This window comes from Enterobacter sp. HG048 (assembly GCF_024702055.1).
GTDB classification, from domain to species: Bacteria; Pseudomonadota; Gammaproteobacteria; order Enterobacterales; family Enterobacteriaceae; genus Enterobacter; species Enterobacter dykesii.
Window position 1 is genome coordinate 56,789 of record NZ_JANLIZ010000013.1, and the last position, 57,671, is coordinate 114,459.

The window sequence follows — 57,671 nt, forward strand, 5'->3', positions numbered from 1 at the left end:
AGAACGGTCAGATTTGCGTGGTGGAGAGTCCGGCGGACATCTACGCCATCGAACAAACCGGGCAGTTTTCCGGCCGCTACTTCGTGCTGATGGGGCATCTCTCCCCGCTGGACGGCATCGGCCCGGATGATATCGGTCTTGACCGCCTTGAACAGCGTCTTGAGTCCGAAACCATCAAAGAGGTGATCCTCGCCACCAACCCAACGGTGGAAGGGGAAGCAACCGCCAACTACATCGCCGAACTGTGCTCGCAGTACGGCGTTGACGCCAGCCGCATCGCCCACGGCGTGCCGGTGGGCGGCGAGCTGGAGATGGTCGACGGCACCACGCTGTCGCACTCTCTGGCCGGGCGTCACAAGATTATTTTCTGACCAAACGGAGGCTGCGCGCGCGGCCTCCGCTTGAAAATTTCCCCCCTTATCCCCATCTCTCACTCAACGTTTTACAACCCCATTAAATGGCATTGTTGAGGTCGACATAGATGAAAGGACAAGAAACCCGTGGTTTCCAGTCAGAAGTAAAACAGCTTCTGCACCTGATGATCCATTCCCTGTATTCCAACAAAGAAATTTTCCTGCGTGAGCTGATTTCCAACGCCTCGGACGCGGCGGACAAGCTGCGCTTCCGCGCGCTGTCTAACCCGGACCTGTACGAAGGCGACGGCGAGCTGCGCGTGCGCGTCTCGTTCAATAAAGAGAACCGCACCCTGACCATCGCCGATAACGGCATCGGGATGAACCGCGACGAGGTGATCGACCACCTCGGCACCATCGCCAAATCCGGCACCAAAGCGTTCCTTGAGTCCATGGGCTCTGACCAGGCGAAAGACAGCCAGCTCATCGGCCAGTTCGGCGTCGGTTTCTACTCGGCGTTCATCGTGGCCGACAAAGTCACCGTGCGCACCCGCGCGGCGGGCGACAGCGCCGAGAACGGCGTGCTGTGGGAATCCAAAGGGGAAGGTGAATACACCGTTGATGACATCACCAAGACGGATCGCGGCACCGAAATCACCCTGCACCTGCGTGAAGGGGAAGATGATTTCCTGAACGACTGGCGCGTGCGCTCCATCATCAGCAAATATTCCGATCACATCGCCCTGCCGGTAGAGATTGAAAAACAGGAAGAGAAAGACGGTGAAACCGTGGTCTCCTGGGAGAAGATCAACAAGGCGCAGGCGCTGTGGACGCGCAATAAGTCTGAAATTAAAGACGACGAATACAACGAGTTCTATAAGCATATCGCCCACGACTTTACCGACCCGCTTACCTGGAGCCACAACCGCGTGGAAGGTAAGCAGGAGTACACCAGCCTGCTGTACATTCCGGCACAGGCGCCGTGGGACATGTGGAACCGCGATCACAAGCACGGCCTGAAGCTGTACGTGCAGCGCGTCTTCATCATGGACGACGCCGAGCAATTCATGCCGAACTACCTGCGCTTCGTGCGTGGTCTGATAGATTCCAACGATCTGCCGCTGAACGTCTCCCGTGAAATTCTGCAGGACAGCACCGTCACCCGTAACCTGCGCAACGCCCTGACCAAACGTGCGCTGCAGATGCTGGAAAAACTGGCGAAAGACGATGCGGAAAAATATCAGACCTTCTGGAAACAGTTCGGCCTGGTGCTGAAAGAAGGCCCGGCAGAAGACACCGCGAACGTTGAAACGATCGCCAAACTGCTGCGCTTCGCCTCTACGCATACCGACTCCTCCGCGCAGACCGTGTCGCTGGAAGAGTACGTCTCCCGCATGAAAGAAGGGCAGGAGAAGATCTACTACATCACCGCCGACAGCTACGCGGCGGCGAAGAGCAGCCCGCACCTGGAGCTGCTGCGTAAGAAAGGCATCGAAGTGCTGCTGCTTTCAGACCGCATCGACGAGTGGATGATGAACTATCTGACCGAGTTCGACGGTAAGGCGTTCCAGTCCGTAGCCAAAGCCGACGAGTCCATCGACAAGCTGGCGGATGAAGTTGACGAAAGCGCGAAAGAAGCCGAGAAGGCGCTGGAGCCGTTCGTTGAGCGCGTGAAAACCCTGCTGGGCGAGCGCGTGAAAGAGGTGCGCTTCACGCACCGTCTGACCGACACCCCGGCCATTGTCACCACCGATGCGGACGAAATGAGCACCCAGATGGCGAAACTGTTCGCTGCGGCGGGCCAGGCGGTACCGGAAGTGAAATATATCTTTGAGCTTAATCCGGATCATCCTCTGGTGAAACGCGCGGCGGATACCCAGGACGACGCCCGCTTTGCCGAGTGGGTTGAACTGCTGCTGGATCAGTCCCTGCTGGCCGAGCGCGGCACGCTGGAAGATCCTAACCTCTTCATTAAACGTGTGAATGCGCTGCTGCTGGCGTAATTGACCACGCCTCCCCTGGTCTTCTCCCTCTCCCGTGGGAGAGGGCCGGGGTGAGGGCTCCAGACCGCACTAACCCAAATAATCTCCCTCCGTTAACCGTTTCAGCCTTCCCGCCTTCCTTGAGCGATGTCCGTTCTGGTGGTATTGTTTAGCGCTTTTGAAAAATTGAAACGACTTTTGAGGGGATTTTCGCAATGCGTATTATTCTGCTTGGCGCTCCGGGCGCGGGTAAAGGAACTCAGGCTCAGTTCATCATGGAGAAATACGGTATTCCGCAAATCTCCACCGGTGACATGCTGCGCGCCGCTGTAAAATCTGGCTCCGAGCTGGGTAAACAAGCGAAAGACATCATGGACGCAGGCAAGCTGGTGACCGACGAGCTGGTTATTGCTCTGGTCAAAGAGCGCATTGCGCAGGAAGACTGCCGTAATGGTTTCCTGCTGGACGGCTTCCCACGCACCATTCCTCAGGCTGACGCCATGAAAGAAGCGGGCATCAACGTGGACTACGTTCTGGAGTTCGACGTACCGGACGAGCTGATCGTTGACCGCATCGTTGGCCGTCGCGTACACGCTGCTTCTGGCCGCGTTTACCACATCAAATTCAACCCACCTAAGGTTGAAGGCAAAGACGACGTGACCGGCGAAGAGCTGACCACCCGTAAAGACGATCAGGAAGAGACCGTGCGTAAACGCCTGGTGGAATACCATCAGATGACCGCGCCGCTGATCGGCTACTACACCAAAGAAGCGCAGGCGGGTAACACCAAATACGCCAAAGTTGACGGCACCAAAGCCGTGGCTGACGTACGTGCAGAGCTGGAAAAAATCCTCGGCTAATTGCATTACTCTCACCCGGGTCCTCCGGGTGAGAAATATTCTCATCTTACCTATTACAGCAATGGGTTTCGTTTAAACGCATTTCCGCTACAATTGACAACCTATCAAATGGTTAAGAGGCGTGAATGAGTCAGGCGAAAACCGGCATCCTGCTTGCCAATCTGGGCACTCCAGAAGCACCTACATCAGACGCGGTAAAACGCTACCTGCGACAATTTTTAAGCGACACGCGCGTCGTGGATTTCCCGCGACTGCTTTGGTGGCCGCTGCTGCGTGGCGTCATTCTGCCGATTCGTTCCCCGCGCGTCGCCAAACTCTATCAGTCCGTCTGGATGGAAGAGGGCTCGCCGCTAATGGTTTATAGCCGTCGTCAGGAAAAGGCGCTGGCCGCCCGCCTGCCGGATATGCCCGTCGCGCTTGGCATGAGCTACGGAAAACCGTCCCTCGAAAGCGCGGTGGAATCCCTGCTGGCGCAGGGCGTGGACCATATCGTCGTGCTGGCGCTCTACCCGCAGTACTCCTGCTCGACGGTGGCCGCCGTCTGGGACGAGCTGGCCCGCATTCTGGCGACCCGCCGCCGCATTCCGGGCGTGACCTTTATTCGCGACTACGCGGATAACGATCTCTACATCCAGGCGCTCGCCAACAGCGCGCGCGCGTCGTTTGAAAAACACGGCGAGCCGGATCTGCTGCTGCTTTCCTATCACGGGATCCCGCAGCGTTTCGCCAATGAAGGGGATGATTATCCGCAGCGCTGCCGCGATACCACGCGCGAGCTGGTCTCCGCCCTTGGCCTGCCGCCGGAAAAGGTGATGATGACCTTCCAGTCGCGCTTCGGTCGCGAGCCGTGGTTGACGCCTTATACCGATGAAACCCTCAAAATGCTCGGCGAGAAGGGCGTGAAGCACATCCAGGTAATGTCGCCGGGCTTCTCGGCCGACTGTCTGGAAACGCTGGAGGAGATCGCGGTGCAAAACCGGGAATTTTTCCTTGAGGCTGGCGGCGAAAAGTACGAGTACATTCCGGCACTTAACGACTCCCCTGAGCATATCGACATGATGGTCTCGCTGGTAACGAACGGCCGCTGATCGCACTCCGGGCCGGGTTTGTGCTACCATTCCCGGCCCATATTCTTCGTACAGTTCAGGCCATGAAATTTCCCGGTAAACGCAAATCCAAACACTACTTCCCCGTTGATGCCCGCGATCCGCTCCTGCAGCAAATCCAGCCAGAAAACGAAACCAGCGCGGCGTGGGTCGTCGGTATCGATCAGACGCTGGTGGACATTGAAGCGAAAGTGGATGATGCGTTTGTCGCCCGTTACGGTCTGAGCGCGGGTCACTCGCTGGTGATTGAGGACGACGTTGCCGAAGCGCTGTACCAGGAGCTGGTGCGCGAAAACCTGATTACCCATCAGTTCGCCGGTGGCACCATCGGCAATACCATGCATAACTACTCCGTGCTGGCCGACGACCGCTCGGTGCTGCTCGGCGTGATGTGCAGCAATATCGAAATCGGTGGCTATGCCTACCGCTATCTCTGCAACACCTCCAGCCGTACCGATCTCAACTACCTTCAGGGCGTCGACGGGCCTATTGGCCGCTGCTTTACGCTGATTAGCGATTCCGGCGAGCGTACCTTTGCCATTAGCCCGGGTCATATGAACAAGCTGCGCGCCGAGAGTATTCCGGAAGAGGTGATCGCGGGCGCCTCGGCGCTGGTGTTGACCTCCTACCTGGTGCGCTGCAAGCCGGGCGAGCCGATGCCGGAAGCGACCATGAAAGCGATTGAGTACGCGAAGAAATACAACGTGCCTGTCGTTCTGACGCTGGGCACAAAATTTGTTATCGCCGATAACCCGGAGTGGTGGCAGGCGTTCCTGAAAGAGCACGTCTCGATTCTGGCAATGAACGAAGAAGAGGCCGAAGCGCTGACCGGTGAAAGCGATCCGCTGCTGGCGTCTGACAAAGCGCTGGACTGGGTGGATCTGGTGCTCTGCACCGCCGGCCCGGTTGGTCTGTACATGGCGGGCTTCACGGAAGAAGAGAGCAAACGCAAAACCCAGCACCCGCTGTTGCCCGGTGCGATTGCCGAGTTCAACCAGTACGAGTTCAGCCGCGGCATGCGCTACAAAGACTGCGTGAATCCGCTGCGTATCTACTCTCATATCGCGCCATACATGGGCGGGCCGGAGAAGATCATGAACACCAACGGTGCGGGCGACGGCGCGCTGGCCGCACTGCTGCACGACATCACCGCTAACGCCTACCACAAAACCAACGTGCCGAACTCCAGCAAGCACAAGTTCAGCTGGCTGACCTATTCCTCACTGGCGCAGGTGTGTAAATATGCCAACCGCGTGAGCTATCAGGTGCTGAACCAGCACTCCCCGCGCTTAACGCGCGGCCTGCCGGAACGGGAAGACAGCCTCGAAGAGGCCTACTGGGACAGATAAAAGCAAAACGGCAACCTGGGGTTGCCGTTTTTAGTGTTTATTCCCTCTCCCTGTGTGAGAGGGTCAGGGTAAGGGCATCAGACCGCTCAAAACTTAACTCGTCACAGCCTCTTCAACCGGCGGATTCTCCAGCAGCGTCAGCATCGTGTTCGCAATTTCGCGCTCGCCCATCACCACCTTATTAGCACCGCGCTCGGTAATATACTCCACCTCGTCGTCATAGTGCGCCCGGGCGATAATCTCAATCGTTGGGCACTTCTCGCGTGCGGAAGCCACAATCTCACCCGCTTCATAGCCGTTAGGTATGGTCAGCAGCAGCCAGCGCGCGCAGTCAAGATGCGCCAGATTCATGATCTCTTCGTTTGCCGCATTGCCCAGCACCGCACGAATACCGCGCTCGCGCAGCTCGTCGACGCGGGTGCGTGAGGTCTCAATCACCACCAGCGGAATGCCCTGTGCCATCAGCTTCTCACCGAGCAGGCTGCCCACGCGGCCAAAGCCGACCAGCAGGGCATGATTGCAAATATCCACCGGGATCTGCTTCTCTTCTTCGATGGCCTCTTCCAGCGTCTGTTCTTCCAGCGTTTCGGTTTTATCGAGGTATTTTTCCAGCAGGGCAAACAGCACCGGGTTCAGCATAATCGACAGAATCGCCCCCGCCAGCACCAGGTTTTGCCCCGCCTGCGGCAGCAGATTCAGGGCCATGCCCAGACCGGCCAGAATAAAGGCGAACTCACCGATCTGCGCCAGGCTGGCGGCGATGGTCAACGCCGTCCGCGGGGAGTGGCCGAACATCCGCACCAGGAAGAAGGCGGCAAGCGACTTGCCAAAAATAATGATCGCCAGCGTGCCCAGCACGGCCAACGGCTGCTGGATCAGCACCAGCGGGTCAAACAGCATCCCGACGGAGACGAAGAACAGCACGGCAAACGCATCGCGCAGCGGCAGCGTGTCGTGCGCCGCACGGTGGCTCAGCTCGGATTCGTTCAGCACCATCCCGGCGAAGAACGCGCCCAGGGCAAAGGAGACATCAAACAGCTCTACGGCACCAAAAGCGATACCCAGCGCCAGCGCCAGCACGGAGAGGGTAAACAGCTCGCGCGAGCCGGTTGCCGCGCTGCGGGACATGATCCACGGCACCAGACGGCGTCCCACCAGCATCATGATGGCGATAAACGCCACCACCTTACCGATGGTGATGCCCATATCCAGCGCCAGCGAGGCAAAACCGACGTTGTCTTTTTCCATCATCCCGGCGACGGCAGGCAGCAGTACCAGCGTCAGGACCATCACCAGGTCTTCAACAATCAGCCAGCCAATTGCGATCTGACCGCGCTGGCTGTCTATCAGCTGTCTCTCTTCAAGCGCGCGCAGCAGCACCACGGTGCTGGCGGTGGAGAGACACAGCCCAAATACGATGCCGGTCATCAGCGACCAGCCCAGTACCGCCGAAAGCGCCATTCCCAGCAGCGTCGCCACCCCAATCTGGGCGATCGCTCCCGGTATGGCGATCGACTTTACCGCCATCAGATCCTTCAGGGAGAAGTGCAGGCCGACGCCAAACATCAGCAGAATCACGCCCAATTCCGCCAGCTCAGGAGCCAGCTTGGTATCCGCCACGAAGCCTGGCGTAAACGGTCCCGCCAGTACACCCGCTAACAGATAGCCGACAAGAGGAGAAATACGCAGCTTATTGGCAATCATGCCGAGGATAAAAGCGAGCACAAGTCCACCAACAATGGTGGTGATAAGCGGTGTGGCGTGGTGCATTCCGTCTCCTTTCGTTGTGGGTGTTCCTTTTTGGCGAAAACCAAAAACCGAGTAATAGTTTATGACAATTTTTACCCTTATGTTTATGAATTATTGTTGAAGTTTGAATAAAACAGCAATATGCACGTAAAAAAGCGCGTTTTGATAAATTCAGTGAGGTGAGGAAGAAGAAACCCTTATGGCATCAGGGTATCAGGTAGCCAAAGTTTAACTTTGGCTACCCGTAATTTACGCTTTGTGACGGTTATCAGGCAGGAATATGGTCAACATCCCAAGAAGTGGCAGGAAAGCGCAGATTTTATAGACCAGGAAGATGCTGGTGTGATCCGCCACCATCCCCAACACCGCCGCGCCCAGCCCGCCCATGCCGAAGGCGAAACCGAAAAAGAGACCGGAAACCATACCGATACGGCCAGGCAGCAGCTCCTGGGCATAGACCAGAATGGCGGAAAAGGCGGAAGCGAGGATAAAACCAATGATCACGGTTAAAATCCCCGTCCATTCAAGGCTGGCGTACGGCAAAATAAGGGTAAACGGCGCCACGCCGAGGATAGAGCCCCAAATAACATATTTACGCCCAATCTTATCCCCCACAGGCCCGCCAATGACCGTACCGGCCGCGACGGCAAACAGGAAGGCAAACAGGTGGAACTGCGCGTTTTGTACCGATAATCCGAATTTTTGCATCAGATAAAAGGTGTAATAGCTGCTGATGCTCGCCATATAGAAGTATTTCGAGAAAATCAGTACCAGCAGCACGGAAACCGCCAGGATAACCTTATTACGCGGAAGGGGATTGATAATCTTCGCTTTAGGTTTACCTTTATTCACGCGATGCTGAGCGGCATACCATCGGCTGATCTGCGCGAGTACGATAATGGCCAGCAGTGCGGCCAGGACAAACCAGGCCACGTTGCCTTTGCCATACGGAGCGATGATCACCGCGGCCAGCAGCGGGCCGAGAGAGCTACCAAAGTTACCGCCTACCTGGAACAGCGACTGCGCCAGACCGTGACGCCCCCCGGAGGCCATGCGCGCCACGCGTGAAGACTCCGGATGGAAAACGGACGAGCCGGTGCCCACCAGCGCGGCGGCAATCAGAACGGCTTCAAAACTCCCGGCCATGGCCAGCAGCACCAGCCCGCTTAGGGTAAAGCACATGCCAATCGGAAGCGACCACGGCATCGGGTATTTATCCGTCCAGTAGCCCACCACGGGCTGCAGAAGCGAGGAAGCCAGCTGGAAGGTCAGGGTGATCATCCCGATCTGCACGAAGGTTAACGAAAACTCGGACTGAAGTAGCGGATAAATGGCCAGAATCAACGACTGGATCATGTCGTTGAGCAGGTGCGAGAGACTGATTGCGCCTAAGACCTTAAAGGAGGTGCGCGACGCCGGTGCGCCCGGAACGGGCTGGGTTGATTCACTGATTGCCATAGAGAGAAGTACCACGTCTTTAGTTATTAGTTATGCAGGGTGTAATTATTATCCGACTAACATACCCGCCCGGGACATTTGAAGAAAGTCGCAATTCTGAAAACTTATTTGTCTATTCTTGTTAGTCACTGTAATTTTTGCCTTTGTCTATTGGTCAGGGAGAGAGAAGATGAAGTTAATGAAGCGGGGCGTCGCGCTGGCGCTCATCGCCGCATGGGGCCTGGTAAGCCTGCCTGTACAGGCGTATGAAAAAGATAAAACCTATAAAATCACCATTCTGCATACCAACGATCACCACGGTCATTTCTGGCGCAGCGAATACGGCGAATATGGCCTGTCGGCACAAAAAACGCTGGTGGACGGCATTCGCAAAGAGGTGGCGGCCCAGGGCGGCAGCGTGCTGCTGCTGTCGGGGGGCGATATCAATACCGGCGTGCCGGAATCCGATTTACAGGACGCGGAACCTGATTTTCGCGGCATGAACCTGATTGGCTACGACGCGATGGCCGTGGGTAACCACGAATTCGATAATCCGCTGACCGTGCTGCGTCAGCAGGAAAAATGGGCCAAATTCCCCTTCCTCTCCGCCAATATTTACCAGAAAAGCACCGGCGAGCGCCTGTTTAAGCCGTGGGCGCTGTTTAAGCGTCAGGATCTGAAGATTGCGGTCATCGGCTTAACCACCGACGACACGGCAAAAATTGGCAACCCGGAGTTCTTCACCGATATCGAATTCCGTAAACCGGCAGACGAAGCGAAGCTGGTGATTCAGGAGCTGCAGCAAAACGAAAAGCCGGACGTGATTATCGCCACCACGCACATGGGGCACTACGACAACGGCGAGCACGGCTCTAACGCGCCCGGCGACGTGGAGATGGCGCGCAGCCTGCCTGCGGGCTCGCTGGCAATGATTGTGGGCGGTCACTCACAGGATCCGGTGTGCATGGCCTCGGAGAACAAAAAGCAGGTGGACTACGTCCCGGGCACGCCGTGCGCGCCGGACCGTCAGAACGGTATCTGGATTGTTCAGGCGCACGAGTGGGGCAAATACGTTGGCCGGGCGGATTTCGAGTTCCGTAACGGCGAGATGAAGCTGGTCCATTATCAGCTCATCCCGGTCAACCTGAAGAAGAAAGTCACCTACCCGGACGGGAAAAGTGAGCGCGTACTCTACACGCCAGAGATCGCTGAAAACCAGCAGATGCTCTCCCTGCTGACGCCGTTCCAGAACAAAGGCAAGGCGCAGCTGGACGTGAAAATCGGCACGCTAAACGGTCGTCTGGAGGGAGACCGCAGTAAAGTACGCTTCGTGCAGACCAATATGGGGCACCTGGTGCTGGCGGCGCAAATCGCGCGCACCGGCGCTGATTTTGGCGTGATGAGCGGCGGCGGTATTCGTGATTCCATCGAGGGTGGAAACATTACCTATAAGGACGTCCTGAAGGTGCAGCCGTTCGGCAACGTGGTGGTCTATGCCGACATGAGCGGGAAAGAGGTGATTGACTACCTGACCGCCGTGGCGCAGATGAAGCCGGATTCCGGGGCCTATCCGCAGTTTGCCAACGTCAGCTTTGTGGCGAAAGACGGCAAGCTTAACGACCTGAAGATCAAAGGCGAGCCGATTGATCCCGCCAAAACGTACCGTCTGGCAACGTTAAGCTTTAACGCCACGGGCGGCGACGGCTATCCGCACATCGATAACAAACCGGGCTACGTGAATACCGGCTTTATTGATGCGGAAGTGCTGAAGCAGTTCATCGAGAAGAATTCGCCGATTGACGTGAATGCCTACGAGCCGAAAGGTGAGGTGAGCTGGCAGTAGTGGGGTTGTGTTGCCCGGCGGCGCTGCGCTTGCCGGGCACATTCATCAATCCCTGCGCGCAATATCCGCAAACTTCGCGTCCAGCATTTTTGCCAGATCGCCCGCGGCAAGCTCGATATCCAGCCCGCGTTTGCCGCCGGATATAAAGATGGTTTCAAATTCCTGTGAAGGGGCATCAATCAGCGTCGGCAGGCGTTTTTTCTGCCCGAGCGGACTGATCCCGCCCACCAGATAGCCCGTGGTGCGTTGCGCAACCATCGGGTCCGCCATATCCACCTTCTTCGCCCCCAGCGCTTTGGCGACTTTCTTCAGATCCAGCTGCCCCGCCACCGGAGTGACCGCGACGGCGAGGTGTTTCATATCGCCATTCACCGCCACCAGCAGCGTTTTATAAACCTGGTCGGCATTCAGCCCCAGTTTGCGCACCACTTCATCACCAAAGTTAGTTTCATTCGGATCGTGATCGTAAGTGTGGATCCGGAAAGAAATGTTGTTTTTTTCGAGTAATTTAACGGCGGGAGTCATAGCTATCCTTCTTACGACAGACAAATCATGCACACAGCATACGCCTGACGTTTGTCTAAAAAATAGCACCATCTTGCGCAATAGTATTGGCAGTGATGGTTACTTTGAGCGACAATCGGCTCAACCGAAGGTCTCCTTCGGCATAATAAAAACGATGAAATTCCTCTTTGACGGGCCAATAGAAATATTGGCCATTTTTTTATTTCAACAGTGACGGCAAATTCCCTTCTCCGTACAAATGTAACGCCCCAACCGCCACCACGTAATGCCCCGCAGGTAACGCATGCAGCGTCTGCCGCCAGGCTTTGTTACGCGCATTCATCAACACATCGTATAACGATTCGCTGAACGTCGACGGTAACGCCAGCTTACCGTCCGCTGGCGGCGCGTCCAGCCACCAGCCAATCATGGTCTGCAGAAGGCGCGCGTTGGTGTGCCAGTGGGTCAACGTATCATCCAGCAGCATCAGGCCGTCGTCGGGAAGCTGCCGCAGAAGCGCAATCTGGCTGTCCGTCCCTTCCAGCTCGATGATGGGCATACTGCGGGCCCTTGCCGCGTTCAGCAGCTGGTAATCAATGCCGTAGTCACCGCGAAGTCCCAGACGCTGCGCCTGCGTGGCCTGCAGCACCATCGCAATTTGCCAGAGCGGCAGGGTGTCAATCATGGAGAGCGACACGCCGGTTTCATCCGCGACGCGCGTCAGCTCCGCAAGCTGGGTTTCATTCAGGCGCTCCGCCAGGGTGAGATCGCTCTCAAGTCCGGCAAACGGCGACTCCTGACCCGAAATGTCCGCCTCAACGATCAGCGCATCAGCGTGTTTCAGCAGTTTAATCAGGCCGGGTGGCAGGGGAGACATATCCTGCGTACCCATATGAATACTGCCGACCAGATGCAGGTGCTGCCCGCCGGGGAGAGAGATATCCAGACCGGGCCAGGCATAACGGCGAGGAAAGAGGGCGCGAAACGATGCTTTTATACGATTAAACAGACCCATACGCGCTCCATGAACGGAAAGGTTCATGCTAGCGCGTACGGGTACAACGTTCAATCCTTCGGTTTAAACCGCAACAGACGGTTGGCGTTACTCACCACGGTGATGGAGGAGAGCGCCATCGCCGCACCCGCGACCACCGGATTAAGCAGCGTGCCGGTCAGCGGCCACAAAATACCGGCCGCGATTGGGATACCGAGGGTGTTATAGACGAACGCTCCCAGTAAGTTCTGCTTCATGTTGCGCAGCGTGGCTTTTGAAATGGCCAGCGCATCGGCAACGCCCATCAGGCTATGGCGCATCAGCGTAATGGCCGCGGTTTCAATGGCCACATCGCTGCCGCCGCCCATGGCAATCCCCACGTCCGCCTGGGCCAGCGCCGGGGCATCGTTGATGCCGTCGCCGACCATCGCTACCTGACGACCCTGACTTTGCAGTTTCTTGATGGCGTCCGCTTTACCGTCCGGCAGCACGCCTGCAATGACCTCATCAATTCCGGCTTCTTTCGCGATGGCGTTGGCCGTTGTCGGATTGTCTCCGGTCAGCATCACCAGACGGTAGCCCGCACGATGCAGGCGCTGCAGGGCGTCCACGCTGTCCTGGCGAAGCGGATCGCGCACGGCCAGCAGCGCGGCGGCTTTGCCATCCACCGCCAGCAGAACCGGGGTGGCGCCCTGTGACGCCTGCGCCTTCAGCTCGCTTTCCAGGGCGGCGGTATCAATACCGTTTTCATTAAGCAATGCCTGGTTGCCCAGCAGCAGCGCGTGGCCTTCTGCTTCACCGCTGACGCCGAGCCCGCGCAGGGTGCGGAAATTGCTGACCGGCGGCAGGGCAGAAGCATTCGCTTTATCGAGAATGGCGCGCGCCAGCGGATGGCTGGAGCCTTGCTCCAGCGCGGCGGCGAGACGCAATGCCTCCTCTTGCGCAATGCCTGCGGTAGTGACGGCCACCACCTGCGGTTTGCCTTCGGTCAGCGTGCCGGTTTTATCAAACACCAGCGTGTCAAGGGTGCTGGCCCGCTGCAGTGCGTCCGCGTCCCGCACCAGTACGCCAAATTCGGCCGCGCGGCCTACGCCGGAGATAATCGACATCGGGGTCGCCAGGCCAAGGGCGCAAGGACAGGCGATGATCAGCACCGTGGTGGCGATCACCAGGGTGTAAACAATCTGCGGTGCCGGGCCGAAGAAATACCAGATCGCCGCGCTCAGCAGGGCAATGCCGACCACCACCGGCACAAAAATGGCCGAGATCCTGTCAGCAAGCTGGCCAATTTCCGGCTTGCTGCTCTGCGCCTGGCGCACCATGCGGATAATACGCGACAGCGTCGTGTGGCTGCCGACGGCGCTGGCGGTAAACAGCACGCTGCCGTCCTGCACCACCGTACCGGCGTGAACGGCGTCGCCGTCTGATTTCTGCTGGGGGATAGGCTCGCCGGTCAGCATCGCTTCATCCAGCCAGGCTTCGCCCTGGGTTATCTTGCCGTCAACGGGAACGCGATCGCCCGTCGTCAGGCGCAGCGTCATGCCGGGCTGAACTTCCGCCAGCGGGACGCTTTTTTCCCCTTCGTCCGTGACCACGCGGGCCGTCGGCGGGGTTAAATCAAGCAATCTTTCCAGCGCTTTTGAGGAGCGCTGGCGGGCGCGGGCTTCCAGCATGTGGCCCAGGTTAATCAGGCCGATAATCATCGCGCTGGCTTCATAATAGAGATGCCGCGCCTCCATCGGGAACCACTGCGGCCAGACGTTCACGCTCATTGAATAGAGCCACGCCGCGCCGGTACCGAGCGCCACCAGCGTATCCATGGTCGCGGTGCGGTTTTTCAGGCTCTTCCAGGCGCTGGTATAGAAATGCCCGCCTGCAAACACCATCACCGCAAGGGTAATCAGGCCAATCACCAGCCACAGCGTGCGGTTGTCAGCGGTGACCATCATGTTGTCACCCATCATGCCCCACACCATCACCGGAATACCCACCAGCAGGGCGACGATCGCCTGCCAGCGGAAGCGCTTCATGGTGGCGATAGCCGTTTCCTGCTGGCGCTCGCGGCGCTCGGCATCATCTTCGATGGCCTCTGCGCCATAGCCCGCTTTCTCAACGGCCTGCACTAAATCTGCGGCGGAGGCGCTGCCCATCACCAGCGCAGTGCGCTCCGCGAGGTTTACCCGTGCCTGCGCGACGCCCGGAACGGCCTGCAAGGCGTTTTGTACCCGGGAGACGCAGCTGGCGCAGCTCATGCCGTTGATCAGCAACTGTTGGCTGTCATCAATATCATCCGCTGCCGGAAGCTCAGGAGTGGCCGCTGTCAGCGCTTCCGACGGGGATGATGACTCTGCCAGCGGTTTAGCCTTTGGGTGGCTTAACTCCGCCCCGTAACCGGCCTGCTTGATGGTATCGATCAGCGCATCCGCGCTGGCGCTGCCGGTCACGGCGGCATGATCGATAGTCACGTCAGCGCTTTCAACGTCAGGGCGCTGTTCCAGGCTTTCTTTAACGCGTTTGACGCAGTGACCGCAGGAGAGGCCGTCCAGCGTCAGGTCGATAGTGTGAGACATAACAAAACTCCCGTATAATGATCTGGTCAGTTGTTGACCGATACAGTGCTTTTCACTGACTGTTATAAAGGTTAAACCTTCCATCAAGGGGAAGGTCAAGGGGGAAATGTGAATATCAGTGACGTGGCAAAAAAAACTGGCTTAACCAGCAAGGCAATCCGCTTTTATGAAGAGAAGGGGCTGGTGACGCCGCCGCTGCGCAGTGAAAACGGCTACCGCAGCTACACGCAGCTGCATCTGGATGAACTGACGCTGCTGCGCCAGGCAAGACAGGTCGGTTTTAATCTGGAAGAGTGCGGCGAGCTGGTTAACCTGTTTAACGATCCGAAGCGTCACAGCGCCGACGTGAAAAAACGCACGCTGGAAAAAGTGGCCGAGATTGAACGCCACATCATTGAGCTGCAGGCGATGCGCGAACAGCTGCTGCAGCTCGCGGAATCCTGTCCGGGGGATGACAGCGCCGACTGCCCGATTATCGACAATCTTGCCGGCTGCTGTCATCGTAAAGCCTCTGTCTAACAGGCCTTCACCCGCAGGGTAATACCTTCCACCGCAATGACCTCAACCCGCGTGCCGGCGCTGAGGTCGTCGTCGGCGACCACCGGCCACGAGCTGTCGCCCACCCGCATGTGCCCGCGCCCGTTCACCAGCGCGGTGTCGAGCGTAAAACGCTTGCCGACAATCTGCTGTCCGCGCTGGTTGAGATGCGCGTCCACCGGTTTCTGCTCGATAACCCGCCGGTTGAGCCAGCGCCACCACAGCCACGCGGCCACCAGCGTGAGTACGGCAAACAGTGCGCCCTGCCACGCCCAGTCCAGGGGAAGGATCCAGACCAGAAGGCCCGTAATGACGGCGGCAACACCGCTCCAGAGCAGGTAGCCGTTGCCGCCCAGCATCTCCGCCGCCAGCAATAAGCCACCGAGGCTTAGCCAGAAGGCGTGAGGATGTGCAACAATCAGCTCAATCATTTTTTACGCTCGTTTCCGCTGTCTTTAATCAGCTCGGCAATACCGGCGATAGAGCCCATCAGGCTGCTGGCTTCCAGCGGCATCATCACCACTTTGCTGTTGTTCGCGGAGCCTATCTCTTTCAGCGCATCGGTATATTTTTGCGCGACAAAGTAGTTAACGGCCTGGATATCACCGGCGGCAATCGCCTCAGACACCATCTGAGTGGCGCGGGCTTCCGCTTCGGCTGAACGTTCACGCGCTTCTGCCTGTAAGAACGCGGACTGACGATCGCCTTCCGCTTTCAGGATCTGCGACTGCTTTTCCCCTTCCGCTTTGAGGATCTCGGCCTGACGCACCCCTTCGGCTTCCAGGATGTAGGCGCGCTTGGTTCGCTCGGCTTTCATCTGGGCGTTCATGGAGGCGATCAGCTCCGCCGGCGGACGCACGTCGCGGATCTCGATGCGGGTGACCTTGATCCCCCACGGGTTGGTGGCCTCATCGACAATGTGCAACAGGCGGGTGTTAATGCTGTCGCGCTGGGAAAGCATCTCGTCCAGCTCCATCGAGCCGAGTACGGTACGGATGTTGGTCATCGTCAGGTTGACGATCGCCAGCTCCAGGTTGCTGACCTCATAGGCCGCTTTCGGCGCATCAATCACCTGAATAAAGCAGACGGCGTCGATGGTGACGTTGGCGTTATCCTTGGAGATGATCTCCTGAGACGGAATGTCCAGTACCTGCTCCATCATGTTGATCTTGCGACCAATCCGGTCCATGAACGGAACAATCAGGCTTAAGCCTGGCTGGAGCGTGTTGGTATATCGACCGAAACGCTCAACGGTCCACTGATAACCCTGGGGAACAATTTTGACGCCTGCGCCCACAATAACCAGCGCAACGAAAATAAGGACAGGAACAACGATAAGCATAAAAACCTCCTGTTTTGCATGCTGTGATGAGTGAAAGTGTGTGTTTATTGCTCGTAAGTATAGGTAAAGTCAGAGATGAATCCATCACCCGCTTCGGCAATGGCTTTGGATAATCCCTGGTAGTACTTCTCCAGCCCCAGCGCTTCGATACGCTGGATCTGTTCGCGAATAGGAGCGCAGAACAGAACGGCATTTCCCGCTTCAACGCGCTTGTTATTGGGAGGAAGGTCGCCCGCGATGGCCTTGAACCACGTCCTGATACCCTGCTTTAAATTATGCGGCGCTTTAGTCAGATTATCCATGCCCGTCAGGACCTGCAGGGTGGGGAACACATCGGCCAGCACGGCGGTTTTCATGCGCGCAAAGAACTGGCTGAACAATTCAAACGATCCCAGATCGGTCACGCGCGGTTTGGTCGTTTTGCCGTTTTTATTGCCGATTTTCCCTGCGGCTGACGCTGCGGCCGGAACCGCATTCACCTTTTCCAGCTCCAGTCCGAATAACAAATTACAGTGCGCGCGGCGCTCTTTCAGCGGGTAGGACATCAGCACGTCAATGAATCGGGTGGCTTTTACATCCGCAAGATCGTGGTTGATAAGCCACTGGGTACGAGAAAATTCAGCCGGAGAGACGAACCAGTCGGGTACTTCACTGAAACGTTTTGATTTTCCCTTGCCGTCAAATTCCAGGAAGTGTGTCCCGTTGTCGAAGGCGAAATAGCAATTTTTGAAGCTGCCGATCGTGGTGTTCACGATGAGCGCCTTCTTAACAAAATCCACCACCTCTGCACCAATCACAAAACGCGTGAGTTCCGACGATTTGATGACTTCCATTAATGTTTCGACATCAGGAACACCAGGCTTCAGGGAAGGAAACTCATAAAAGATATGTGCCATGCTGCTTACTTCCTGTAGTGATGGTGGAGACAAATGACAAACAAAAAGTTTAACACTTGCTTTAGCGTGAGGCTATTCGCGCTGTGCGCACGAAAGGATTATGCTACAGGCGGTTATTACACGAAGCGGTTAACGGAAGCGTAATGAACGATAAAAAAGAACTATTACAACTCAGGGATATTGGATTTCGTGTTGGAGAAAACATTATTCTTCAGCACGTCGGGTTTAGCCTGTCGCCGGGCGAGTTTAAATTAATCACGGGCCCCTCAGGCTGCGGTAAAAGCACGCTGCTGAAAATTGTGGCCTCACTCCTCAGCCCGACGGAGGGAACCATTCTGTTTGAAGGAGAGGATATCGCAACGCTGTCCCCGGAAAGCTACCGCCAGCAGGTCTCCTACTGCGTGCAAACCCCCGTGCTGTTTGGCGATACGGTTTATGACAACCTGATTTTCCCGTGGCAAATCCGCAATAAAACGCCGGAGCCGGAAAAGTTTCTCCACGATCTGGCCCGCTTTGGCCTGGCGCAGGAGACGCTGACCAAATCCATCACTTCGCTGTCGGGCGGAGAAAAGCAGCGGGTCTCGCTGATCCGCAACCTGCAGTTTTTACCCAAGGTGTTGTTGCTGGACGAAATCACCAGCGCGCTCGATGACGTCAACAAGCGCAACGTCAACGAGATTATTCATCGCTATGCCCGGGAGCAAAATATTGCCGTGCTGTGGGTGACGCACGACGCTAACGAGATAACCCATGCGGATGACGTTATTACGCTCCAGCCGCACGGCGGGAAAATGCAGGAGGCAAACCGTGGGTGAACATAACATTACCAACGAATCGCTGGCCTTTTCGATGGTGCTGGTATTGATTGCGATTGTGGTCAGCTACCGGGAAAAGCTGGGGCTGGAAAAAGATATTGTGTGGAGTATCTGCCGCGCGGTGATTCAGCTCATCATCGTCGGCTATGTCCTGAAGTATATCTTCAACGTTAACCACGCGGTGCTGACGCTGCTCATGGTGCTCTTTATTTGCTTTAACGCGGCGTGGAATGCGAAAAAGCGCAGTAAATACATTGATAAGGCGTTTATCTCGTCGTTTATCGCCATTACCACCGGGACGGCGCTCACGCTGGCGGTGCTGGTGCTCTCCGGCTCGATTGCGTTTACGCCGATGCAGGTTATCCCTATCTCCGGGATGATTGCGGGGAACGCCATGGTGGCCGTTGGGCTCTGTTATAACAATCTCGGCCAGCGCTTCAGCAGTGAACAGCAGCAGCTCCAGGAGAAACTAAGCCTGGGGGCGACGCCAAAAGTGGCTTCGGCGCGGCTGATCCGTGAGAGCATTCGTTCATCGCTGATCCCAACGGTAGATTCAGCCAAAACGGTGGGGCTGGTGAGCCTGCCGGGCATGATGTCGGGGCTGATTTTTGCCGGTATCGATCCGGTAAAAGCGATTAAGTATCAGATTATGGTGACGTTTATGCTGCTCTCTACGGCAAGCCTGTCAACCATCATTGCCTGCTACCTGACCTATCGGAAGTTCTACAACGCGCGCCACCAGCTGGTGGTGTCGCAGTTGAAAAAGACGGGGTAATATCGGCTTGTGTAGGCCCGGTAAGGCGAAGCCGCCACCGGGCTTTTTTTTATCAGTACAGCAGGGCGTACAGCTGACGACGATACTTCGACGCCAGCGCGTCTCCGGTGCCCAGCGCGGCCAGGATCTCCTGGAACACCTTACGCGCCTGACCGTCTGCGGCTGCCAGGTCTTTTTGCAGGTGGCTGAAGAGCAGCTCAAGCGCCTCTTCGTTACGCCCCACCTGGTGCAGCTGCAGCGCCAGCTGGCTTGCCAGCGCGGCATCGGCCGGGTTGTCGGCAACCTGCTGCTGCAGCTGCTGAATTTCCGGGGTGTCCGCCGCCTGTTTCAGCAGCTCAATCTGCGCGACCAGACCCTGATAGCGGGTGTCCTGATCCTGCAGCGGAACCGTTTTGAGCACGGCTTCCGCGTCTTCTGAACGGTGCAGTGCGATCTGCGTTTCCGCCAGCAGCAGGCCAATCTGGCTGTTCTGATTCGACAGCTGCCACGCCTCTTTGAGCAGCGGCAGCGCCTCGTCGTATTTACCTTCCTGCATCAGCGCCATGCCTTCCTGCGCTTTCAGCTCTTCTTCACGAGGCAGCACTTTATCCAGCAGGGCGCGGATCGCCTCTTCCGGCTGCGGCCCCTGGAAACCGTCAACGGGCTGGCCGTTCTGGAAGAGATAGACGGTAGGAATGGCGCGCAGACCAAACTGGGACGCCACCATCGGCTCGGCGTCACAGTCCAGCTTCGCGAGGATGAACTGACCGTTGTACTGCGCAGCAAGGCTTTCCAGCACCGGCGTCAGCTGCAGGCAGTGTTGGCTGCGTTCAGACCAGAAGTAGAACAGGACCGGTTTGGTCATCGACTGTTCAAGGGTCTGTTGCAGGTTAGCTTCTGTAATATTGACGATATTCTGTACGGACATGCGGCTTTCTCTTTTGTCGGTTTGTTCTTTACATGGGGATGAGCGTCGTCGCTTCAACTCAACCGTGCAAAATTTTGTCCATCATCCGGCCCGGTAGCAGGCGCTTTAACCAGCCTACGGCGTGGGTGACCAGCGTTACCGGATAGCGCATTTTGGGATGTTCACTCTCAAAAGCATGGCGCACTTTGGCCACTACCGCCTCTGGCCCGAGGGTAAAACGTGCGGCAATGCCGGGGTTTTCGACCGGCTTATCTGCCTGCGTCTGGTTCACGTTTTCGGTAAAGCGGGTGCGGATCGGGCCGGGCTCAATCAGGCTGACCTTGATGCCGCTGTGGCGCAGCTCCATGCGCAGGGCGTCGGACCAGGCCTCCAGCGCATATTTGCTGGCGGCGTAGGCGCCGCGGCCCGGGGTTGAAATCAGCCCCATCACTGACGATGTCATCACGATGCGCCCTTCACCGTGGGGCAGCATCGCGGGGAGCAGACGCATGGTGAGCTGATGCACGCCGAAGAAATTGGTCGAAAACTGTTTCTCCAGCGTTTCGCGGGAGAGCGTATCCAGCGGGCCATACACGCCGTAGCCGGCGTTGTTAAAGAGCCCGTACAGACGATTGTCGGTCAGCGCGATCACTTCATCGGCGGCGCGTTCAACGCTCTCCGGCGAGTCCATATCCAGCAGCACGCCGGTAAAGCCCAGCCCGTTCATGCGTTCGACATCGTCGGGTTTGCGACAGGCCGCCAGCACCCGAAACCCCTGGCGCTTCAGTTCGAGCGCGCTTTCCAGGCCGATTCCACTGGAACATCCTGTAATTAAGACCGATTTTTGCATAACTTTACCTGTCAGGATCTCCGCTTAATCAGGAGTCATGTTTAACTAAAGGAGCCAGCCGCGTTGCCATCCAGTCGGCAATAAACGGCTGAGCATCGCGATTGGGGTGGATCCCGTCGTCTTGCATCCACTGGGGTTTGAGATAGACCTCTTCCATGAAAAATGGCAGCAGCGGAATATCAAACTCTTTGGCAAGCTTAGGATAGATCGCGCTAAAGGCTTCATTATACCGACGACCGTAGTTGGCGGGCAGGCGAATTTGCATCAGCAGCGGCTGGGCGTTTGCCGCTTTGATATCCTGCAAAATGGTGCGCAGCGTTTGCTCGGTTTGCTGAGGCTGGAAACCGCGCAATCCATCGTTACCGCCAAGCTCTACCAGCACCCAACGCGGCTGATGCTGTTTGAGCAGCGCAGGCAGGCGCGACAGGCCCTGCTGCGAGGTATCGCCGCTGATGCTGGCGTTGATTACAGCGGTCTTGCTCTGCCATTTGTCGTTGAGCAGAGCGGGCCAGGCCGCGCTGGCCGCCATGCGATAGCCTGCGCTGAGACTGTCGCCGAGAACCAGTAACGTGTCCGCTGCCGCCGCGCGGAAGGTCATCAGAATCAAAAACAGGAAGGGCAAATGCCAGCGGAAAACAGTGTTGAAGTTCATCATCTTAAGAAGTCCGTCGGTCAGGGGGAACACGAGCTTTCCATCCTTACCGGAGTTGAACTCGTTGTCAAACGCGCTGAAACCATCGCGCTGATTGGCGAATCCGGCTCCGGCAAGTCCACGCTGCTGGCGATTTTGGCCGGTCTGGACGACGGCAGCAGCGGCGAGGTCCACCTTGTCGGGCAACCGCTGCATCAGCTTGATGAAGAGGCGCGGGCCGCGCTGCGCGCGCGCCACGTTGGTTTTGTCTTCCAATCCTTCATGCTGATCCCAACCCTGAACGCGCTGGAAAACGTCGAACTCCCGGCGCTGTTGCGCGGTGAAAACAGCCGTGAAAGCCGGGCGCACGCGAAGGCGCTGCTGGAGCAGCTCGGTCTGGGCAAGCGTCTCGACCACCTTCCCGCACAGCTCTCCGGCGGCGAGCAGCAGCGCGTGGCGCTGGCGCGGGCGTTCAACGGCCGTCCCGAAGTCCTGTTTGCCGATGAGCCCACCGGTAACCTTGACCGTAAAACCGGCGACAAAATTGCCGACCTGCTGTTTTCGCTCAACCGCGAGCACGGTACCACGCTGATCCTCGTGACCCACGATCCGCAGCTCGCCGCCCGCTGCGACCGCCGCCTGCGGCTGGTGAACGGTATTCTTCAGGAGGAGGCATGATTACCCGCTGGTTCTGGCGCGAGTGGCGCTCGCCCTCGCTGCTGATTGTCTGGCTGGCGCTAAGCCTGGCGGTGGCCTGCGTGCTGGCGCTCGGTAGCGTCAGCGATCGCATGGAAAAAGGGCTTAGCCAGCAGAGCCGGGAATTTATGGCGGGGGACCGGGCGCTGGAAAGCTCCCGCCCGGTGCCGTCGGGCTGGATTGAAGAGGCGCGCAAAGAAGGGCTGAAGGTGGGAGAGCAGATAAGCTTCCAGACCATGACCTTTGCGGGCGACACGCCGCAGCTCGCCAGCGTTAAAGCCGTAGATGGTATCTATCCGATGTACGGCGAACTGGAGACCAACCCGCCAGGGGTGAAGCCGAAGCCCGGCACGGTGCTGCTGGCATCACGTCTGATGGCGCTTCTGAACCTGAAACCCGGCGATAGCATCGACGTCGGCGACGCCACCCTCAACATTGCCGGGGAGGTGGTGCAGGAGCCCGATTCCGGCTTTAACCCCTTCCAGCTCGCGCCGCGCCTGCTGATGAACACCGCGGATGTCGCGGCAACCCATGCTGTACAGCCGGGCAGCCGCGTCACCTGGCGCTATAAGTTTGGCGGCACGCCTGCCCAGCTTGACGCGTACGAAAAATGGCTTCTGCCGCAGCTCAAACCAGAGCACCGCTGGTACGGGCTGGAGCAGGACGAAGGGGCGCTGGGTAAATCTCTTGAGCGTTCTCAGCAGTTCCTGCTGCTGTCGGCCCTGTTGACCCTGCTGCTGGCGGTGGCGGCGGTTGCCGTGGCGATGGGACATTACTGCCGCAGCCGTTACGACCTGGTGGCGATCCTCAAAACCCTGGGGGCGGGCAGGGCGCAGCTGCGCAAGCTGATCGTCGGCCAGTGGCTGATGCTGCTGATTCTGTCCGCGCTGACCGGCGGAATAATGGGGCTGCTGTTTGAAAAACTGCTGATGGTGATGCTGAAACCGGTGCTCCCGGCCGCCTTGCCGCCGGCCAGCCTCTGGCCATGGCTGTGGGCAATCGGCGCGATGACGGTGATTTCGCTGCTGGTGGGGCTACGCCCCTACCGCCTGCTGCTCGCGACGCAGCCGCTGCGCGTGCTTCGCAACGATGTGGTGGCGAACGTCTGGCCGCTGAAGTTCTACCTTCCGGTGATTATTGCCGTGGCGGTGGGGCTGCTGGCGTGGCTGATGGGGGGCAGCACGCTGCTGTGGGCGGTACTGGCCGGGGCGGTTGTGCTGGCGCTGCTGTGCGGCGTGCTGGGCTGGATACTGCTTAACGTCCTGAAGCGGCTCACGGTGAAATCGCTGCCCGTGCGCCTGGCTGTCAACCGCCTGCTGCATCAGCCGTGGTCAACGCTCAGCCAGCTGTCGGCGTTTTCGCTGTCGTTTATGCTGCTGGCGCTGCTGCTGGTGCTGCGCGGCGATCTGCTGGATCGCTGGCAGCAGCAGCTTCCACCGGAAAGCCCGAACTATTTCCTGATCAACATTGCCCCTGAGCAGGTCACGCCGCTGAAGGGCTTCCTGGCGGAGCATCACATCATTCCCGAGTCGTTCTATCCCATCGTGCGCGCGCGTCTGACCCAGATCAATGGTCAGCCAGCGGAGGGGAACAATGACGAGTCGCTGAACCGCGAGCTGAACCTGACCTGGCAGGAGAAACGCCCTGACCACAACCCGCTTACTGCAGGCACATGGCCGCCGAAAGCGGGGGAAGTGTCGATGGAAGAGGGGCTGGCGACGCGGCTGAACGTGAGGCTGGGGGACAGCGTCACCTTTACCGGCGATACCCAGGATTTTACTGCGAAAGTCACCAGCCTGCGTAAAGTGGACTGGGAAAGCCTGCGGCCAAACTTCTTCTTTATCTTCCCGCCGGGCGCGCTGGACGGACAGCCGCAGAGCTGGCTCACCAGCTTCCGCTGGGAAAACGGCAACGGCATGCTGACCCAGCTTAACCGGGAGTTTCCGACGGTCAGCCTGCTGGATATTGGCGCGATCCTCAAACAGGTGGGGCAGGTGCTGGAGCAGGTGAGCCGCGCGCTGGAGGTCATGGTGGTGCTGGTGACGATCTGCGGCGTGCTGTTGCTGCTGGCCCAGGTGCAGGTGGGCATGCGCCAGCGTCATCAGGAGCTGGTGGTCTACCGGACGCTGGGAGCTGGTAAACGGCTGCTGCGCAAGACGCTCTGGAGCGAATTTGCGCTGCTGGGGCTGGTGGCGGGTCTGGTTGCGGCCATTGGCGCAGAAACGGCGCTGGCGGTGCTGCAGACAAAGGTCTTCGACTTCCCGTGGGAGCCTGACTGGCGTCTCTGGTTGATCCTGCCTCTCAGCGGCGCGGTGCTGCTTTCTCTTTGCGGAGGCTGGCTCGGCACGCGGCTGTTAAAGGGGAAAGCCCTGTTCCGTCAGTTTGCGAGTTGATTTAGCACGGTGATAGTTGCGCTCCGGGTTTTAATGCCGGCGTGCAGCGTTTAAATAGCACAAAGTGATAATACCCACTCATTTAGTAGCACAAAACATTAAAAACCCGACCACACGGCCCGATTATTTCCAGTTAATATTCACCCGCTAAATATTTAGCAGCGTGTCTATTAAGGAAAAATAATGACTATAAAAAAATCAGCGCTGGCGGCAACGATCGGCGCGGCAGTGGCATTGACGTCCTTCGCTTCTCAGGCGGAAATCACGGTTCTTAAGCAGGATCCTCAGGCGGGTAACCCGCTGAGCCGCCTGAACTTTACCGTTGGCGGCAGTATTCGTCCTCAGTTCCAGAACATGACCGGCGACGACGGTAAAAACAGCTACAAGCGTAACGGCTTTGACGGCGGCACCCGTTTCCGTTTCGCGGCTGATTACTACCTGTTTGATGACATCAGCTGGATCAGCTACTACGAGCTGGGTGTCAATATTCCTGCGCAGTTTAACTGGGATCACCACTACGCCGACGGCGCACACGACACCACGCGTCGTATGCTCTACACCGGTCTGAAGAGCGACACCTGGGGTACGCTGACCTTCGGTCAACAGAACAGCGTTTACTATGATGTGGTGGGCGCGAAAACCGATATCTGGGACTACGACATGATCGGTCAGGCGCCAGGTAACGGGATCAACGGCGATTACGACGGTTCTTACCGTTCACGCCAGATGCTGAAATATAAGAAAACCGTCGGTGATGCCGACATTTATGCATCCTACCTGTTTGAAGACAGCGAATACCTGCCGGGCAACGGCCTGCGCTACAAGCGTAAAGGCGGCGGTTCACTGGGTCTGGATTACCACCTGACCACCGACCTGACCTGGGGCGCGGCGTGGAACTATACCCGCGCGGACATGCGTAACCCGGACAACGGCGACAGCAAAACCTACGACCAGAACATCCTCGGTACCGCGCTGAGCTGGACGCCGGACAACTGGACCTTCTCCGCAGGCGGCGGCTGGTACCAGAACTTCCTGACCACCAAAAAAGTGTCTGTTAACGACTACTTCGCCGGTGATGCATGGGGTATTGAATACTTTGCGGGCTACAAGTTCCCAATCGGTCAGTACGGCGTTAAATCCATCCAGCCTTACTTCATGGGTGACCGTATTGAGTACGTGAACGGCCGTAACTACCAGCGCATCGACAACGGCGTGGGTATCAGCTTCCAGCTGGATTACGGTTTCCGCGTGGATTACGAACACGTGTTCACATCAAGCACCGACAACCTGGGCGATATGAACCTGGTGCGTCTGCGTTACGACTTCTAAGTCGTCTTGTTGGGTGCGGTCTGATGCCCTCACCCTGACCCTCTCCCACGGGGAGAGGGAACAAACCACCTGGCTTTATTTTTCAACGATCAAGCCACTCAGCAATTTCTTCAAACGTCCCGCGATAGACAATCTTCTCCGCTTTCTTCTCCAGCTGATAGCCGTACATCGGGTCGTAATAGTCCTTCAGCAGCGGCGCAAGCCAGCTGAAGTGCACGTCAGTGCTGCCAGTACGTTGTTGTTCGACAAGCGCGGCGTCCAGTAATGCGGTGAATTCCGCAAAGCGCTGCAGCCCCAGACGGCGGCGAATGGCGAACAGGCCGTGGTGCAGATACTCGCTGTACTCCTTCCAGCCTGCTTCCTCGCCGTATGCGGCAGAAAAATCCGCCCACATGTGGTCAAAATACTCTTCGCGCAGGCGCTCAAGGCGGACGTCAAACGGGTCTTCGACGACAACGATAGGGGCTTCAACCATGCGGTCGCGCAGGCACTCCGGCAGGTGGTTGGAGCCAATCATCCGGCCCTCGTCTTCCAGCACCCAGCGCGCGGCGTCTTTTTTCAGGAGCTTAACCGCAAGGTGGTTTTCAAAGCTGGCCTGGGAAAGCTGCGGCGTCAGCGTCCGGCCAAACGACGAACCGCGATGGTGCGCCAGCCCTTCCAGATCGATACCCTGCGCGTGCTGCTTCACCAGCAGGGTTTTACCGTTTCCGGTGCAGCCGCCAATCAGCACCATCGGCTTTTGTGACTGCTCGATGGTCACCTGAATCGCCGTCTGACGTAGGGCCTTATAGCCGCCGCGGATCAGCGGGTAGTCGACGCCCGCCTCTTTCAGCCAGGCCTGAGAGATATGCGAGCGCTGGCCGCCGCGCGCGCAGCAGAGAAAGCCCTCAGGATGGGCAAGGCTGGCTTCCCGCCAGGCGTTGATGCGTGCCTCACGCGTCTCGCCGCTCACCAACTGATGGCCGAGCGCCAGCGCGGCTTCGGGGCCCTGGCGCTTATAGCAGGTACCGACGGCGGCGCGCTCGTCGTCGTTCATTAAGGGCTGGTTGATCGCCGCAGGCATCGCGCCCTGGGCAAATTCGATCGGCGCGCGAACGTCGATTAAAGGGGTATCAGACGCGAGGATCGCGCGATAGTCCGTTCCATCGTTCATGGTTATTCCAGAAGAAAACTCAGCAGCAATGGGCGGGGATTGTACGCCGGGGAAGGGGAAGGTCAACTCCCCGGCGCAGATGTCTTACTTGAGCTTTGACTGTGCCCAGACAATACCGCTCGCATATTCCGGCGGCAGGAGCGGGATCATCGCTTCCAGGGTGGCACTCAGGCGGCTCGTGTCGCTGTCGTTCAGGTTCAGGTGACCGACCTTACGACCCGCGCGAACCTCTTTGTCATACCAGTGCAGATGCACCAGCGGCAGCTTCAGCCAGTCGTAGTTCAGATCGGTGCCGATCAGGTTGATCATCACCGACGGGCTGTTGACCACCGGCTGTGGCAGCGGCAGGTCGGTAATCGCGCGCAGGTGCAGCTCGAACTGGCTAATGGACGCGCCGTTTTGCGTCCAGTGGCCGCTGTTGTGCACGCGCGGCGCAAGTTCGTTGATCAGCAGACCGGACGGGGTGATAAAGCACTCCATCGCCATGACGCCCACATACCCGAGTTCGTGCATGATGGCAGAGAGCATATCTTCCGCCTGCGCCTGCTGGTCAGCATTGGCGTGCGGGAAGGCGACGCTGGTGCGCAGAATGCCGTCCTGATGCAGATTATGCGTCAGCGGATAAAAGACGGTATGCCCGTCATGCCCGCGGGCGCCAACCAGCGACACTTCACCGCTGAAGTTAATGCCTTGCTCAACGATGCACTCGCCGTAGCAATCGTCCGGCAGTTCTGCCGTTTCATCTGCACGCAGGCGCCACTGGCCGCGGCCGTCATAGCCGCCCACGCGGCGCTTCACGATTGCCAGCTCGCCCAGCATCGCGAAAACGTCATTCCACTCGCTTTTATCAGACAGGAGCTGCCAAGGCGCGGTTGGCAGACCGAGCTTGTCGAACAGCTGCTTTTGCGTCAGACGGTCGGCGATGATCGGGAACACGTCGCGGTTAACGAAGGCGTTATGACGCGCCAGTTCGCGGGTCAGAGCCGTTTCCGGCCAGCGTTCGATCTCGGCGGTGATCACGCTCTGGTGGAACGGTACGGCTTCAGGTTCAGCATCCAGCCCGACGGGCCAGACGGCAATACCCAGCGGCTCACCGGCCTGACGCAGCATGCGGCCTAGCTGGCCGTTACCGAGGACGCAAACCTGCTTCATGCCGCACCCCGCGGGTCCGGATTGTCCAGCACCTCGTTGGTCTGGGCTTTACGCCACTCCGCCAGACGCTGGTGTAATGCTTTATCGTGCGTCGCAAGAATTTGCGCCGCCAGCAGGGCGGCATTGGCAGCACCCGCTTTACCAATCGCCAGCGTGCCGACAGGAATACCGCGCGGCATCTGGACGATGGAGTAGAGGCTATCCACACCGCTTAACGCGGCGCTTTGGACCGGAACGCCCAGTACCGGCACCAGGGTTTTGGCGGCAATCATGCCCGGCAGGTGTGCTGCGCCGCCCGCACCGGCAATGATCACCTCATAACCGTTCTCTTCGGCGCTTTCGGCGAAGCTGAACAGTTTGTCCGGCGTACGGTGCGCGGAGACCACTTCAACGTGGTGCGGAACATTCAGGATTTCAAAGATTTCGGCGGCGAACTGCATGGTAGCCCAGTCGCTTTTGGACCCCATCACGATGGCGACACGCGCCGGATTATTGCGGGAAGACATGCGTCTTAAAACTCCTGTGGTGCGAAACACACTGCTTTCGAGGGCACAGAGAATAGCATGTTATACGGGCAAGGAAAACGGTTGCGCGGTTAAATCTTGAGCCGTTGTTGTCATCAATTCATAACAAAACAGACCGCATTCTGGCGGTCTGCTTTTGCCGATGGGCAATCATTATTTCGTCAGTTCTGCGGTCATATACACGCGGTTGTCGACCTTCGCGCTGGTGATTTTGTAAGACGCGCCCTGTTCAGCAGCCTGCGCGGCAATTTTCGCTTCTGCGCGGTCAAGGGTAGAAGCGGTTGCGCTCACGCTTTGAGCGAAAGAACCGAAAGAAACCAGAGAAAGAGCGGCAGCTGCAACGAAAGTTTTGATGGATTTCATGGTCGTATTCCTTAAGTATTTTATCTGGGATAGGGCGTGTTGCCCTGATGTGATAAATAATAGGCCGACCACGGGCTGATTAAAATCGAAACAATTTGCCGATATTATTCAAAAAAATAGAATGATGGTGTGAGGGGTTAAAACGGAAACGCGATCAGCTCCACGCCCTCTGGCGTGACTTTGACCATGGAGCCTTCGGTGTGCCAGGCACCTAATACCACGCGGTGGGCCGGTTCGCCGTTGGCGATAAGGGAATGGACGTCAGGACGATGGGTGTGACCGTGGATCAACCACTGAACGCCATGCTTTTCCATCACGCTCACCACGGCCTGCGGGTTCACGTCCATGATGGTCATGGATTTGCTGCTGTTGGCGGCTTTACTGCCCGCGCGCATTCTTGCGGCGATGCGGTTGCGGATAAACAGCGGCAGCGCAAGGAACACCTTCTGGATCCACGGGGTGTGGACTTTGGCGCGAAACGCCAGGTAGCCGGTATCGTCGGTGCAGAGCGTGTCGCCGTGCATGATCAGAACCCTGCGGTCATAGAGGTCGAGCACCTGCTCTTCCGGGAGCAGCATCATGCCGCTTTCGCGGGCGTAGCGCTTGCCGATCAGGAAATCACGGTTGCCGTGAATGAAGTAGCAGGGAACGCCGGAATCTACCAGCGCGTGAATGGCGGCGGCCATTTCACGGTGCAGCGGGTTAGGGTCGTCGTCGCCAATCCAGGCTTCAAACAGGTCGCCCAGGATGTACAGCGCATCGGCGCTTTTCGCTTCACCGCGTAAAAAACGCAGAAAACCGGCGGTAATCGCCGGTTCTTCTGTTTGCAGATGCAGATCCGCAATAAAGAGTGTCGCCACGAATTACTCGCTGACGGTCACGCTTGTAATCACAACGTCTTCTTTAGGAACGTCCTGGTGCATACCGCTGCGGCCAGTAGAGACGGCTTTGATCTTGTCAACCACGTCCATACCTTCAACCACTTCTGCGAATACGCAGTAGCCCCAACCCTGCAGGCTTTCGCCGGAGAAGTTCAGGAAGTCGTTGTCAGCCACGTTGATGAAGAACTGCGCGGTGGCAGAGTGTGGTGCCTGAGTACGCGCCATCGCCAGCGTGCCGCGGGTGTTTTTCAGGCCGTTGTTCGCTTCGTTTTTGATCGCTTCTTTGGTGGCTTTCTGGTTCATGCCAGGTTCGAAACCGCCGCCCTGGATCATAAAACCGTTGATCACGCGGTGGAAAATGGTGTTGTTGTAGAAACCTTCGCGGCAGTAGTCCAGGAAGTTTTTAACTGTTTCAGGCGCTTTGTCATCAAAGGTTTTGATTACGATATCGCCATGATTAGTGTGGAAAGTAACCATTTTTGCATCCTGTTCCGTTATTGTGGTACGTCGACCCGCCTTCGGGTCATCTATAGGGGCTTGTTATAGCATAACCACAGGATGCGATCACCTTGCATTGTGTGCTGCTTCGGGTTTGAATTACGGGTAGAATAGCTGGTTTTCAACCACACACGTGTTTACATGGAATCTTCGATGTTAAAAATCTTTAATACAATGACGCGCCAGAAAGAGGAATTTAAACCTATCCATGCCGGGGAAGTCGGCATGTACGTGTGTGGTATTACGGTTTACGATCTCTGTCACATTGGCCATGGCCGTACCTTTGTCGCCTTCGACGTGGTGTCACGCTACCTGCGTTTTCTGGGCTACACCCTGAAATACGTGCGTAATATCACCGACATCGACGACAAAATCATCAAGCGCGCTAATGAAAACGGCGAAAGCTTCGTTGCGCTGGTCGATCGCATGATCGTCGAAATGCACAAAGATTTCGACGCCCTGAATATTCAGCGCCCGGACAGCGAGCCGCGCGCGACCCACCACATTCACGAAATCATCGAGATCACCGAAAAGCTGATCGCCCGCGGTCATGCCTACGTTGCGGACAACGGCGACGTGATGTTCTCCGTGCCGACGGACCCAACCTACGGTTCGCTTTCCCGTCAGGATCTGGACCAGCTGCAGGCGGGCGCGCGTGTTGACGTGGTTGACGTGAAGCGTAACCCGATGGACTTCGTGCTGTGGAAAATGTCCAAAGAGGGTGAGCCAAGCTGGCCATCCCCGTGGGGCGAAGGTCGTCCGGGCTGGCACATTGAATGTTCCGCGATGAACTGCAAGCAGCTGGGCAAGCACTTCGACATTCACGGCGGCGGTTCGGACCTGATGTTCCCGCACCACGAAAACGAAATCGCGCAGTCCACCTGTGCCCACGGCGGCGAGTACGTGAACTACTGGATGCACTCCGGGATGGTCATGGTTGACCGCGAGAAGATGTCCAAGTCGCTGGGTAACTTCTTCACCGTGCGCGACGTGCTGAAGTATTACGATGCGGAAACCGTGCGCTACTTCCTGATGTCCGGCCACTATCGCAGCCAGCTGAACTACAGCGAAGAGAACCTGAAACAGGCGCGCTCTGCGCTGGAGCGCCTGTATACCGCCCTGCGTGGTACCGACAGGTCCGTTCCTGCAGCCGGCGGCGAAGCGTTTGAAGCCCGCTTTGTTGAAGTGATGAACGACGACTTCAACACCCCGGAAGCGTACTCCGTGCTGTTCGACATGGCGCGCGAAGTGAACCGCCTGAAGTCAGAAGATATGGCTGCGGCGAATGCGCTGGCGTCCCATCTGCGTAAGCTCTCCTCCGTGCTCGGCCTGCTGGAGCAGGATCCGGACGTGTTCCTGCAGAGCGGTGCGCAGGCGGACGACGGTGAAGTGGCGGAGATTGAAGCGTTGATCAAAGCGCGTCTGGAAGCGCGTCAGGCAAAAGACTGGGCGGCGGCAGATACGGCGCGTAATCGTCTGACCGAGATGGGCATCATTCTGGAAGATGGTCCGCAGGGCACCACCTGGCGCCGTAAGTAATTTGCCCCTCACCCTAACCCTCTCCCACGGGGAGAGGGAATTATCAGGTTTTCTCCCTCTCCCCGTGGGAGAGGGCCGGGGTGAGGGCATCAGCGCGCACGTTTCCTCCACCACAGCAACCCCATCAGCACGACTCCCGGCAGCCACACCCACAGCAGTTCTGACACGATCACCTGATGCCCGTACGGCGTGGTGTAGCGCGACAGCGCAAACGGCGCGACCTTAATCACCTGCCACGGCGCAAAGAAGCGTTCATCTGACCACGGCCACAGCCAGCCGACGCCTTTCCCGCCCGTGGTAATCGAATCCAGCAGGCTGTGCGACAGCAATGACACGGTTAAAAACAGCCAGCACCGCGTCAGGCTGGCCCGGAACCATCGTCGGCCAATCAGCACGCAAAGTATCGGCACCACAAAGGCGAACAGCAGGGAGTGGGTAAAGCCGCGATGGCCGAAAACATTGCCGTACGCGACGCCGAACTTGAACGCCAGCACGTCGGCATCCGGCAGCATGGCGAGGACAATCCCGGCAAACAGCAGGCGGGGAGGAATCACTTTGGTTCCGAGGCCTAAGCCCAGACAAAGCGGAACAGCAGCGTGCGTAATAACGGTAGGCATTGCGATTATCCATGGCAAATCATGGAAATATAGCAGCAATCCCGCGCCGGCAGACCCGCGTCAAATTCTTATTTTTACGCCGACTCGCGCGCGATTAGCTGCCCGGAAAGCGTAATGCGCTGGGTTTGCAGCGTCGGCTCCTTCAGCGTGCGAATAATCAGCCCGGCAGCCTGACGCCCGGTCTCTTCGCTGGCGGATGAGACGTAGGTAAAGGACGGCGAGGTGAGGTTAACGTGGAGCATATCTTCGAAACCGACCAGCGCGACCTGCTGCGTCAGAAACACATCTTTACCCACCGTTCGTCCGACCTGATGAATACCGGAGATGGAGCCGATCATCGCATCCGGCGAGTGGCAGAGCAGGGCGGTGATGGTGTTGTTTTTTTCCAGCAACTGGCGGGTGGCGAAACCCGCTGCCAGGGTGTCATCGCTGCAGGCCGGAGAGTATTCATCTCGCCAGACCAGCCCGTTCTGCGTCATCGCGCTGCGAAAACCGAGCAGGCGCTGCTCGCGGATAAGGCAGCCTTCACGCCCGCCAATGTAGGCGATATTGCGATGGCCGCGCTCGATAAGATAACGCACCGCCAGGTTTGCCGCCTGGCGGTTATCGCGCATCACCAGATTGCATTTTTCATCCAGCAGCGACTGAGAGACCACCACCAGCGGCAGCGGGCACCGGCGAATCTGCTCCGGCAGGGTGGAGGTACGGGTATCCGAGGCCAGATAGATCACCCCGGCGACGCCCTGCTGCTTAAACGACAGCAGGCAGCGCTCAAGATGGTCATGGTCGTTCTGGGGCTGGCCGAGAAACACCATATATCCCTGTTTCTCAAGATCCTGGACGATGCTCGCCATCACCTTGATGGAGAAACTGTCGCTAAAGTCACGGAGGATCAGGCCAATCAGATTGGACGTATTGGCGCGGAGGTTGGCAGCGGCGACATTATGAACATAGCCCAGCGCATTGATGGCGGCGTTGACCTTCTCGATCGTTGCCTCTGAGATTTTCCCTTTCTGGCGCAAAACCAGCGAGACGGTTGAGACCGACACGCCCGCGTGCTTTGCGACATCAATAATGCTGACTTTCTTCAAAACCGCTCCCTGAAATTCACCGATTATCAGTCAGATACGACAATGCGTCTCCCAGACTACAGGAGACGCGTCGTTCAGGCATCTTATTATTTGCCGATCATAGTGGACATGGTCTGGGCGATAAACTGTGCTCTCGCACCGAAAATCACCTGAATACCGTTGTCGCCGACGAAGACCACGCCGCGCGCACCGAGTCCGTTCAGGCCGTCCTTATCGACCACCTCGCTTTTTGCCACTTCCAGGCGAAGGCGGGTGATACAGGCGCCGACGGAGTCGATGTTGTGCGCCCCGCCCAGCAGGGTGATAATCTCGGTCGCGAGTTCGGAATCCGATTTCTCATCCGCGTTGGCGGTCACTTCAGTGCGGCCCGGCGTTTTCACGTCGAAACGACGGATCACAAAGCGGAACGTAAAGTAATAAATCAGGCCCATTGGAATGCCGATGATAATGGCATTAAGGAAGTTGGTCTGGTAACCGTTAAATGACGGCAGGATCCCGAATGACAGATAGTCTATAAAGCCCGCGGAGAACGATTTGGCGATATGCGCATGCAGCAGGTACATGGTCATGTAGGCCAGACCCGCCATGATGGCGTTAAAGACGTACAGGATCGGCGCCACGAAGATAAAGGTAAACTCGACCGGTTCGGTGATCCCCGTCAGGAAGCAGGTCAGCGCCGCAGAGAACAGAATACCGGCCGCGATTTTCTTATTCTTCGTATGGGCTTCGTGATACATCGCCAGGCACGCTGCGGGCAGCGCGAACAGCATCAGCGGGAATTCGCCCTGCATGAATTTACCGGCATTCTGGTAGGTGTCGCTGCTGAAGGACTTCACCCCTTCTTCCAGCATCTTGAACCAAATGGTCTGGTCGCCGTGGATCACCTGTCCCGCCTGGGTGGTGTAATCCCCGAACGAATACCAGAATGATGGATACCAGATGTGGTGCAGGCCGAGCGGGATCAGCGCGCGCTCTACCAGACCGAAGATAAAGGTCGACGCCGCCTGATTATCGCCGTTCACCACGACGGAGAGCGCGTCGATACCGGCCTGGATATGCTGCCACACGTACGGCAGCAGCAGCCCCATCAGGAACGACAGAAACGCCGTTGCAATGGCCACGAAGCGCTTGCCGGAGAAGAAGCCCAGGAATTCCGGCAGCTGCATGGTGTGGAAGCGGTTATAGCACCAGGCCGCGAGAATACCGCAGATCAGGCCGCCGAAGACGCCCATCTGCAGCGTCGGAATACCCACTACCATGGCGTATTTCCCGCCCTGGGAGGCCATTTCCGGCGTGATGCTCAGCACGGTGCTGATGGTGATATTGGTGACAAACACCGACACTGCCGCAGACAGCGCCGCGATGCCGGATTCTGACGCCAGACCTACGGCGGAGCCAATGGCAAACAGCATCGGCAGGTTATCAAAGATCACCCCGCCCGCGTTCATCATCAGCGGCAGATGGAACTTATCGCCGAAGGCCAGCAGCAGGCCCGCAGCGGGAAGCAGTGAAATTGGCAGCATTAAGGCGCGACCAATCATCGATAACTTAGACAGCGATTTAACAAACCCTGATATCAGACTCATGCTGATTTCCCCCGAGTAGCGCTTTTTTGGCGCTGTTATTGTAAGTAGAACGTTTTAGTAGAACGTTCTACTTATCGTGGGCAAAGAGTGAAAAACGCGCAACAGAATTTTCATGTTTCAACAGATGAAATAGTGATTATTTGAAGTTGATCGATAAATAACCGCGATGGGTGTGAGGGGATGCTGAAAGAAATTGCCGGGTGGCGGCTTCGCCTTGCCCGGCCTACAAACGGCGTTCGGACTGTACAGCGCCGGGGTGAGGGCATCAGCGCGCACGTTTTCTCCACCACAGCACTCCCATCAGCACCACACCCACTGCAGTTCTGACACGATCCGTGGAGGAATGACTTTCAGTCCCAGTCCCAGACCCAGGCAAATGGCACGGCAACATGTGTAATAACCGTAGTCCTACATCCGCTATCCATGTAAAACAGATAATCACACCCATCGTCTTTGAATATGCAGGTGGGCTTCTTTCACTCGCCCGAATTAATTACCTAAGTAAGTTCATCGGGACTTGTTCAGTTGCCGCCTTCCTGTAACTCGAATTATTTAGTTTATGAATTATTAATAGTATTACATGAAGTCATAATATTATCTTTAGGATTGTGAAGACACCGCCATTATTTCATGAGGAGCTCTACTTTTTGCAGATAGATTTTGAATCGTCTAATTTTGGACAAGAATAATTTCTTTTCATCATTATTTTGTGAAAATTTCAATGTAACATATATGGATGATATGTCGCGTCCCTACCATGTTCAGCTATGAGGCGGTCTTTTGGTTCATATGTAAAAAATTTCTATAAATGGTTTCGTTATATTAAGGATAAATATTGTGATCGTCATTAGTAGATTGCGCGAAAAACATACTATAAATCATTTGGTTACTTTGCTCTTTATTTCACATCTCTTGATGTTGACGGGTTGTCAACATTCTCAATCCAATGAAGTTCGCGCAGGATCGGAAATACCAGCATCACTCTCTTACGTACCAGCACCTGTGATAACACCGAAAGCTCCTGCGCCTAAGATAGCCCGGCCAGAGTTAACATCGTCCGAATCGGGGGCGGCTTCAACCTGTCAGCGAGAGCTGATAGTGTTATCGAAAGTTAACCAAAGACTTTACGCACAGAAAAAAGCAGCCTTTGATGAGTTAATCTCAAGTGTGTCTGTTTACACGGCTGTACGCGAAGATATCAATCCACAAACGAAAGATACCATGGACGCTTTCTATAAATTTAAAACGCAAAAAATCTGCAGTGATATTGAGCAGGCTGTAAGGCAGGCGCTCATTAATCGCGTGGAGAACTTTAAATGAGTGCATTCAGAATGAAGCCGTTGATCATCGCTCTGCCGATGGTATTTGGCTGTTCGATTGCTCTGCAGGTTCAGGCGAGTGATACAACGGCTGCGGTAAAGTCTCTCGATTCGATAGCTTCGCAATCTAGTGAAATACCTTCCTTATTACTGGAGAAAAATGTCACGCTTCCTGAACCTGTTGTTTCTGCACAGGAGTCACGAGCAACATCTGTACCTAAAAGTGCCCGCTATCGTTTGCAGACCTCGCAGGCACAGGCGGATGCGTTGAATGCCCAGATAGCGACGATGAAGGCAGCGCAAGAGAAAAAGATAGCAGAGTTGACCCGACAAATTTTGCAGGCTCAGGAGAGCGCGTCTAAATCGGGCGAAGCCCAGCAGCAATTAAAAGAGATGCAGAAGCAGCTTGCTGATATGCAGACGAAGTGGCAAAACGCTACACAGCAACTGGAAAACGCTAATAAACGGATTGCTGAGCTGTCAGCGGGGCGTCTGGATGATGGGCAGGAAGTCGAGCAGTTGAAACAGTCTTTGACAGACACTCAGAGTCAAAATGTTGAGCTAACGAAGAAGATTACTGCACTGTCAGCGTTGCAGGATACTAAAGCAGTGGAACTTGCCACGGCGAAAAAAGCATTAGCGGACAGTGATGTAAAGCGTGCTGATGCGGAGAAAAAGTGGCAAAGCGCTTCTCAACAACTTGAAATGGCGAACAAGCGAGTGGTGGAAATGAATGCCAGCCACCTTGAGGACAGCCAGCAAGTCATAAATCTGAAGCAATCATTAACAGAGACTCAGAAGCAGGCTGTGGAACTAACCAAAAAAATGACCGCGCTTAACGAACAACAGAATGCTAAAACCACTGAACTCGCGGCGGCAAATAAAGCGTTAACCGAGAATGAGGCGAAGCGAGCGGCGTTAGAGAAAAAATGGCAAGAAGCAAATAGCAAACTGGAAAGTCAGAGCAAGCAACTCGCTTCTCTGCATACGGAGTCTGAGACTCCCGTCCCCACCAGTAAAGACGATATCCGCGCTTACGCCCTCGGTGCATTTTGGGGCCACGACGTGCTGAGTGCGATGAAAAAAGTGGAAAGTGACGGCTTTACCCTTTCTCAGCCACAGGTCATCAGTGGTGTCATGGATATGATGCGAGGGAAATTTAAAATCCCTCAGGAACAAATGTTGGCCGAATTAAAAGATATGGATACCAGCGTTATGGCCAAATCATCGCAACCTTCCACCTCTGAAGATGAGGGCAAAAAGTTCATCGCCGCCTACAGTAAGAAACCAGGCGTGAAGCGTGCTGATATGGGGTATTACTACCGTATAACAGAAAAGGGGCGCGGGGAAATTAAGAATTCTGATATCGTTGCCATTGCGGTAACAGAGAGCTTGTCGAATGGTAAGGTCATTAAAGATATGAATAAATTAGGCAAAGTGCTGGTGCTTCCGCTGGAAAAGTTCCCGCCTCTGTTTAAAACTGCAATTAGCAAATTGAGCAATAAAGGCACACTACAAATGGTTGTGCCACCCGAGCTGGCTTATGGCAACGCTGGCAGCCCGCCGAATATTCCGCCTAATTCTACGATGATCTATGACGTGAAAATTGTTAACGTTACCCACTAACAACTGCGGCGCCAGACATGTACTGGCGCCGTTTTTTTAGGCCGATTTCCGTGCGACAAGTTCAGGCGGTGATTGTAATGCTCTTTCCTTCAAAGCTCACGGTCTGACCCGCGACAATCTTGCAGCGCTTGCGGGTTTCCACCGCACCGTCGACTTTCACTCGCCCGTCGGCGATAACGATTTTGGCCTGCGCACCGCTTTCGCTCCAGCCTTCCAGCTTGAGCAGATCGCACAGCTCAACGTGCGGGTGTTTACCTAATGAAAAAGTCGCCATCTTACGCGTCCTCTACGTCGTGATATTCTTCGCACGCCTGCAAAGTATTCTGAATCAGTGTTGCTACGGTCATCGGGCCTACGCCGCCCGGTACGGGGGTAATGTAAGACGCGCGCGCAGCGGCATCTTCGTACACCACGTCGCCGACCACTTTGCCGTTTTCCAGACGGTTAATCCCGACGTCCACGACAATCGCGCCCTCTTTGATCCACTCGCCCGGAATAAAGCCCGGCTTGCCGACCGCGACGATCAGCAGATCGGCGTTCTCGACGTGGTGACGCAGGTTTTTGGTGAAGCGGTGGGTCACGGTGGTGGTGCAGCCCGCCAGCAGCAGCTCCATGCTCATCGGGCGGCCCACGATGTTGGACGCACCGATAACCACGGCGTTCAGACCGTAGGTGTCGATGTTATAGCGCTCCAGCAGCGTCACAATGCCGCGCGGCGTGCACGGGCGCAGACGCGGCGCGCGCTGGCACAGGCGGCCAACGTTGTACGGATGGAAACCGTCCACGTCTTTATCCGGTGCGATACGCTCCAGCACCTTCACGTTGTCGATACCCGCCGGCAGCGGCAGCTGAACCAGAATACCGTCGATCTCTTTATCGGCATTCAGGGTGTCAATAAGTTCCAGCAGCTCTGCTTCGCTGGTGGTTTCCGGCAAATCGTAAGAGCGGGAGACGAAGCCCACCTCTTCACACGCTTTGCGCTTGCTACCCACATAAATCTGCGATGCCGGGTTGCTGCCAACCAGCACAACGGCTAGCCCGGGGGCGCGTTTTCCGGCAGCTTTACGCGCCTTCACTTTTTCCGCGACCTCAGAGCGCACCTGCTGCGCAATCGTTTTACCGTCAATAATCTTTGCTGCCATCAGAGAGAAGATTCCGTCTGTAACGTTTGAAAGGGGGGATGGCGTGTATTTTGTCAGAAGCGAGCGTCGCTGTCAGTCACCCTTTACGCGTTTTTATCAGTGAGACGTAAAAACCCTTCGTAGGGGATGGTCAATTTCTTAGGCGGTATTAGGATGTGACCTGGCGAAATGGCAGCGTTTTGACATATTTAAAAAACGCGTCCTGAGCTACTTTGTCTCCTCCGAAATAAGCTTTCAATTAATCAATTGAACGTATTTCTTATTCCCGATTATTCGCGGGAAGGGTTATTTACATTTTAAAGGAATAGACATGAAACTCAGCAACATTGCTTCTACTGTTATTGCTACTTTGGCCCTGGTTGCAGGTGCCGCAAATGCAGCAGATCCTGCTGCGCCGGTTTCCGTTAATGGCGGTACCGTACATTTTAAAGGTGAGCTGGTTAATGCGGCTTGTTCAGTAAATACTGATTCTTCCGAGCAAACCGTTAATCTGGGTCAGTATCGTACCGCGAAATTTACCAAAGTGGGCGACACCACCTCTAATATTCCATTCAACATTGAACTGAATGATTGCGATCCGCTGGTGGCCAAAACCGCAGCCGTTGCGTTCACCGGTCAGATCGACCCAACCGACAAAACCCTGCTGGCCGTGACCTCCGGTAACAACGACAACACCGCGAAAGGCGTGGGTATCGAGATCCTCGACAGCAAATCCAGCGTTCTGACCCCAGACGGCGCGACCTTCTCTGCTGCGCAGACGCTGATCGAAGGGACCAACACCCTGAAGTTCACCGCGCGTTACAAGTCAACGGCTGCCACCACTGAGCCAGGCAAGGCGAACGCTGACGCCACCTTCGTAATGAAATACGAGTAATTCCTCCGCACAGGGATGTTCAGGCCTCACGGACGAGGCCCGTCATACGCAAATGCCAGGAACGAAGGATGACAAGGACTGGAACACTACTGCTGTTAACCCTTGCGATGGCTTGCCCGGCATCGGCGCATACCGTGGTGATCGAAGGTGGGAAGGTTCATCTCAGAGGTGAACTGGTGAACGGCGGCTGCGCCGTGGCGCCCGACAGCCAGAATATGCGCATCGACATGGGGCAGTACCGAACCAATTCATTTTCCGGCGTGGGTAGTTTTTCCACGGTTAACGTGCCTTTTACCGTGCGGCTGCTGGACTGCAGCGTTGATGTTTCGCGCACCGTGGGGATCCAGTTTCAGGGCGTGACGCCCGCAGAAGATCCGCAGGTCTTTCTGGCGACATCGCGGCCGGGGGAAACGCCCGTCAGCAGCGGCGTGGGGCTGGCGCTCTTTGACGAACAGCAGCGTCAGATTATCCCAAACGCCACGGCCGTCAGCTGGCTGCCGATCGATACCCGCGAGCTCGCGTTCCATTTTAGCGCCCGCTATCGGGCTATTTCCGAACACCTCGAGCCAGGCAAAATTCAGTCGGATGTCTGGTTTACGTTGATTTATCCATAACACCTGCGAACACATTATTAAAGGTACGGTTGTGATGAATACCCTAATTAAACCAGGACTTTTTTTATCGTTTATTTTGATGATGGTTTCTGCCTGCGCAAATGCTTCCGGCGGTATTGCTCTGGGGGCCACGCGCGTTATTTATCCCGCAGAGGCGAAGCAAACGTCGCTGGCGATCACCAACAGCAACAAACAGGAACGCTATTTAATTAACGCGTGGATCGAAAATGCGAGCGGGCAAAAAGAAAAAACCTTTGCCGTCACTCCGCCCCTGTTTGTTAGCGAGCCGAACAGTGAAAACACGCTGCGTATTATTTATGCCGGACCGGCACTGCCTGCCGATCGCGAATCGCTCTTTTACATGAACGTGAAGGCGATCCCGTCGGTGAACAAAGCGAAAACGGAAAACAATAACGTGCTGCAGCTGGCGATCCTCTCACGCATCAAGCTGTTTGTGCGCCCGAACAACCTGGCGATGCAGCCGGAAGAGGCGCTTTCCCAGCTGCGGTTTGAGCGCGCGGGCAACCATCTCAAAGTCAGCAACGCTTCCCCGTATTACATCACCCTCGTCAATCTGAAGCTGGGCGGGCAGCAGCTGGATAACCTGATGGTTGCGCCGAAAAGCTCTGCTCAGCAGGTGCTGCCAGCCGGTGCCAGCGGCACGCTTTCCTGGCAGAGCGTGAATGACTACGGTGCCATTACTCCGGCGCGTAGCGTCAACCTGTGAGCAGAGTCAGGGCGATGAAAAACCACCAGAGACGTTACTGCCCGGTTGCGCTGGCGCTGATGGCTGCGCTCTGGCCGCAGGCTGGCTGGAGCGAAAGTTATTTCAACCCGGCCTTCTTGTCCGACGACACCGCCAGCGTGGCGGATTTGTCGCGTTTTGAACAAGGACACCAGCAGGCACCCGGCGTTTATCGCGTGGATATCTGGCGTAACGATGAGTTTATCGGTACCCAGGACGTGCGTTTTGAGCAGGCCGAGAACACGCCGCCGGTGGCGGGCGGTTTGTCGGCGTGCATTACGCGCGCGATGCTGGATCGCTTTGGCGTCAACGTCGCGGCGTTTCCCGAGCTGGCTAAGGTGCAGGGCGATACCTGCGTTCCGTTGACCACGGCCATACCCGGCAGCGAAACGGTATTCAACTTTGCCTCTCAGCGTCTGGACGTCAGCCTGCCGCAGGTGGCGTTGCAAAACAGCGCCCGGGGCTACATTCCGCCTGAACAGTGGGATGAAGGCATTCCCGCCGCGCTGGTGAACTACAGCTTCACCGGTAACCGGGGAAGCGAAGACGACAGCTATTATCTGAACCTGCAGAGCGGGCTGAACTATGGCGCCTGGCGTTTACGTAACAACGGCGCATGGCGGTACACGCAGAATAACGGGCAGCGGCACAGCGAGTGGCAGAATATTGGCACCTGGGCTCAGCGCACCGTCATCCCGCTTAAAAGCGAACTGGTGCTGGGCGACAGCAATACCGGGAATGACGTCTTCGACAGCATGGGGTTCCGCGGCGGGCGGCTCTTCTCGTCTGACAGCATGTACCCGGACAGCCTGCAGGGCTACGCGCCGACCGTGCGCGGGATCGCCCGTACGCCTGCCAAAGTGGTGGTTCGCCAGAACGGCTACGTTATCTATCAAAGCTATGTCCAGCCGGGCGCATTTGCGATTACCGATCTTAACCCGACCTCCTCAAGCGGTGACCTTGAAGTCACGGTCGAAGAGAAAGACGGCACCCAGCAGCGCTATACCGTGCCGTACTCCACCGTCCCGCTTCTGCAGCGTGAAGGGCGCTGGAAGTATGACCTCGTTGCGGGGGATTACCGCAGCGGTAACAGCGATCAGGATACGCCGTTCTTCACCCAGGGCACCCTGATTACCGGCCTTGCCAACGGCTTTACGCTCTACGGCGGGACGCAGCTGGCGTCACGCTATACCGCGGTGGCCGTCGGGGCCGGGAAAAACCTGGGCGACTGGGGCGCGGTCTCGCTCGATATCACCCACGCCCGCAGCCAGCTCGCGGACGACAGCAAGCATGAAGGGCAGTCTTTGCGCTTCCTCTACGCAAAATCCCTTAACGGCTTCGGCACCAACTTCCAGCTGCTGGGCTACCGCTACTCCACAAAAGGGTTTTACACCCTCGACGATGTCGCCTGGCGCTCAATGGAGGGCTATCAGTATGCCGATAGCCAGAACGATAACGATGTGCCGGACGTGCAGAGTTATCACAACCTGACGTGGAATAAAAAAGGCCGCTTCCAGCTCAACGTTTCTCAGTCGCTGGGGGACTACGGCTCGGTCTATATCTCCGGTAGCGAGCAAACCTACTGGGGAACGGACGAGACTAACCTCTGGTACCAGCTGGGCTACGCGGGGGGCGTGAAGGGGATCAACTACTCCGTCTCGTGGTCGTGGAATAAATCCGTGGGGATAGACGGCACCGATCGGATCGCGTCGTTTAACGTCTCCGTGCCGTTCAGCCTCTTTACCCGTCAGGGCTATCGCCGGGACAGCGCGATTGACCGCGCCTACGCTACGGCATCCGCCAGTCGAAACAGCGATGGCGACACAAGCTGGCAAACCGGCGTCAGCGGAACGCTGCTGGAGGATCGCAACCTGAACTACAGCGTGACCCAGGGACACGCCAGCACCAACGGCGCAAGCGGAAGCGCTAGCGCCAACTGGCAGGCGACCTACGGCACGCTGGGGGTGGGCTACAACTATTCCCGCGACCAGCACGATCTCAACTGGCAGCTCTCCGGCGGGGTGGTCGGCCACGCCGACGGCGTGACCTTCAGCCAGCCGCTGGGCGACACCAACGTGCTGATCAAAGCGCCGGGGGCATCGGGCGTCAGTATTGAAAACCAGACCGGCGTGAAAACCGACTGGCGAGGCTACGCGGTGATGCCGTATGCCACCGTCTATCGCTACAACCGCGTGGCGCTGGATACCAACACCATGAGCAACAACACCGATATCGAAAACAACGTGAGCAGCGTGGTGCCGACCAAAGGCGCGCTGGTACGCGCCAGCTTTGATACCCGCATTGGCGTGCGCGCCCTGCTGACGGTAACGCGCGGCAACCAGCCCGTGCCGTTCGGCGCGGTGGTGCGTGAGACCAAAAGCGGCGTCACCAGCATGGTGGGGGATGACGGGCAAATTTACCTGAGTGGGCTGCCGCTGGAAGGCGAACTGCTGATCCAGTGGGGCGACGGGGCGCAGTCCCAGTGTCGCGCACCTTACAGCTTGTCTGAACAGAGCCTGCAACAGGCAATCACACTGAAGGGGATTCGCTGTGAATAAAACCCATATCTTTGCCTTGTCGCTTCTGGCGTTACTGCCCGCGACAAACGCGTTAGCCACCGTGTGCGTCAATGAAAAAGGCGTGCCGACGGAGGTGCATTACGACCTGACGGATAAATTCAACAGCTCGAACAATCACATTGGGCAAGTGGTGACGCTCAACGAGAAGACGCAGTGGGTCGGGGTGAATGCCGTCTGCCCGAAGGGGACGACCGGAAATACCACCAAGCGCAGCTATGTCACCGATTATCCGGTAACGGGAACGAGCGATGGCTATCAATATCTGAAGCTTAACGACTATCTGGACGGGGCGATGAAAATCACGGACAGCTATGCTGGCGCGTTTTATCCGCCCAAAAGCTATATCCAGATGGGGAGCCATCCTAACGTTTCCAAAAACAAACCGTTTGGCGTTCAGGACTCCAGCCTGGTCTTCCGTCTTAAGGTGACCCGGCGTTTTATCAACATGGTGGTGATCCCGCGTGCCACCATGTTCCGCGTTTACGTCACCACGACTTCTTCCGATCCGCTCACCACGCCGGTCTATACCATTAGCTACAGCGGAACCATTCAGGTGCCGCAAAGCTGCGCCATTAATGCCGGTAACGTGGTGGAGTTTGATTTCGGCGACATCGGCGCCTCTTTGTTCAGCAAAGCGGGCGTGGGTAACAAGCCGGAAGGCGTCTCATCGCAAAGCAAAACCATCGCCATCAAATGCACCAACGTGGAGGCGAACGCCATGCTGACGATGCGCGTCGAGGCGGAAAAAGTCTCTGATAATGTGCTGGTGTCGGATAACCCGGACGTGGGGTTCATCATCGCCAACGAGAGCGGGGCGCCGCTGACGCCCAACAACCTGACGAGCAAAATTCCGTTCCGCCTTGACGACAGCGCGCAGGCGCAGGTGGGGATCCGGGTCTGGCCAGTGAGCGTGACGGGCAATAAGCCAGCGGAAGGGCGCTTCACCTCGCGCGGGTATTTGCGCGTGGATTACGACTAAGGAGCCGATATGCGAAACGGGATCCGTTTTATCACCGTGGCGCTCTTTGCGCTTTGCACACAGGCTCAGGCGGACACCGCCCTGGGCGAGATTAATATTCGGCTTTACGGCAATATCGTCGATTTTACCTGCGTTGCCGAGGGCAGCGACAGCGAAAAAGCCGTCCCGCTGGGCACCTGGCCCACGAAACAGCTCAGCACCACAGGGAGCCGCACGCAGCCTATGCCGTTTACGCTGAAGCTGACCGGCTGCCCGCCGGGCGCGGCGTCCATTACGTTTTCGGGTAAAGCCGACGGGAGCAATAGCGGCCTGCTGGCGCTGAATGACGCCAGTACAGCAAGCCATGTCGCCGTTGAGATCAGGGATGCGGATAAAACGCGGCTGGCGCTTCAGCAGGCCAGCCGGCCGGTCTCGGTTGATGCGCAGGGAAATGCGATTCTGTCATTTTATGCCAATTATATTGCTACTGCCGATAACCCTCAGCCCGGACGGGCCGATGCGGATGCCACCTTCATGATTAATTATAATTAGCACTGACCGCACTCCCTGCAGCTCAGATAAGCTGCGGGGAGTGAATTCAGGTTATAGCAGCTCGTGGGCTTTAGCGTAATCAATTAATTCCACGATGCTTTGCACACCCAGCTTGGAATAAATATTGGATTTGTGCGCGCTAATGGTCTTGTTGCTTAATAGCAGCTGTTCAGCAATTTCCTTGTTGGATAATCCATTCGCCAGATACCGTAATACCGTGACCTCGCGATTCGATAATGGCATATCGACTGCCATCCCTTTCCCTGAACCCAGGTGGTTTATAAAGTTCAGGGTTTCCGACGGGAAAAAGGAATAGCCCATCAGGATCATTTCTACGGCGTTGTAGATCTCACCCAAATCTTTTCGTTTACTTACGAAGCCATTTGCCCCGGCGCGAATAGCGCGACCCGCATAAAATAACTCTGATTTAGACGAGAGGAACAGAACCTTAATGTTTTTGTTTAAGTTTCTGATTCTCTTAAGTAAAGCGAAAGCATCCGTGCCCGTGAGTTCAATGTCAAGGATCACCAGATCGATAGGGTGATTGCGGATACAGTCAAGGACTTCATGGCTATCGCCAGACTTGAGCTTGACTGTGATATTCTTATTTTTCTGTAGCAGGACTTCTATCGACATTCTGACGATAGGATGTTCGTCCATAATGATAACGGATGCCGGTTTCATTTTTAATGCCTCAGATTGTTAAAAGCGTTATGCAGAGTTTGGTAAAACTCTCGAAATGCCGGAAGGATATAATGTGCAGATCCCTATACCGTAGTATTTCCCTGGAAAGAGCGAAAGCATCCTTGTTTACGTAATGAAAAGAACTATGCCTCAGCGCGGTCATCTCATTAGGCTGGTGTTGGCAAAAAGGTTTTTCTTATTCATATTTGATACGCATCTTATTATACAGGGTAAGTTTTTTCCGAAAACCCTGTAAATTAATATGAGGGTATTGGTTTGTATTATCTTCTGGATCTGAATCGCTATTTTTTTAAAATTAGCGGAAATATCCTGTTATCTCATTTACCGCATATTTTCATCTTTATGTAATAACAAAAAATAACAGATATCTCTGTATGTTGATTAATTGTTAACAAAAATACACCTCTTTTAAAGGGACAAACCCGCAAAGGTGAGGTTAAAAATTGCCCTCGCAGGCCGTCAGACCTTCATCTGAAAGCGCCCAGGTTTACCCGAAGGCCCGCATCTCCTGTACAGGAGAACATGCTATCCGCTTCGCTTTTTCCTCCTGGCAGTTGTCGCTAAGTTGCTTGTTTTTACATCATTATCATCCTGTTAACGCCTTCTTCATTCACTTAACGGATGGAGGAAAGTGCTGCCATTTCGTTAATCTGTGGCATTTCACAAGGTTCACACCCATAAATTAGGAATAGTTATAAATTCGATTTTATTGTTAAAAATTAACATTTTTGCAACGATGGTGGTAAGTAAATTCTTAAACCGCTTTAGGAAATAAGGGGTTAGGACGTGAGTGAAAACGTGCAGTCTGAGAGGTTATTAAGAAGATGCAGTAATTCCTGGCGATGGCTTAGCCCCAGCTTCAGCAGGATGCAGCTGAGACGATAGATAATGCGGCTATAGGGGCGATTTTGCATAAGGGCAATCTGACGCAATGTCTTGCCCCGGGAAAGTTCCTGCAGGATGGGCCATTCGTTGCGCGAGAACCAGTCTTTCTCGGTACCCGGCGGAGGGAGGGTATCCAGCAGGCTGTGCTGGAGCGCAGCGGCGTTCAGCTGGCGTTCGAGCACATGAAAGGGACCTGCCGCTTTGCAGAAGAGGCGGGTGTCGTAATTATCGGCCCGGACCAACAGCCAGGGCGTCAGGAACGGAGGAAACATGCTATGCCGTCTCAACTGATCCAGTTTCTCCAGAAGCCCCGTGGATCGGCTTTCAATATCCACGACCAGACGGGCTGAGGGCCACTGCGTTTGAGCGATAAGGGCGTCGTCCAGCGTGGCGTAGTCGCAGCAGCTGCTCAGGGGAAACTGCCCGTTGAGAAAACCGGTGCGCAGGTAGTGATCCTCCGTCACCAGAAGGATAAACGGGGCGTCGGTTTTGCGGGGCTGGCTGATAGACTGGCTCAAGAATTCGAGCCGGTCGAAAAAGGGGGGAGCAAAAGGTGAGCGCGTAAATCCCAGTGCATCACTTCCTGTACGCCGCCGCCGGTAACGGCGCACTGTCATTCGCATGGTCTCCCTCCTGGAAATGGCTTTTTAATCCTCCGGCCATGTCCAGGACGGCCAGTAATATCCCTGGCCGAGGTCTGCGCCTGCCTGCAGTGCCCAGGTACGATCGCGTTCAGTCTCAATACCTTCAATAAGCACTTTCCCGGCAAGCTGAAAGCAAAGGGAAACCAGTTGCCTCAGCGCAGGGGTGTCGCGTAAACGCCAGAATGCTTCCTTATCTATTTTGATGCCGCTTAACGGGAGTCGGTAGGATAAAAACGACTGCACAGTGACGTCATCCACATCATCAAGCCAGATAGCGTGTCCATGTTTGCTAAGTTGCCGCAAATTTTGAACCACATGCTGCTTCTGTACGAGGGACAGCGCCAAAAATGACGCGAGGTCGACAATCTCAATATTGAGCGGCACGCCTGGCAACCGGATAAGTCGCTGAAAAGACGCGGGCTCTGTCAGGACGGTTATCGGCAAATTAATAAAAAGATTATGACCGTGCGGCGTATTTTTTAACGCGGCAAGCTGCGCTTCAAGCAGCGTTATCGACCACTCTGCGGACCGATCGCAAAAAAAGTCCTCGCTGTTCCGCGTGTCGGCCAGGACGCTAAGTACCTCCACGCCAACCTGGCGCAGGGAGGAAAGGGCGACGATGGGCTCAAGCTTAATGCCGACGATGTCCTGAGAAATGTACTGTAACCGGGGGGGCGTATCGATCGGGTTTTGCGCTGTCACTCCATTGTCCTGTTGTCTGTCAGCCTCCAGGCGGCCGGGATACCTGACTCTAGTGTGACGAGCTGACGTTCAGGAAAACAGCAGGCGTTACTTAAATGCAACTAAGCCTTTTCGCAGCGCTAAATTTTACGGTGAAACAGGACGAAATGTTGAGAAAATAGCCGTATTTACAATCGGCTAGCGGTAATTGCCGTGGAAAACGGAAAAGGCATTGACTCACCTGCCATTGACCGTATAATTCTTCGCGTTTCACCACCGCGAAGTACACGCATATCAGTGCGCCCTTAGCTCAGTTGGATAGAGCAACGGCCTTCTAAGCCGTAGGTCGTAGGTTCGAATCCTACAGGGCGTGCCATTTCATTTCATAGAGTTACGCCTCCTTCACATCCTCCTGATTTCCGTTGTGGGACATATTTGGGACATCGCCCCTAAAATTTACCGGTCAAGAAGGACATTTATGTGGTATCTACTCGCAACTTCGCTTGCCGCACTCTCCCTTAATAGAAGCCTGGCTTACCTGATGCTGGGATTAACGGCATTTCTCGGCTGGAAACAGAGTATTCTTGACGCCCCGGCGCTGCTGGTTATTGCATCAATCGTTGTTGGCTGGTCTGTTGTTGAATGGCTACGTAATAAAAATAATAAATATACATATCTGGTCGAAGTCGTGTGCATGGCCATCGCCGTTGCCCTGGTTTTACATGTGATTCCGGGTTTTCATAACCCCAGGGTGCTGGATGCTGTCGTCGTTGGTCCGCAAAGCAGACCGTTCAGTATGTACTTTAATATGGACAAGGCAGTGGTGCCGTTCTTTTTAATCACGTGCATGCCAACGTTATTCGTAGCAAAACCCCTCTATAAAGCGGGTAAGGTTGGATGGGGAATATTGATTCTTGCGATACCCGCGCTGTTACTTCTGGCTGTTGCATTAGGTGGGCTGAGAATTGAGTCGCATGCGCCAGAATGGTTCGCTCAATTTGCCCTTGCGAATATTTTCTTCGTCTCTTTGGCCGAGGAAGCCTTGTTCAGAGGCTACCTGCAGCAACGCTTGTCCCGGATTATTCATCCTGTTGTCGCGCTGTTGATTGCCTCAGTCATCTTTGGGCTGATGCATTATAGCGGCGGTTTACTACTGATTATTTTTGCCAGCCTCTCCGGCATTATTTACGGCCTGGCGTGGATGTGGAGCGGTAAGCTCTGGGTTGCAACGTTATTCCATTTTGGGCTGAACTGCGTGCATTTATTGTTCTTCACCTATCCGATGTATGCCCCTCACGCAGCAATGTGATGCGTTTTTAAAATAGTAACCTTATAAATTTGGCTACTTCCGGATAAGCATAAAAAGCCCCGAAATACTGGGGCTTTTTATATATAACGGGCGCGTGAATAACTGATTTACCTTCGCGTCATAATGAATAGAAGGCTAATGAATTTCATTGTATGCAGGCTTAAGGTTTTCTTAATCTAAAAATTATCTCTCATTAAAATTTGGATTTTTATCATTCTAAAATCTTCTAAAAAGAAATTTTACACTTTTACGCCTAAACTCGATTGATACTAATTATCATTAGCGTTGTTGTATGCTTTAATCCTGTCCCACAAAGCTATGAGTCGTTAATCCCGTTGGTCTATAAAGGATATGTTCATGAATTCTCGCCTGCTGTCCTGCTTCTCGCTTGCCTTGTTGTCTTCATCCCTTTTCCTTTCCACACAAGCGGTTGCCGCCGATAACAGCGAAGGTATCGTTGTTTATAACGCGCAGCACGAAAACCTGGTGAAGTCGTGGGTTGACGGTTTTACCAAAGACACCGGCATTAAGGTCACTCTGCGTAATGGTGATGACAGCGAACTGGGTAACCAGCTGGTTCAGGAAGGCAGCGCGTCCCCGGCAGACGTATTCCTGACGGAGAACTCGCCTTCAATGGTGCTGGTGGATAATGCCAACCTGTTTGCGCCGCTGGATGCAGACACCCTGAAGCAGGTACCGGCAGAATATCGTCCGGCGCACGGTCGCTGGATCGGCATTGCGGCACGCAGCACGGTATTCGTCTATAACCCGGCAAAACTCAGCGAACAGCAGCTGCCTAAGTCGCTGATGGATCTGGCAAAGCCTGAGTGGAAAGGCCGCTGGGCGGCATCACCGTCAGGCGCGGATTTCCAGGCCATCGTGAGCGCAATGCTGGCTCTGAAAGGCGAGAAGGCCACCCTGGAATGGCTCAAGGCGATGAAAGCCAATTTCGTTGCCTATAAAGGCAACAGCACGGTTATGAAAGCGGTCAATGCCGGTCAGATTGATGGCGGCGTGATTTATCACTACTACCGTTTTGTCGATCAGTCCAAAACCGGTGAAAACAGCAAAAACACCCAGCTCTACTACTTCAAACACCAGGATCCGGGCGCGTTTGTGAGCCTCTCTGGCGGTGGCGTGCTGGCGTCCAGCAAACACAAAGCGCAGGCGCAGGCCTTCATCAAATACATTACCGGTAAAGAAGGCCAGGAAAGCCTGCGTACCAACAATGCCTTTGAATACGCAGTGGGCGTGAACGCGGCCTCCAACCCGAAACTGGTCCCGCTGAAAGATCTTGATGCACCGAAAGTTGAACCCTCAACGCTCAACAGTAAAAAAGTTATCGAGCTGATGACGCAAGCCGGTCTGCTGTGATCCTGAGAGTGAAGTGAACGCCTTATGTCTGGTCTGAGTCTCGACATCGGAAAAAACAGAGTGCAGGAGCCTGCCCGCAAGCGTCCTGCACTGCCGATGGTTGCGTTAGCTGTTTTGTTTTCATTAATGGCGCTTCTGCCTTTGGGTTTTATCATTGCCATTGGCATTGAGACCGGCTGGGAAACCATTAAGGCGCTGGTGTTTCGCCCGCGTGTTGCAGAGCTGCTCAGCAACACGCTGTGGCTGACGGCTTTAGCGGTTCCGCTGTGTATCGTGACGGGCGTGGCGATAGCCTGGCTCACGGAGCGCACGCAGCTTGCCGGGCGAGGGATCTGGTCCGCACTGGCGGTCGCCCCGCTGGCGATCCCCGCGTTTGTGCAAAGCTATGCCTGGGTGAGCGCTGTCCCGTCTATGCATGGGCTCTCCGCGGGCGTGTTCCTTTCCGTTCTTGCCTACTATCCGTTTATCTATATGCCGGTTGCGGCGGTGCTGCGTCGCCTTGACCCGACGCTTGAAGATGTCGCCGCTTCGCTGGGTACGCCGCCGTGGCGGGTCTTTTTCCGCGTGGTGCTGCCCCAGCTCAAGCTGGCTATCTGCGGCGGCGCGCTGCTGGTGGCGCTGCACCTGCTGGCGGAATATGGCCTGTACGTGATGATCCGCTTTGATACCTTCACCACGGCAATTTATGACCAGTTCCAGTCTACCTTCAGCGGCCCGGCGGCGAACATGCTGGCGGGCGTGCTGGCCTTGTGCTGTCTGGCTATATTAATGCTGGAGGGCGTGACGCGCGGAAAAGCACGCTACGCGCGCATTGGCGCCGGGGCCGCGCGCGAGCAGAAACGCTGGCCGCTGAAGCCTGCGGCCGCCGCGCTGGGCCAGCTGTTTTTCATCATGCTGATCGTGCTGGCGTTGGGCGTGCCGTTAATTGTCCTGTGTCGCTGGATTTGGCTCGGCGGCGTGCAAAACTGGATGAGTGCCGATCTCTGGCACTCTCTGCGCCAGACGCTGATGCTCGGCGTGGGCGGTGCGCTTCTGACGACCGCGTGCGTGATCCCCATCGCGTGGCTGGGTATTCGCTATCCGCACCGCATCTTCCGGATGCTGGAAGGGTGCATCTATATCACCAGTTCGCTGCCGGGCATCGTCACGGCGCTGGCGCTGGTCACCGTCACCATTCATTACGCCCGTCCCATTTACCAGACGGAAATTACCCTGTTCCTGGCCTACCTGCTGATGTTTATGCCCCGCGCGCTCATCAACCTGCGGGCGGGGATTGCGCAGGCGCCGGTTGAGCTGGAAAACGTGGCGCGCAGCCTGGGCAGCACGCCCGCGAAGGCGCTCTGGAGCGTCACGATGCGGCTGGCCGCGCCGGGTGCGGCGGCGGGGGCCGCGCTGGTTTTCCTCGGCGTCAGCAACGAGTTGACCGCCACGCTGTTGCTCTCTCCGCTGGGTACGCGCACGCTCTCCACCGGATTCTGGGCGCTGACCAGTGAAATTGACTATGTTGCCGCCGCGCCTTACGCGATGCTAATGATCCTGATTTCACTCCCGCTGACCGCCATTCTCTATATGCAGTCGAAAAAAATTGCAGGGCTATGACATGCTTGAATTAACCGCCATTTCTAAATCGTTTTCTGATGTGCAGGTGCTCGACAGCCTAAATCTGAGCGTGGCGCCGGGGAGCCGGACGGCGATTGTCGGGCCGTCCGGGTCGGGGAAAACCACGCTGCTGCGTATTCTGGCCGGGTTCGAAACGCCTGACACCGGGCGCATTGTCATGCAGGGGAGAACGCTGTTTGATGAAAACAGTTTTGTTCCCGCCCACCTGCGCCGGATCGGTTTTGTGCCTCAGGAGGGCGCGCTATTCCCGCACCTCAACGTGGCAGACAACATCGCCTGGGGGCTGGACGGCACTCGCCACGAGAAGCGCCAGCGCGTTGAGGCGCTGATGGAGATGGTTTCTCTGGACAGGCAGCTCGCAACGCACTGGCCCCACGAGATTTCTGGCGGTCAGCAGCAGCGCGTGGCGCTTGCCCGGGCGCTGGCCCAGCGTCCTTCACTGATGCTGCTGGATGAACCATTCTCGGCTCTGGATACCGGCCTGCGCGCCATGACGCGTAAGGCAACGGCCGATCTGCTGGCCGAAGCGGGCGTGGCCTCGATTCTGGTCACCCACGATCAGAACGAAGCGTTGTCCTTTGCCACGCAGGTTGCCGTCATGCGCTCAGGGCGCTTCACGCAGGTCGGTACGCCTTATGAGGTTTACACCCGTCCGGTTGACGAAGAGACGGCGCTGTTTCTTGGCGATGCCGTGATCCTGCCTGCTCAGCTTGCGGCCGGGTATGCGGTGTGCGCGCTGGGCGAAGTGCCGACGGACAACGCGCGTGCGACAGGACAGGGCAGGGTAATGATGCGCCCTGAACAATTACGCGTGACGGCATGTGCAGCGCATGAAAGCCCGATCTCAATTCTCGACGTGGACTTCACCGGCCAGCTGTCAACGCTCACCCTGGGATTAGCCGGGCAGCAGCAGCCCGTAATTCTGAAGACCGTCAGCCAGCCTGGATGGACCCCGGGTGCGGCGGTACGCATTGATGTTGCAGGTATCGCGCGCGTTTTGTGATATTCACCGCCCCGAAACGGGGTGGTTGTTCCCCTCTTTTCTCGGCAAACCTCCTCATGAACGCGGTTACACTTGCTAACGCATAGATAATGCGTATAGTTCTCATTTGCATTGTGTTCAACATATTCTAAGGCCCGACAACGGGTCATTTTTGCGCGCACTTTAAAATGAGTTAACGATGAACAACACCATCATGCACAAAACGCTGCTGGCGCTCGCCGTTGGCGCGGCGACACATTCCGCCTTCGCGGCGGACAATCAAAAAGAGGACACCCTCGTTGTCCAGGCTAAACCTGCCAGCGATTTCAAACCCGGCGGCGACCAGCTGGTACCGGCCTTTCTTGACGGGCAGGTGGCGAACGGCGGGCGCATGGGAATGCTGGGCCAGCAGAACGCCATGGACGTGCCGTTCAACATCATCAGCTATACCTCGAAGCTGGTGGAAGATCAGCAGGCGAAAACCATTGCCGATGTCGTCGCGAACGACGCGGGCGTGCAGTTCGTTCAGGGGTACGGCAACAGCGCGGAAACCTACCGCATCCGCGGCCTGAAGTTCGACGGCGACGACATGACCTTTGGCGGGCTGTCCGGCGTGCTGCCGCGCCAGGTTGTGGATACCCAGATGGTTGACCGCATAGAGATCTTCAAAGGGGCCAACTCGCTGATGAACGGCGCGGCAAGCTCCGGCGTGGGTGGGATGATCAACCTTGAGCCCAAACACGCGGGGTCACTCCCGCAGGCGAAAGTCGGCGTCGACTACACCTCGGACTCCCAGATTGGCACTACGCTGGATGCGGGCCGTCGCTACGGCGACAGCGACGAGTTCGGCGCGCGCGTGAACCTGGTCCATCGCGAAGGGGAAACCGGCATACCGAATGACCGCCGCCGCACCACGCTGCTCTCTACCGGCCTGGATTACACAGGAGACCGCTTCCGCACCTCGCTGGATCTGGGCTATCAGAAGAAAACCTTCCACGGCAGCCCGACCAGCGTCAATATTTCCGCGGTGGATTTCGTGCCCGAGCCGCCGAAAAACGATCGCAACTTCTCGCAGAAGTGGGCCTACAGCAACATCGAAAACGAATTTGGGATGTGGCGCAGCGAGTACGACATCACCGACGGCTGGACGGCCTATACCGGTCTGGGTGCGCAGCACGCGCATGAGGAAGGCATCTACAGCGCGCCAAAGCTGGTGGATAAAAGCGGCAAGGCAACGGTCAGCCGCCTTGATACCAACCGCATCAGCGATTCCGTCAGCGGCATGGCGGGCGTTCGCGGTAACTTCAATACAGGCTTCGTCTCGCACAAGGTCAACGTCGGCTATTCAGCGATGACCAAAAACGAAAAAATCGCGTGGAAAATGTCGGCGACGAAGGATAACCCGACCACCAACATCTACCACAACACCGGCGTCGATATGCCGGACAGCACCAACCTGAACGGCTCTGGCGGGAAGTACAGCGATCCGCTGACCAGCGGGCGCACCCGTACCCAGGGCTGGCTGCTAAGCGATACGCTGGGCGTGCTGGACGACAGGCTGCTGTTCACCGCAGGCGCCCGCCATCAGAAAGTGGTCGTTCGCGGATATAACAAAGTTACCGGTGCGGAAAACGCGGCGGACGGCTTCGACGGTAGCCGCTGGATGCCCACCTACGGCGTGGTCTACAAGCCGTGGGAGGAACTCTCCCTCTATGCTAACCATACCGAAGCGCTGCAGCCGGGCAAAACCGCGCCAAATACCGCAACAAACTACGGCCAGAGTACCGGTATCGTTCACTCTAAGCAGAACGAAGTGGGCGTGAAGGCAGACTTCGGCCGCGTGGGCGGATCGCTTGCGCTGTTTGAAATTAAGATGCCGTCGGCGATCCTCGACGACAGCGGCCACTATGGCCTGGACGCCGAGCAGCGAAACCGTGGCGTGGAGCTGAACGTCTTCGGCGAGCCAGTGCTGGGGATGCGTCTGAACGCCAGCGCCACCTGGCTGCAGGCCGAGCTGACCAAAACCAAAAATGGCGTGAATCAGGGTAATGATGCCATTGGCGTGCCGAACTTCTATGCCGTGCTGGGCGCAGAGTATGACATCAAGCCGATTGACGGCCTCACCGCCACCGCCCGCGTGAACCACTCCGGCACGCAGTACGCTAACCTGGCGAACACCAAAAAGCTCGACAGCTATACGACGCTGGATCTGGGGATGCGCTATCGCTTCGCGGTGAACCACAATGAAAACCAGATGACGGTTCGTGCGGGCATCGACAACGTGACCAATGAAAACTACTGGGCCAGCGTGGACGATTCCGGTACCTATATCACGCAGGGCGAACCGCGCACCTTTAAGGTCTCGGTTGGCTACGAATTCTAAGCGTTCCATCTCGTTATCCGGGGCAGGGATGCCCCAATCCCTTGCTACCTCCAGCATGAAGTGTTAAAACGTGCCCCTTCTAAAAAAGAGACAGGGGTAGGACGTGAAAGACGCGTCATCCGCTTCAGGCCATGGTAGCGCTGAAGCCTCGTCGGATCAGAATCCGACGCTGCAACGTGGTTTGCAAAATCGACATATTCAGTTAATTGCCCTTGGCGGCGCGATCGGTACCGGGCTGTTTCTCGGCATCGGCCCCGCTATTCAGATGGCTGGCCCGGCGGTGCTGCTGGGTTACGGTATCGCCGGGATTATCGCCTTCCTGATCATGCGCCAGCTTGGCGAGATGGTTGTTGAAGAGCCGGTTTCAGGCTCCTTCGCGCACTTTGCTTATAAATACTGGGGCCCGTTTGCAGGCTTCCTGTCCGGCTGGAACTACTGGGTGATGTTCGTGCTGGTGGGGATGGCGGAGCTGACCGCCGCAGGCATTTACATGCAGTACTGGCTGCCGGATGTCCCGACGTGGATCTGGGCGGCCGCCTTCTTCATCATTATTAATGCCGTTAACCTCGTCAACGTGCGCCTGTATGGCGAAACCGAGTTTTGGTTTGCGCTGATCAAGGTGCTGGCGATTATCGGGATGATCGGCTTTGGCCTGTGGCTGCTGTTCTCCGGCCACGGCGGCGAGCGCGCCACGATCGACAACCTGTGGCAGCACGGCGGCTTCCTCGCCACCGGCTGGAAAGGGCTGATTCTCTCCCTGGCAGTGATCATGTTCTCCTTCGGTGGATTAGAGCTGATTGGCATTACCGCCGCGGAAGCGCGCGACCCGCATAAAAGCATTCCAAAAGCGGTCAACCAGGTGGTGTACCGGATCCTGCTGTTCTACATCGGCTCGCTGGTGGTGCTGCTGGCGCTCTATCCGTGGGTGGAAGTGAAGTCCGACAGCAGCCCGTTCGTGATGATTTTCCACGATCTGAACAGCAACGTGGTGGCCTCGGCGCTGAACTTCGTCATTCTGGTGGCGTCGCTGTCTGTCTATAACAGCGGCGTTTACTCCAACAGCCGTATGCTGTTTGGCCTCTCCGTTCAGGGCAACGCACCGCGCTTCTTAACCCGCGTCAGCCGTCGCGGCGTGCCGGTGAACTCATTATTACTTTCTGGTGCCATTACGTCGCTGGTGGTGCTGATCAACTATCTCCTGCCGAAAGAGGCCTTTGGCCTGCTGATGGCGCTGGTTGTTGCCACGCTGCTGCTGAACTGGATTATGATTTGCCTGGCGCACCTGCGCTTTCGCGCCGCGATGCGCCGCAAGGGACGCGAGACGCAGTTCAAAGCGCTGCTTTACCCGGCGGGGAACTACATCTGTATCGCTTTCCTG

The 57,671-nt window shown here is 56.4% G+C and carries 52 protein-coding genes and 1 tRNA gene (2 of these 53 running past the window's edge); 28 read left to right on the forward strand and 25 right to left on the reverse strand.

The genetic code is table 11. From position 1 onward, the window contains the following. The 5 genes from recR to NUX24_RS15475 form a co-directional block, all read left to right on the forward strand. On the forward strand, positions 1-371 hold the 3' portion of the coding sequence (gene recR, locus NUX24_RS15455; RefSeq protein WP_008499298.1) for a recombination mediator RecR. 235 nt of this gene lie to the left of the window's left edge; 371 of the gene's 606 nt are visible here — the last part of the coding sequence; its start codon lies beyond the left edge, outside the window; it ends in the stop codon at positions 369-371. A gap of 110 nt (positions 372-481) precedes the next feature. Beyond that, positions 482-2,356: a molecular chaperone HtpG gene (gene htpG, locus NUX24_RS15460; RefSeq protein ID WP_126329087.1), complete on the forward strand. Its 1,875-nt coding sequence runs from the start codon at positions 482-484 to the stop codon at positions 2,354-2,356. A 194-nt stretch (positions 2,357-2,550) separates the two neighbouring features. Continuing rightward, a complete protein-coding gene (gene adk, locus NUX24_RS15465) occupies positions 2,551-3,195 on the forward strand; it encodes an adenylate kinase (protein ID WP_006809841.1) in 645 nt (214 codons plus the stop codon). A 125-nt stretch (positions 3,196-3,320) separates the two neighbouring features. Continuing rightward, entirely contained in the window at positions 3,321-4,283 is a 963-nt protein-coding gene (gene hemH / locus NUX24_RS15470; protein WP_126329086.1) for a ferrochelatase, read from the forward strand. Positions 4,284-4,345: 62 nt separating this feature from the next. Next, entirely contained in the window at positions 4,346-5,650 is a 1,305-nt protein-coding gene (locus NUX24_RS15475; RefSeq protein ID WP_029741032.1) for an inosine/guanosine kinase, read from the forward strand. Positions 5,651-5,743: 93 nt separating this feature from the next. Here the strand turns inward: NUX24_RS15475 and ybaL are convergent, their stop codons facing one another. Both ybaL and NUX24_RS15485 read right to left on the reverse strand, forming a co-directional pair. Next, positions 5,744-7,420 carry a YbaL family putative K(+) efflux transporter gene (ybaL, locus tag NUX24_RS15480; RefSeq protein ID WP_126329085.1) on the reverse strand — a complete coding sequence of 559 codons (1,677 nt, stop codon included), beginning with the start codon at positions 7,418-7,420 and terminating at the stop codon, positions 5,744-5,746. Between the two features lie 228 nt (positions 7,421-7,648). Further along, the gene (locus tag NUX24_RS15485) at positions 7,649-8,857 is read right to left on the reverse strand and encodes an MFS transporter (protein ID WP_047650462.1); all 1,209 of its coding nucleotides are present in this window, start codon (positions 8,855-8,857) and stop codon (positions 7,649-7,651) included. A gap of 169 nt (positions 8,858-9,026) precedes the next feature. Between NUX24_RS15485 and ushA the strand changes: the two genes are divergently transcribed. Beyond that, a complete protein-coding gene (gene ushA, locus NUX24_RS15490; RefSeq protein WP_257832630.1) occupies positions 9,027-10,679 on the forward strand; it encodes a bifunctional UDP-sugar hydrolase/5'-nucleotidase UshA in 1,653 nt (550 codons plus the stop codon). Positions 10,680-10,724: 45 nt separating this feature from the next. On the opposite strand, the gene ybaK is transcribed toward ushA, so the two are convergent. The 3 genes from ybaK to copA form a co-directional block, all read right to left on the reverse strand. Continuing rightward, positions 10,725-11,204, reverse strand: a complete 480-nt coding sequence (ybaK, locus tag NUX24_RS15495; RefSeq protein ID WP_023310615.1) for a Cys-tRNA(Pro)/Cys-tRNA(Cys) deacylase YbaK — start codon at positions 11,202-11,204, stop codon at positions 10,725-10,727. A 199-nt stretch (positions 11,205-11,403) separates the two neighbouring features. Then, positions 11,404-12,198, reverse strand: coding sequence for a TraB/GumN family protein (locus tag NUX24_RS15500; RefSeq protein ID WP_045400748.1), 795 nt, complete (start codon positions 12,196-12,198; stop codon positions 11,404-11,406). Between the two features lie 50 nt (positions 12,199-12,248). Next, the gene (copA, locus tag NUX24_RS15505; RefSeq protein ID WP_257832634.1) at positions 12,249-14,747 is read right to left on the reverse strand and encodes a copper-exporting P-type ATPase CopA; all 2,499 of its coding nucleotides are present in this window, start codon (positions 14,745-14,747) and stop codon (positions 12,249-12,251) included. 108 nt (positions 14,748-14,855) lie between these two features. Here copA and cueR point away from each other — a divergent pair, with 108 nt between their 5' ends. After that, positions 14,856-15,266: a Cu(I)-responsive transcriptional regulator gene (gene cueR, locus NUX24_RS15510; RefSeq protein WP_039263976.1), complete on the forward strand. Its 411-nt coding sequence runs from the start codon at positions 14,856-14,858 to the stop codon at positions 15,264-15,266. On the opposite strand, the gene NUX24_RS15515 is transcribed toward cueR, so the two are convergent. Genes NUX24_RS15515 through NUX24_RS15525 form a run of 3 tightly spaced genes read right to left on the reverse strand, consistent with a single transcriptional unit; the run spans position 15,263 to position 17,522 of the window. After that, positions 15,263-15,715, reverse strand: a complete 453-nt coding sequence (locus NUX24_RS15515) for an NfeD family protein (protein WP_126329081.1) — start codon at positions 15,713-15,715, stop codon at positions 15,263-15,265. The two genes, cueR and NUX24_RS15515, sit on opposite strands and share 4 nt — an antisense overlap. Continuing rightward, on the reverse strand, positions 15,712-16,626 hold the full coding sequence (locus NUX24_RS15520) for an SPFH domain-containing protein (protein WP_032661456.1): 915 nt from the start codon (positions 16,624-16,626) through the stop codon (positions 15,712-15,714). The genes NUX24_RS15515 and NUX24_RS15520 overlap by 4 nt, the downstream gene beginning before the upstream one ends. Positions 16,627-16,670: 44 nt before the next feature. Next, entirely contained in the window at positions 16,671-17,522 is an 852-nt protein-coding gene (locus NUX24_RS15525; RefSeq protein WP_257832638.1) for a hypothetical protein, read from the reverse strand. Between the two features lie 143 nt (positions 17,523-17,665). Here NUX24_RS15525 and fetA point away from each other — a divergent pair, with 143 nt between their 5' ends. Together fetA and fetB are read left to right on the forward strand one after the other, a co-directional pair. Then, entirely contained in the window at positions 17,666-18,337 is a 672-nt protein-coding gene (gene fetA / locus NUX24_RS15530; RefSeq protein WP_257832640.1) for an iron ABC transporter ATP-binding protein FetA, read from the forward strand. Further along, positions 18,279-19,112 carry an iron export ABC transporter permease subunit FetB gene (gene fetB, locus NUX24_RS15535; RefSeq protein WP_374693108.1) on the forward strand — a complete coding sequence of 278 codons (834 nt, stop codon included), beginning with the start codon at positions 18,279-18,281 and terminating at the stop codon, positions 19,110-19,112. Before fetA ends, fetB begins: the two co-directional genes overlap by 59 nt. A gap of 52 nt (positions 19,113-19,164) precedes the next feature. Here fetB and NUX24_RS15540 read toward each other — a convergent pair whose 3' ends face one another. The 3 genes from NUX24_RS15540 to tesA are packed head-to-tail and all read right to left on the reverse strand — an operon-like array spanning position 19,165 to position 21,500. Then, positions 19,165-20,019, reverse strand: coding sequence for a co-chaperone YbbN (locus NUX24_RS15540; protein WP_257832644.1), 855 nt, complete (start codon positions 20,017-20,019; stop codon positions 19,165-19,167). 58 nt (positions 20,020-20,077) lie between these two features. Next, positions 20,078-20,848, reverse strand: coding sequence for an SDR family oxidoreductase (locus NUX24_RS15545; protein WP_014882827.1), 771 nt, complete (start codon positions 20,846-20,848; stop codon positions 20,078-20,080). A 28-nt stretch (positions 20,849-20,876) separates the two neighbouring features. Further along, complete coding sequence (gene tesA / locus NUX24_RS15550; protein WP_047650472.1) at positions 20,877-21,500, reverse strand: multifunctional acyl-CoA thioesterase I/protease I/lysophospholipase L1; 624 nt, start codon at positions 21,498-21,500, stop codon at positions 20,877-20,879. Between tesA and ybbA the strand changes: the two genes are divergently transcribed. The 3 genes from ybbA (at position 21,471) to NUX24_RS15565 (ending at position 25,897) form a co-directional block, all read left to right on the forward strand. Continuing rightward, positions 21,471-22,157, forward strand: coding sequence for a putative ABC transporter ATP-binding protein YbbA (gene ybbA, locus NUX24_RS15555; RefSeq protein ID WP_047650473.1), 687 nt, complete (start codon positions 21,471-21,473; stop codon positions 22,155-22,157). The two genes, tesA and ybbA, sit on opposite strands and share 30 nt — an antisense overlap. Next, positions 22,154-24,568, forward strand: coding sequence for a putative ABC transporter permease subunit YbbP (gene ybbP / locus NUX24_RS15560; protein WP_257832649.1), 2,415 nt, complete (start codon positions 22,154-22,156; stop codon positions 24,566-24,568). The genes ybbA and ybbP overlap by 4 nt, the downstream gene beginning before the upstream one ends. Before the next feature lie 183 nt (positions 24,569-24,751). Further along, positions 24,752-25,897, forward strand: a complete 1,146-nt coding sequence (locus tag NUX24_RS15565) for a porin (protein ID WP_257832650.1) — start codon at positions 24,752-24,754, stop codon at positions 25,895-25,897. 82 nt (positions 25,898-25,979) lie between these two features. Here NUX24_RS15565 and mnmH read toward each other — a convergent pair whose 3' ends face one another. The 6 genes from mnmH to ppiB form a co-directional block, all read right to left on the reverse strand. After that, complete coding sequence (mnmH, locus tag NUX24_RS15570; protein WP_257832652.1) at positions 25,980-27,050, reverse strand: tRNA 2-selenouridine(34) synthase MnmH; 1,071 nt, start codon at positions 27,048-27,050, stop codon at positions 25,980-25,982. An 84-nt stretch (positions 27,051-27,134) separates the two neighbouring features. After that, on the reverse strand, positions 27,135-28,202 hold the full coding sequence (gene purK, locus NUX24_RS15575; RefSeq protein ID WP_214576098.1) for a 5-(carboxyamino)imidazole ribonucleotide synthase: 1,068 nt from the start codon (positions 28,200-28,202) through the stop codon (positions 27,135-27,137). Continuing rightward, complete coding sequence (purE, locus tag NUX24_RS15580; protein ID WP_257832655.1) at positions 28,199-28,708, reverse strand: 5-(carboxyamino)imidazole ribonucleotide mutase; 510 nt, start codon at positions 28,706-28,708, stop codon at positions 28,199-28,201. Before purE ends, purK begins: the two co-directional genes overlap by 4 nt. Before the next feature lie 171 nt (positions 28,709-28,879). Then, complete coding sequence (locus NUX24_RS15585) at positions 28,880-29,089, reverse strand: YdgH/BhsA/McbA-like domain containing protein (protein WP_257832657.1); 210 nt, start codon at positions 29,087-29,089, stop codon at positions 28,880-28,882. A 137-nt stretch (positions 29,090-29,226) separates the two neighbouring features. Continuing rightward, positions 29,227-29,949 carry a UDP-2,3-diacylglucosamine diphosphatase gene (lpxH, locus tag NUX24_RS15590; RefSeq protein WP_257832659.1) on the reverse strand — a complete coding sequence of 241 codons (723 nt, stop codon included), beginning with the start codon at positions 29,947-29,949 and terminating at the stop codon, positions 29,227-29,229. Positions 29,950-29,952: 3 nt separating this feature from the next. Continuing rightward, the gene (gene ppiB / locus NUX24_RS15595; RefSeq protein ID WP_023334762.1) at positions 29,953-30,447 is read right to left on the reverse strand and encodes a peptidylprolyl isomerase B; all 495 of its coding nucleotides are present in this window, start codon (positions 30,445-30,447) and stop codon (positions 29,953-29,955) included. Between the two features lie 174 nt (positions 30,448-30,621). On the opposite strand from ppiB, the gene cysS reads away from it, so the two are divergent. Continuing rightward, positions 30,622-32,007 (forward strand): cysteine--tRNA ligase, encoded by a 1,386-nt coding sequence (cysS, locus tag NUX24_RS15600; protein WP_047650479.1) that lies wholly within the window; start codon positions 30,622-30,624, stop codon positions 32,005-32,007. A gap of 89 nt (positions 32,008-32,096) precedes the next feature. Here cysS and NUX24_RS15605 read toward each other — a convergent pair whose 3' ends face one another. The 3 genes from NUX24_RS15605 to NUX24_RS15615 all read right to left on the reverse strand — a co-directional run bounded on the left by NUX24_RS15605 (position 32,097) and on the right by NUX24_RS15615 (position 35,301). After that, entirely contained in the window at positions 32,097-32,624 is a 528-nt protein-coding gene (locus NUX24_RS15605; protein ID WP_029741053.1) for a metal-dependent hydrolase, read from the reverse strand. A 74-nt stretch (positions 32,625-32,698) separates the two neighbouring features. Beyond that, positions 32,699-33,715, reverse strand: a complete 1,017-nt coding sequence (malI, locus tag NUX24_RS15610) for a Mal regulon transcriptional regulator MalI (RefSeq protein WP_047650481.1) — start codon at positions 33,713-33,715, stop codon at positions 32,699-32,701. 86 nt (positions 33,716-33,801) lie between these two features. Continuing rightward, positions 33,802-35,301: a PTS transporter subunit EIIC gene (locus NUX24_RS15615; protein ID WP_257832664.1), complete on the reverse strand. Its 1,500-nt coding sequence runs from the start codon at positions 35,299-35,301 to the stop codon at positions 33,802-33,804. A gap of 837 nt (positions 35,302-36,138) precedes the next feature. Here NUX24_RS15615 and NUX24_RS15620 point away from each other — a divergent pair. After that, a complete protein-coding gene (locus NUX24_RS15620) occupies positions 36,139-36,621 on the forward strand; it encodes a hypothetical protein (RefSeq protein WP_152594344.1) in 483 nt (160 codons plus the stop codon). Beyond that, positions 36,618-38,246 carry an FKBP-type peptidyl-prolyl cis-trans isomerase gene (locus tag NUX24_RS15625; protein ID WP_257832668.1) on the forward strand — a complete coding sequence of 543 codons (1,629 nt, stop codon included), beginning with the start codon at positions 36,618-36,620 and terminating at the stop codon, positions 38,244-38,246. The genes NUX24_RS15620 and NUX24_RS15625 overlap by 4 nt, the downstream gene beginning before the upstream one ends. A gap of 61 nt (positions 38,247-38,307) precedes the next feature. Here the strand turns inward: NUX24_RS15625 and ybcJ are convergent, their stop codons facing one another. After that, on the reverse strand, positions 38,308-38,520 hold the full coding sequence (gene ybcJ / locus NUX24_RS15630; RefSeq protein WP_047650484.1) for a ribosome-associated protein YbcJ: 213 nt from the start codon (positions 38,518-38,520) through the stop codon (positions 38,308-38,310). 1 nt (position 38,521) lies between these two features. Then, positions 38,522-39,388 carry a bifunctional methylenetetrahydrofolate dehydrogenase/methenyltetrahydrofolate cyclohydrolase FolD gene (folD, locus tag NUX24_RS15635; RefSeq protein ID WP_008499332.1) on the reverse strand — a complete coding sequence of 289 codons (867 nt, stop codon included), beginning with the start codon at positions 39,386-39,388 and terminating at the stop codon, positions 38,522-38,524. A gap of 310 nt (positions 39,389-39,698) precedes the next feature. Here folD and fimA point away from each other — a divergent pair, with 310 nt between their 5' ends. The 6 genes from fimA (at position 39,699) to sfmF (ending at position 45,710) form a co-directional block, all read left to right on the forward strand. After that, complete coding sequence (fimA, locus tag NUX24_RS15640; RefSeq protein ID WP_047650485.1) at positions 39,699-40,262, forward strand: type 1 fimbrial major subunit FimA; 564 nt, start codon at positions 39,699-39,701, stop codon at positions 40,260-40,262. Between the two features lie 68 nt (positions 40,263-40,330). Then, the gene (gene fimI / locus NUX24_RS15645) at positions 40,331-40,876 is read left to right on the forward strand and encodes a type 1 fimbrial protein subunit FimI (protein WP_023310642.1); all 546 of its coding nucleotides are present in this window, start codon (positions 40,331-40,333) and stop codon (positions 40,874-40,876) included. A gap of 34 nt (positions 40,877-40,910) precedes the next feature. Beyond that, positions 40,911-41,603, forward strand: a complete 693-nt coding sequence (fimC, locus tag NUX24_RS15650) for a type 1 fimbria chaperone FimC (RefSeq protein ID WP_126329072.1) — start codon at positions 40,911-40,913, stop codon at positions 41,601-41,603. A 14-nt stretch (positions 41,604-41,617) separates the two neighbouring features. Then, the gene (locus NUX24_RS15655; protein WP_047650488.1) at positions 41,618-44,179 is read left to right on the forward strand and encodes a fimbrial biogenesis usher protein; all 2,562 of its coding nucleotides are present in this window, start codon (positions 41,618-41,620) and stop codon (positions 44,177-44,179) included. After that, on the forward strand, positions 44,172-45,179 hold the full coding sequence (fimH, locus tag NUX24_RS15660; RefSeq protein WP_047650489.1) for a type 1 fimbria D-mannose specific adhesin FimH: 1,008 nt from the start codon (positions 44,172-44,174) through the stop codon (positions 45,177-45,179). The genes NUX24_RS15655 and fimH overlap by 8 nt, the downstream gene beginning before the upstream one ends. 9 nt (positions 45,180-45,188) lie before the next feature. Next, positions 45,189-45,710 (forward strand): fimbria assembly protein, encoded by a 522-nt coding sequence (gene sfmF / locus NUX24_RS15665; protein WP_047650490.1) that lies wholly within the window; start codon positions 45,189-45,191, stop codon positions 45,708-45,710. Between the two features lie 51 nt (positions 45,711-45,761). Here sfmF and fimZ read toward each other — a convergent pair whose 3' ends face one another. The 3 genes from fimZ to NUX24_RS15680 all read right to left on the reverse strand — a co-directional run bounded on the left by fimZ (position 45,762) and on the right by NUX24_RS15680 (position 48,646). After that, positions 45,762-46,394 carry a fimbria biosynthesis transcriptional regulator FimZ gene (gene fimZ, locus NUX24_RS15670; protein WP_033144828.1) on the reverse strand — a complete coding sequence of 211 codons (633 nt, stop codon included), beginning with the start codon at positions 46,392-46,394 and terminating at the stop codon, positions 45,762-45,764. An 800-nt stretch (positions 46,395-47,194) separates the two neighbouring features. After that, the gene (locus NUX24_RS15675) at positions 47,195-47,923 is read right to left on the reverse strand and encodes a DNA-binding response regulator (RefSeq protein WP_257832676.1); all 729 of its coding nucleotides are present in this window, start codon (positions 47,921-47,923) and stop codon (positions 47,195-47,197) included. A gap of 24 nt (positions 47,924-47,947) precedes the next feature. After that, positions 47,948-48,646, reverse strand: a complete 699-nt coding sequence (locus NUX24_RS15680; RefSeq protein ID WP_257832678.1) for an EAL domain-containing protein — start codon at positions 48,644-48,646, stop codon at positions 47,948-47,950. Positions 48,647-48,924: 278 nt separating this feature from the next. Here NUX24_RS15680 and NUX24_RS15685 point away from each other — a divergent pair. The 7 genes from NUX24_RS15685 to pheP form a co-directional block, all read left to right on the forward strand. Then, a tRNA-Arg gene (locus NUX24_RS15685) sits at positions 48,925-49,001 on the forward strand. Positions 49,002-49,103: 102 nt separating this feature from the next. Then, positions 49,104-49,934, forward strand: coding sequence for a CPBP family intramembrane glutamic endopeptidase (locus NUX24_RS15690; protein ID WP_257832680.1), 831 nt, complete (start codon positions 49,104-49,106; stop codon positions 49,932-49,934). 357 nt (positions 49,935-50,291) lie between these two features. Continuing rightward, positions 50,292-51,308: an iron ABC transporter substrate-binding protein gene (locus NUX24_RS15695; protein WP_257832682.1), complete on the forward strand. Its 1,017-nt coding sequence runs from the start codon at positions 50,292-50,294 to the stop codon at positions 51,306-51,308. Positions 51,309-51,332: 24 nt separating this feature from the next. Continuing rightward, positions 51,333-52,907 carry an iron ABC transporter permease gene (locus NUX24_RS15700; protein WP_257832684.1) on the forward strand — a complete coding sequence of 525 codons (1,575 nt, stop codon included), beginning with the start codon at positions 51,333-51,335 and terminating at the stop codon, positions 52,905-52,907. 1 nt (position 52,908) lies between these two features. Further along, entirely contained in the window at positions 52,909-53,931 is a 1,023-nt protein-coding gene (locus tag NUX24_RS15705) for an ABC transporter ATP-binding protein (RefSeq protein WP_257832686.1), read from the forward strand. A gap of 178 nt (positions 53,932-54,109) precedes the next feature. Next, positions 54,110-56,293: a TonB-dependent siderophore receptor gene (locus NUX24_RS15710; RefSeq protein WP_257832687.1), complete on the forward strand. Its 2,184-nt coding sequence runs from the start codon at positions 54,110-54,112 to the stop codon at positions 56,291-56,293. Positions 56,294-56,396: 103 nt separating this feature from the next. Then, positions 56,397-57,671, forward strand: the 5' portion of a protein-coding gene (gene pheP / locus NUX24_RS15715) for a phenylalanine transporter (RefSeq protein WP_047650497.1). 114 nt of this gene lie beyond the right edge of the window; only the first 1,275 of its 1,389 coding nucleotides appear in the window; its start codon is at positions 56,397-56,399; its stop codon lies beyond the right edge, outside the window.

Bases quoted from the DNA above. Each gene is read 5' to 3' on its own strand.
- adk (WP_006809841.1), top strand. From the start codon at position 2,551: ATGCGTATTATTCTGCTTGGCGCTCCGGGCGCGGGTAAAGGAACTCAG.
- hemH (WP_126329086.1), top strand. From the start codon at position 3,321: ATGAGTCAGGCGAAAACCGGCATCCTGCTTGCCAATCTGGGCACTCCA.
- NUX24_RS15500 (WP_045400748.1), bottom strand. From the start codon at position 12,198: ATGGGTCTGTTTAATCGTATAAAAGCATCGTTTCGCGCCCTCTTTCCT.
- folD (WP_008499332.1), bottom strand. From the start codon at position 39,388: ATGGCAGCAAAGATTATTGACGGTAAAACGATTGCGCAGCAGGTGCGC.
- NUX24_RS15540 (WP_257832644.1), bottom strand. From the start codon at position 20,019: ATGTCCGTACAGAATATCGTCAATATTACAGAAGCTAACCTGCAACAG.
- fetB (WP_374693108.1), top strand. From the start codon at position 18,279: ATGACGTTATTACGCTCCAGCCGCACGGCGGGAAAATGCAGGAGGCAA.
- NUX24_RS15515 (WP_126329081.1), bottom strand. From the start codon at position 15,715: ATGATTGAGCTGATTGTTGCACATCCTCACGCCTTCTGGCTAAGCCTC.
- NUX24_RS15615 (WP_257832664.1), bottom strand. From the start codon at position 35,301: ATGAGTCTGATATCAGGGTTTGTTAAATCGCTGTCTAAGTTATCGATG.
- NUX24_RS15705 (WP_257832686.1), top strand. From the start codon at position 52,909: ATGCTTGAATTAACCGCCATTTCTAAATCGTTTTCTGATGTGCAGGTG.
- NUX24_RS15585 (WP_257832657.1), bottom strand. From the start codon at position 29,089: ATGAAATCCATCAAAACTTTCGTTGCAGCTGCCGCTCTTTCTCTGGTT.
- NUX24_RS15605 (WP_029741053.1), bottom strand. From the start codon at position 32,624: ATGCCTACCGTTATTACGCACGCTGCTGTTCCGCTTTGTCTGGGCTTA.
- htpG (WP_126329087.1), top strand. From the start codon at position 482: ATGAAAGGACAAGAAACCCGTGGTTTCCAGTCAGAAGTAAAACAGCTT.
- ushA (WP_257832630.1), top strand. From the start codon at position 9,027: ATGAAGTTAATGAAGCGGGGCGTCGCGCTGGCGCTCATCGCCGCATGG.
- ybbA (WP_047650473.1), top strand. From the start codon at position 21,471: ATGCCAGCGGAAAACAGTGTTGAAGTTCATCATCTTAAGAAGTCCGTC.
- ybbP (WP_257832649.1), top strand. From the start codon at position 22,154: ATGATTACCCGCTGGTTCTGGCGCGAGTGGCGCTCGCCCTCGCTGCTG.
- fimZ (WP_033144828.1), bottom strand. From the start codon at position 46,394: ATGAAACCGGCATCCGTTATCATTATGGACGAACATCCTATCGTCAGA.
- NUX24_RS15655 (WP_047650488.1), top strand. From the start codon at position 41,618: ATGAAAAACCACCAGAGACGTTACTGCCCGGTTGCGCTGGCGCTGATG.
- fetA (WP_257832640.1), top strand. From the start codon at position 17,666: ATGAACGATAAAAAAGAACTATTACAACTCAGGGATATTGGATTTCGT.
- NUX24_RS15700 (WP_257832684.1), top strand. From the start codon at position 51,333: ATGTCTGGTCTGAGTCTCGACATCGGAAAAAACAGAGTGCAGGAGCCT.
- ybaK (WP_023310615.1), bottom strand. From the start codon at position 11,204: ATGACTCCCGCCGTTAAATTACTCGAAAAAAACAACATTTCTTTCCGG.
- purK (WP_214576098.1), bottom strand. From the start codon at position 28,202: ATGAAGCAGGTTTGCGTCCTCGGTAACGGCCAGCTAGGCCGCATGCTG.
- cysS (WP_047650479.1), top strand. From the start codon at position 30,622: ATGTTAAAAATCTTTAATACAATGACGCGCCAGAAAGAGGAATTTAAA.
- fimC (WP_126329072.1), top strand. From the start codon at position 40,911: ATGAATACCCTAATTAAACCAGGACTTTTTTTATCGTTTATTTTGATG.
- NUX24_RS15710 (WP_257832687.1), top strand. From the start codon at position 54,110: ATGAACAACACCATCATGCACAAAACGCTGCTGGCGCTCGCCGTTGGC.
- mnmH (WP_257832652.1), bottom strand. From the start codon at position 27,050: ATGAACGATGGAACGGACTATCGCGCGATCCTCGCGTCTGATACCCCT.
- NUX24_RS15525 (WP_257832638.1), bottom strand. From the start codon at position 17,522: ATGGCACATATCTTTTATGAGTTTCCTTCCCTGAAGCCTGGTGTTCCT.
- NUX24_RS15695 (WP_257832682.1), top strand. From the start codon at position 50,292: ATGAATTCTCGCCTGCTGTCCTGCTTCTCGCTTGCCTTGTTGTCTTCA.
- ppiB (WP_023334762.1), bottom strand. From the start codon at position 30,447: ATGGTTACTTTCCACACTAATCATGGCGATATCGTAATCAAAACCTTT.
- NUX24_RS15675 (WP_257832676.1), bottom strand. From the start codon at position 47,923: ATGCGAATGACAGTGCGCCGTTACCGGCGGCGGCGTACAGGAAGTGAT.
- purE (WP_257832655.1), bottom strand. From the start codon at position 28,708: ATGTCTTCCCGCAATAATCCGGCGCGTGTCGCCATCGTGATGGGGTCC.
- NUX24_RS15545 (WP_014882827.1), bottom strand. From the start codon at position 20,848: ATGCAAAAATCGGTCTTAATTACAGGATGTTCCAGTGGAATCGGCCTG.
- NUX24_RS15690 (WP_257832680.1), top strand. From the start codon at position 49,104: ATGTGGTATCTACTCGCAACTTCGCTTGCCGCACTCTCCCTTAATAGA.
- ybcJ (WP_047650484.1), bottom strand. From the start codon at position 38,520: ATGGCGACTTTTTCATTAGGTAAACACCCGCACGTTGAGCTGTGCGAT.
- ybaL (WP_126329085.1), bottom strand. From the start codon at position 7,420: ATGCACCACGCCACACCGCTTATCACCACCATTGTTGGTGGACTTGTG.
- fimI (WP_023310642.1), top strand. From the start codon at position 40,331: ATGACAAGGACTGGAACACTACTGCTGTTAACCCTTGCGATGGCTTGC.
- NUX24_RS15485 (WP_047650462.1), bottom strand. From the start codon at position 8,857: ATGGCAATCAGTGAATCAACCCAGCCCGTTCCGGGCGCACCGGCGTCG.
- copA (WP_257832634.1), bottom strand. From the start codon at position 14,747: ATGTCTCACACTATCGACCTGACGCTGGACGGCCTCTCCTGCGGTCAC.
- sfmF (WP_047650490.1), top strand. From the start codon at position 45,189: ATGCGAAACGGGATCCGTTTTATCACCGTGGCGCTCTTTGCGCTTTGC.
- tesA (WP_047650472.1), bottom strand. From the start codon at position 21,500: ATGAACTTCAACACTGTTTTCCGCTGGCATTTGCCCTTCCTGTTTTTG.
- fimA (WP_047650485.1), top strand. From the start codon at position 39,699: ATGAAACTCAGCAACATTGCTTCTACTGTTATTGCTACTTTGGCCCTG.
- NUX24_RS15565 (WP_257832650.1), top strand. From the start codon at position 24,752: ATGACTATAAAAAAATCAGCGCTGGCGGCAACGATCGGCGCGGCAGTG.
- NUX24_RS15475 (WP_029741032.1), top strand. From the start codon at position 4,346: ATGAAATTTCCCGGTAAACGCAAATCCAAACACTACTTCCCCGTTGAT.
- NUX24_RS15625 (WP_257832668.1), top strand. From the start codon at position 36,618: ATGAGTGCATTCAGAATGAAGCCGTTGATCATCGCTCTGCCGATGGTA.
- NUX24_RS15520 (WP_032661456.1), bottom strand. From the start codon at position 16,626: ATGCTTATCGTTGTTCCTGTCCTTATTTTCGTTGCGCTGGTTATTGTG.